The sequence below is a fragment of the Streptomyces sp. NBC_00236 genome (assembly GCF_036195045.1).
Taxonomy (GTDB): Bacteria; Actinomycetota; Actinomycetes; order Streptomycetales; family Streptomycetaceae; genus Streptomyces.
This window is the reverse complement of the sequence record NZ_CP108100.1, coordinates 3,029,241-3,086,911: the sequence shown is the minus strand read 5'-3', so window position 1 is coordinate 3,086,911 and position 57,671 is coordinate 3,029,241. Positions and strand designations below refer to the sequence as shown.

Genomic DNA, 57,671 nt, shown 5'->3' with positions numbered 1-57,671 from the left:
ATGAGGCCGAACGGCATGCCGATCACGAGCGTCACGATGAGCGTCAGCAGCCAGGTGAGCGCGAGGATGCCGAAGGTCCGCCACCAGGCGCCGCGGACCAGTTTGGCGGAGCGCCGCAGCGATGCGGTGATCGACTGCCGTTCCAGCATCAGCGCCGGGGAGGCGAGACAGAAGCGGACCATGAGCCAGAGGAACACACCGCCGGCGGCGAGCAGTCCGATGAAGGCCAGGCCGACACCTGCCGTGTCGCCGATCAAGAATCCCGGCAGGATTCCCACGGTCATGATGACGGCGGCCATGAGGGCGAGCAGAAGGGTCAGGCCCAGGAGGGGGAGCAGCCGGGGCCGGGCCTCCGTCCAGGCGTCGGAGAGCGTGACGGGGCGGCCCAGCACCGAGCGGCTGATCACCACCGTCAGCACTGCGGTGGTGAAGATCGTGGCAAGCATCGAGATGAGCAGGGGCGGGGCGGTGTTGAGCAGGCTGGAGCGGAGCGAGTCGGTGGCCTGGCGCAGGGCCTCCGAGCCGGTGGCGTTCCGGTCGATCGACGGGGGTTCCGGCAGCAGGTACCGCTGTACCAGCAGGATGCCGGCCTGGGCGATCACGGAGACGGTGAGAGTGATGCCGAGGACCGTGCGCCAGTGCGCGCGCATGGTGGAGACGGCACCGTCCAGAATCTCACCGACACCCAGGGGCCGCAGGGGGATGACGCCGGGCTTGGCAGCAGCAGGCTGCCGCCCCCAGCCGGGTCCCTGCGGGGGAACGCCCCAGCCGGGGTAGGGGGGCGGTGTGCCGGGGCCGGTGGTGGAATTGCCCGGCGCGGACCACTGCCCTGCGGGCGGCTGCGTGGGAGACCAGTTCCCCGCAGGTCCGCTGCCGTCGACGGGCTCGGAAGGCCGGGGGACGCCTGCCTCCTGGTCGTCGGAGGGGGCAGATCCGGGCGAGGCCCAGCCCGGAGTGTCGTTCATTCTCGCTCCTTCACGGTCCTGTCCGCGCATCGGGGCGTCAGGTTGGCAGCCATCGTGCCACGCGTGGCACCCGTCCGGGCCTGGCGCTGTATCTCCTTCGTTCCTTCCTGCACGGGCGTCCCACGGGGCAGACTGGGCGGATGGCTGATCAGGACGCGCAATCGCCGGTGGGCAGCGAGCCCGCTGCGCTTTCCGTACTTCGCTGGGACGAGCCCCCGGAAGGTCCTGTCCTGGTGCTCCTCGACCAGACGAGGCTGCCCGCCGAGGAGACGGAGCTGGCCTGTACAGACGTCCCCGCGCTGGTGGATGCCATCCGGACGCTGGCGGTGCGCGGGGCGCCCCTGCTGGGCATCGCCGGGGCTTACGGGGTGGCTCTCGCCGCCGCGCGGGGCTATGACGTGGCGGAGGCCGCGGGTCTGCTGGAGCAGGCGCGGCCCACCGCGGTGAACCTCGGGTACGGGGTACGGCGTGCCTCCGCGGCGTACTGGGCGGCCGTCGACAAGGGGGCAGGCCCGGAGCGGGCGGCGGCGGTGGCGCTGGACGAGGCCCGGGCGCTGCACCGGGAGGACGCCGTGGCCAGCGAGCACATGGCCCGGTTCGGGCTCGCCCTCCTGACCGAGTTGCTGCCCGGTGGCGGCCATCGGCTGCTGACCCACTGCAACACCGGGGCGCTTGTCTCCGGGGGTGAGGGAACGGCCTTCGCGGTGGCGCTCGGTGCGCACCGGGCGGGGCGGCTCAGGCGGCTGTGGGTGGACGAGACCCGTCCGCTGCTGCAGGGCGCCCGGCTGACCGCGTACGAGGCCGCACGCAACGGCATGCCGTACAGCCTGCTCACGGACAACGCCGCGGGGTCGTTGTTTGCCGCGGGCGAAGTGGATGCCGTGCTCATCGGGGCGGACCGGATCGCTGCCGACGGATCGGTGGCCAACAAGGTCGGGAGCTATCCGCTGGCGGTCCTCGCGAAGTATCACCACGTACCGTTCATCGTGGTGGCACCGACCACGACCGTGGATCTGCACACCGCGGACGGTGCGGCCATCACGGTGGAGCAGCGACCGGCCCGGGAAGTGACTGAGGTCACACCGCCACGGCTGGGGGGTGACGGGAGGGGTGCGGGCGGAGTGCCCGTGGCCCCGCTGGGAACCCCGGCGTACAACCCCGCCTTCGACATCACGCCGCCGGAGCTCGTCACGGCGATCGTCACGGAGGAGGGCGTAATCTCCCCGGTCACAGGGGTCGGACTGGCAGAGCTGTGTGCCAGATCATCGCAGGTAACGATTAGCTAATGGGATGATGTCGTTTATGAAGGGACGCGTCCTTGTCGTCGACGACGACACCGCACTGGCCGAGATGCTCGGGATTGTGCTGCGTGGTGAGGGGTTCGAGCCGTCGTTCGTAGCGGACGGCGACAAGGCACTTGCTGCATTTCGTGAGGCAAAGCCGGACCTGGTCCTGCTGGATCTCATGCTGCCCGGTAGGGACGGCATCGAGGTCTGCAGGTTGATCAGGGCCGAGTCCGGTGTGCCGATCGTCATGCTCACTGCCAAGAGCGACACGGTTGACGTGGTGGTGGGCCTGGAGTCCGGGGCCGACGACTACATCGTCAAGCCGTTCAAACCTAAGGAGTTGGTTGCCCGGATCAGGGCACGTTTGCGGAGGTCCGAGGAACCGGCACCGGAACAGCTGACCATCGGGGACCTGGTCATAGATGTGGCCGGGCATTCGGTGAAGCGGGACGGGCAGTCCATCGCCCTGACCCCGCTGGAGTTCGACCTGCTGGTCGCGCTCGCCCGCAAGCCGTGGCAGGTCTTCACCCGTGAGGTGCTCCTCGAGCAGGTCTGGGGATACCGTCACGCCGCTGACACCCGTCTGGTGAATGTCCACGTGCAGCGGCTCCGTTCCAAGGTCGAGAAGGACCCGGAGCGGCCGGAGATCGTCGTGACCGTCCGAGGCGTCGGTTACAAGGCCGGACCGAGCTGACATGACCCTGGGTAGCACTGCTCCGAAGCCCGGGGAGCCGGGAGTCCGTGCGGAGCGGGCTGCCGGTTCAGGGCACACGTCATCTCCGGTGGGCCGCTTCCTGCAGGGCGGCCGGTTGTTCCAGGACCGGGCGCCCGGCGGGCCGGTGCCGCGACTGCTGATGCGCTGGGTCAGGCGTCCGCTGCTGCCTGCCGTACGGCTGTGGCGGCGCAACCTCCAGCTGCGGGTCGTCGCCGGCACGCTGCTGATGTCGCTCGGTGTGGTGCTGCTGCTCGGTCTCGTCGTGATCGGGCAGGTGCGCAACGGCCTGCTGGACGCGAAGGGCAAGGCTGCTCAGACGCAGGCCGCCGGAGGGTTCGTGGCCGCGCAGGAGAAGGCGAACGCACCGCTCCCTCCCGGTCAGGACGGTGACACCGCGGACGGCGGGATGGCCAACAACTCCTGGCGGACCGAGCTCGTCGGCCAGCTCGCCAGCGGTGGGAAGAACGCCTTCAACGTGGTGGCGCTCAGCGCCGACGAAGGGTCCCGCGCGCCGCGCGGCTCGGGCAGCGTCGAGGCCGCGAGCATCCCGCAGAAACTGCGCGAGTCGGTGAACAAGGGTCCGGGAGCGTTTCAGACGTACTCCCAGATCAGATACGCGAACGGACAGGAGTCGCAGCCCGGCCTCATCGTGGGCAAGCGGCTCTACGACATCGACCGCAATCCGTACCAGCTGTACTACGTCTTCCCGCTGACCCAGGAGGAGAAGTCCCTGACCCTGGTCAAGGGCACGCTGGCGACCGCGGGCCTGTTCGTGGTCGTGCTGCTCGGGGCCATCGCGTGGTTCGTGGTGCGCCAGGTCGTCACCCCCGTACGCATGGCGGCGGGGATCGCCGAACGGCTCTCGGCCGGCCGGCTCCAGGAACGGATGAAGGTCACCGGCGAGGACGACATCGCCCGCCTCGGTGAAGCCTTCAACAAGATGGCGCAGAACCTCCAGCTGAAGATCCAGCAGTTGGAGGAGCTCTCCCGGATGCAGCGGCGGTTCGTCTCCGACGTCTCGCACGAGCTGCGGACGCCGCTGACGACCGTGCGGATGGCCGCCGACGTCATTCACGAGGCACGGGTCGACTTCGACCCGGTCACAGCGCGTTCCGCGGAGCTGCTCGGGGACCAGCTCGACCGGTTCGAGTCGCTGCTCTCCGATCTGCTGGAGATCAGCCGTTTCGACGCCGGTGCCGCGGCACTGGAGGCCGAGCCGATAGATCTGCGGCAGGTCGTGCGGCGGGTGATCGGTGGCGCCGAGCCGCTGGCCGAGCGCAAGGGCACCAGGATCCGGGTGGTCGGTGACGAGCAGCCCGTGATCGCCGAGGCCGATGCGCGACGGGTCGAGAGGGTCCTGCGCAATCTGGTGGTCAACGCCGTCGAGCACGGCGAAGGACGCGATGTCGTGGTGCGCCTGGGCGTGGCCGGCGGAGCGGTCGCCGTGGCCGTCAGGGACTACGGCGTGGGGCTGAAGCCCGGCGAGGCGACCCGGGTGTTCAACCGCTTCTGGCGGGCCGACCCGGCCCGTGCCAGGACGACCGGTGGCACCGGCCTCGGGCTGTCCATCGCCGTCGAGGACGCGCGGCTGCACGGCGGCTGGCTGCAGGCCTGGGGAGAGCCCGGCGGCGGCTCGCAGTTCCGGCTGACGCTGCCGCGTACGGCGGACGAACCGCTGCGCGGATCGCCGATACCGCTGGAGCCCGAGGACTCGCGGCGCAACCGGGCGAACCGGGAACGGGCCGCGTCCGTTCCTGCCGGGAGCAGCGAGCACCGGCTGGTGGCGGTGCCTTCGCAGCCGGCCGGCACGGACCGGGCGGCACTGCCCGTACCGGCCCGGGCCCCCATGCCTGCCCGGACCGCACCGGCCTCGGTGCATCCGGCGGCCCTCCCGGGCAACGGCGCACGTGTGGTGCCGCGTCCCGCAGGGGAGCGGCCGGACCGTCACAACGACTCTCCGGGGCAGGATCCGGGGCGGGAGGACACGACTCGTGGGCACTGACCGTCGTCAGGGCGGCCGTGGACGTGCGGTGGGAGCGACCGTGCTGCTCGGATGCGGCGCCGTGCTGCTGTCCGCGTGCGGCTCGATGCCCGTCACTGGGGACGTCAAGGCTGTGGACGCCTCGCAGCCCGGTGACTCCCAGGTGCAGGTGTACGCGGTAGCGCCGCGTGACGGCGCCACCCCGAACGAGGTGGTGGACGGCTTCCTGGAGTCGATGACCAGTGACGACTCCGATTTCAGGACCACGCGCCAGTACCTCACGAAGAAGGCATCGAGCGACTGGAAGCCGGGCGCGCTCACCACGGTGCTGGCCAACGCGCCGAACCGGAGCGACCGGCCGGTCCACGACAGTGACCGCAGCACCAACGAGGTCACCTACACCCTGACCGGTGAGGAGGTGGCAACGGTCGACGGCCAGAACGCCTATCAGCCGCTCGCGCCGAACGACTACTCCCAGACGCTCCACCTGGTGCGGGAGAAGGGGCCGGACGGCAGCGAATGGCGCATCGACAGAGTTCCGGACGGCCTGGTTCTCGGGCAGTCAGACTTCAAGCGCCTCTACCGTTCCGTCAACAAGTTCTACTTCGCCACCGGGCGGACCGAGGCACAGTCCACGCTGGTCGCCGACCCGGTCTACATCCGTAACCGGACCGACCCCGCCACCGGTATGGACACGGTGACGCAGGCCGTCCGCAGCCTCCTCAGGGGGCCGACCGACTGGCTGCGGCCGGTGGTCGCGTCCCGCTTCCCCGCGGGCACCGGACTGCGGAAGGGCGTCACGTCGCTGACCCCCGACGACCGGAACGTGCTGAAGGTCCCGCTCAACAAGAAAGCGGACGGAGCCGGGCAGCGCTCCTGCCGGATGATGGCCTCGCAGGTGCTCTTCACCCTCCGGGACCTGACATCCGCACGGGTCGAGCAGGTCGAGCTGCAGCGGTCCGACGCGTCGGCGCTGTGCGTGCTGGGAGCGGACCAGGCGGAGGAGTACGCCCCCGACGGTTCGTCGGGTGGTTCCGACAGCCAGTACTTCGTCGATGCCAAGGGGCATGTGGAGCGCATTCCGGGAAGCACCCGGGGCAGCGGCGAGCCGGAGCCGGTGGCCGGTCCGTTCGGCAGCGGTCCCCTGCGGGTGAGCGCGGTCGGAGTGGCCCGCGACGAGCAGTCGGCGGCTGCGCTCTCGCAGAACAAGGACGCGCTCTACGTGGCCCCGCTCGCCGCGGGCGGGGAACTCGGGCCACCTGTGGTGACCAGCAGGGCCGGCAAGGCAGGGGACCGGCTGACCGCCCCCAGCTGGGACAGCCGGGGCGACCTCTGGGTCGCCGACCGCGACCCGGACAACCCGCGGCTGCTGCGGCTGGCCCACGGCACGGGCAAGCTGGAGGAGGTCACCGTGCCGATCCTGGACGGCAGCCGGATCACGGCACTGCGCCTGTCCTCGGACGGGGTGCGCGTCGCACTGCTGATGACCCTGGGCGACCGGACGACGCTGCAGATCGGCCGGATCGAGCGGCAGGGCCCGCAGGGCAAGGAGCAGGTCTCCGTGGTGGACCTGAGGCACGCCGCGCCGCAGCTGGCTGATGTGACCGCGATGTCGTGGTCGGGCGGCAGCCGCCTCGTGGTGGTCGGCAAGGAGGAGGGAGGGGTGCAGCAGGTCCGCTATGTGCAGGCGGACGGTTCGACGCCCTCCTCGGGCGTGCTGCCCGGTGTCAACCAGGTGCGGGCGATCGCGGCGGCGGACGACGAACAGCTGCCGCTGATGGCGGACACCGTCGGCGACGGAATAGTGAAACTGCTGCCCGGCGACAACTGGCAGACGGTGCTGAAGGAAGGTTCGGCGCTGGTCTACCCGGGCTGACCTCCGCAGCCGGGTGTTCCGTGGTGGCCGGCCGTTGTCCACAGGGGTGGTCGGGCTGCCCCGGGGCGGGCACAGTGGAGCCATGCGCGGGTGGTGGCGTGAGATCGCTGGACTGGTCCTGCCGGTGGACTGCGGCGGCTGCGGCAGTCCACGGACAGAACTGTGCGAGGAGTGTGCCGCGCAGTTGTACGGCGGGGCGCCCCGCCGGGTGAGACCTGATCCGGAGCCTGCCGGCCTGCCCGTCGTACATGCGGCCGCCGGTTACGGGAACGCGGTACGTGCGGTGCTGCTGGCCCACAAGGAGCGGGGTGCACTGGGCCTGGCCGGAGCTGCCGGAAGGGCGCTGGCGGGTGCCGTGAGGGCCGGGGCGGGGTCGTCGTCCGACGGGAGGCCGTTGCTGCTGGTGCCCGTACCGTCGGCGCGCCGGGCCACTGCCGCGCGTGGGCACGATCCGGCGCGCCGGATCGCTTGGGCGGCCGCCGCGGAACTGCGCCGTGCGGGCACGTCGGCCCGGGTGGCCGGTGTGCTGCGGCAGCGGCGTCCGGTGGCCGATCAGTCCGGTCTCGGCGCGCGTGAGCGCCGGGAGAATCTGGCAGGGGCCCTGAGGGTCGTGGCCGGCGGTGGGCGGCTGCTTGCCGCCGGACGGGTGGTGCTGGTGGACGACCTGTTGACGACAGGTGCCTCGTTGGCCGAAGCGGCCCGGGCGATCGAAGAGGGCGGCGGGTGGGGGAGCGCCGGTTCCGGGGTGCGTCACGCGGCCGTTGTTGCAGCTTCTCCGTCCGCCTTCGAAATAAACCGGAACTGGAACTGAACTTGCATCGTTGCAGGTAGTGAGTGGGTAAAAAGACCTGAACGGAGGTACGTGCGAGTAGCGGGTGCCGACATCCGTCCTGGCAGGCTATGTTCGGTTGTGAGGAATGGTGAATGCCAGGCCTCGACGAATGCACCGCCAGGTTTCGGGCAGGCGACCCACCGGCGTTCGGAAACCGGGAATTCGGTGGGGTGGAGACCTTGCCGACGGGGGAGGAGGAGGTGGAAGTCACCGAGTCCGCGGCTCCGGTCATCACCGGGGCCTGGTGCAAAAGGGAGATGCTCCGCCGCTGAGCGGAGCGATCCGGGAACGGAGTTCTGCGTGGACATCGTCGTCAAGGGCCGCAAGACCGAGGTGCCCGAGCGGTTCCGCAAGCACGTGGCCGAGAAGCTGAAGCTGGACAAGATCCAGAAGTTCGACGGCAAGGTGATCAGCCTCGACGTGGAGGTGTCCAAGGAGCCGAATCCTCGTCAGGCGGACCGCTCCGACCGGGTGGAGATCACGCTTCGCTCGCGCGGACCGGTCATCCGGGCAGAAGCGGCCGCAGGCGACCCGTACGCAGCGCTGGACCTGGCCACAGGCAAGCTGGAGGCGCGGCTGCGCAAGCAGCACGACAAGCGCTACAGCCGCCGCGGCACGGGTCGTATCCCCGCTGCTGAGGTCGGTGAAATGGTGCCGGACGCGGCGTCGTTCAGCGGCGACGGCGAGCTGGTCGCCGACGAGACGGCACAGCCCGTACCCACCACCAGGATCGGCTCGCTCGAGGTACAGGGCGAAGGACCGCTGGTGATGCGCGAGAAGACGCACGTCGCGGCACCCATGTCGCTCGACCAGGCGCTCTACGAGATGGAACTGGTCGGTCACGACTTCTATCTGTTCGTCGACTCCGAGACGAAGGAACCCAGTGTCGTCTACCGGCGGCATGCCTACGACTACGGTGTCATCCACTTGAGGACCGACCCACTGGCCGCCGATGAGGCGGGCGGCGCGGGCGGCGCGCTCGGCGGCTGACGCCACCACTTCGTGGTGCCCCTGGAGCGTCTGTGCGCCCCCAGGGGCACCCTCGTGCGACCACGGGATCACCGCTCCGACGTCCAGGCATGAAATCATGGCGGCCCAAGCCAATCGGTGCTCTGTGAACTGCCGTTGGCGGACAGTTTGTGAACTTCAGGCCGTGGCCTTCAGGGGGAGGAACGATGGCGGACACCTTCGGGCCCGTGCACGATGCGAATGATGCCGATGACGCCGGCGGTGACCGTACCGGCGCGGACGACGACAGCGGTTCCCGCAAGGAGCCGATCCGGGTTCTTGTGGTCGACGACCACGCCCTGTTCCGCAGAGGCCTGGAGATCGTCCTCGCACAGGAAGAGGACATCCAGGTCGTCGGAGAGGCGGGCGACGGGGCGGAGGCGGTCGACAAGGCGGCCGACCTGCTGCCCGACATCGTCCTGATGGACGTACGCATGCCCAAGCGCGGCGGCATCGAGGCCTGCACCTCCATCAAGGAGGTGGCCCCCAGCGCGAAGATCATCATGCTGACGATCAGCGACGAGGAAGCGGACCTCTACGACGCCATCAAGGCGGGTGCCACCGGCTATCTCCTCAAGGAGATCTCCACGGACGAGGTCGCCACCGCGATTCGCGCCGTCGCCGACGGACAGTCCCAGATCAGCCCGTCCATGGCGTCCAAACTGCTCACCGAGTTCAAGTCGATGATCCAGCGGACCGACGAGCGCCGGCTGGTTCCGGCGCCCCGGCTCACCGAACGTGAGCTCGAAGTCCTCAAACTGGTTGCTACGGGCATGAACAATCGCGATATCGCGAAGCAACTCTTCATTTCCGAGAACACCGTGAAGAACCACGTCCGCAACATTCTGGAGAAGCTCCAGCTGCACTCCCGGATGGAAGCCGTGGTCTACGCCATGAGGGAGAAGATCCTGGAGATCAGGTGACCGGGCGCGGGGGTAAAGCCGCAGAAATGCGGTCGCTCACGCCAGGGCGCGGGCGATTTCCCTGGTGAGCGGCGCGCGCAGCTCCGGTGCGTCCACCCGCTCCAGCCGGACCTCCGTGCAGCCGACCCAGGAGGCGGCTTCCACCAGCGCCTGCGCCATCGGTGCCACGGCCTTGGCGCCCGCCAGGGACACCTGCCGGGCGACCAGCGTCGTGCCCTCGCGAGCCGGGTCGACCCGGCCCTGCAGCCTTCCGCCCGCCAGGAGCGGCATCGCGAAGTAGCCGTGGATCCGCTTGGGCTTGGGGACGTACGCCTCCAGGCGGTGGGTGAAGCCGAAGATCCGCTCGGTCCGCGCCCGCTCCCAGACCAGCGAGTCGAACGGCGACAGCAGCGTCGTGCGGTGGCGTCCGCGCGGCTCGGCGGCCAGCGCCTCCGGATCCGCCCAGGCCGGCTTCGCCCAGCCCTGAACCGTCACCGGCACCAGTCCGGAGTCCGCCACCACGGCGTCGAACTGCTCGCCCTTGATCCGGTGGTAGTCGGCGATGTCCATGCGGGTGCCGACACCCAGTGACCGCCCCGCGAGCGCCACCAGACGGCGCAGGCACTCCGCGTCGTCCAGGTCGTCGTGCAGCACGGCGGCGGGCAGGGCGCGCTCCGCGAGGTCGTAGACCCGCTTCCAGCCGCGCCGCTCGGTGCACACCACCTCGCCGTACATCAGGGCCCGCTCGACGGCCACCTTCGAGGCGGACCAGTCCCACCACTCCCCGCCGTTCTTCGCGCCGCCCAGTTCCGTCGCCGTCAGCGGGCCCTCGGCGCGCAGCTGCTTGATGACGGTCTCGTAGGCGCCGTCCGGCAGGTCGTGATGCCACTGCGGGCGGGAACGGTAGGCGCGGCGGCGGAAGGCGAAGTGCGGCCACTCCTCGACCGGCAGGATGCAGGCCGCGTGCGACCAGTACTCGAACGCGCGACCGCCCGACCAGTACGCCTCCTCGACGGACTGCCGGCCGATCATCCCCAGGCGCGCGTACGGAATCAGTTCGTGCGAACGCGCGAGCACCGAGATCGTGTCGAGCTGTACGGCGCCCAGGTGGCGCAGGACCCCGGGCACCCCGGCCCGTCGGTCCGGGGCGCCGAGGAAGCCCTGGGCGCGCAGCGCGATCCTGCGGGCCTGGTCGGCGGAGAGTTCGGCTGCGGGAGGCTGCACAGACGTCATGCCACGCACCCTAGAGGGCGGCACTGACATCCAGGGCGGGGCCGGTGACATCCAGGGCGGGACCGGTGCCCCTCACGCCCGGCCGACGGCGTCGGCCGGCAGATAGGCGTCGGTGCCGGGCAGCCCGAGGTCGGACGGGAGCAGGGCGCCGACCCACGTATCGCGGCGCACACCCTTGTTGATCAGCCCGGAGCGCTGGTCGCCCTCCATGTGGAAGCCGGCACGCAGCGCGACCGCTCGGGAGGGAAGGTTGCCGGTCTCGGCCCGCCACTCCAGCCGGTCTCCGCCGAGCGCGGTGAAGGTCCAGCGGGCGGCGCAGAGGACCGCCTCCGTCGTGTAGCCGAGGCCGCGGTGTTCCCTGGCGGTCCAGAAGCCGACCTCGTACGTCCCCGGCCCGGTGCGCCGGTTGATGCCGAGCGCGCCGGCCAGGGCACCGCCGTCGCGCACCACCACGGCGAAGTTGTACATGGAGTCGTCCTGCCAGCCGCCCGGTGAGAGCTGCCGGGCGAAGAGCTCCGCGTCCGCGCGGCCGTACGGCGAGGGGACGACCGTCCAGCGCTGGATGTCGGGGTCCTGGCAGGCCGCGTGCAGTGCGTCGGCGTCGCCCGGCACGAAAGGACGCAGAAGCAGGCGGTCGGTGGTGAGAGTGATCGGCTCCATGTACGGATTCTGGTGAGGGAACCCTCGTGTGGCGAGTACTTTTCGGTCTTCCCGGCACCTTCGGCGCCCTTCGGCCGTTGATTCGGAAGGGCACTGCGGGGTCAAGGCGGTGGCAGCCCTCCCGGCGCGGCGGGGTCCTCGCTTACGATGGCCGTTGCGGTGGGGCCCACCTGCCGTGCCCGCGCCAGAGTCCATAACACGACCCAGTGCCAGGCCCGACCGGCAAGGAGACCAGCCTCAGTGTCCGTCTTCAACAAGCTCATGCGTGCAGGCGAAGGCAAGATCCTGCGCAAACTGCACCGCATCGCGGACCAGGTCAGCTCCATCGAAGAGGACTTCGTCAACCTCTCCGACGCCGAGCTGCGGGCGCTCACCGACGAGTACAAGGAACGGTACGCGGACGGCGAGAGCCTGGACGACCTGCTCCCCGAGGCATTCGCGACCGTCCGTGAGGCCGCCAAGAGGGTCCTCGGACAGCGCCACTACGACGTCCAGATGATGGGCGGCGCAGCCCTGCACCTCGGTTACGTGGCCGAGATGAAGACCGGCGAGGGCAAGACCCTCGTCGGCACCCTGCCCGCGTACCTCAACGCACTCTCGGGCAAGGGCGTGCACCTGATCACGGTCAACGACTACCTGGCCGAGCGTGACTCGGAGATGATGGGCCGGGTCCACAAGTTCCTCGGACTCAGCGTCGGCTGCATCATCGCCAACATGACTCCGGCCCAGCGCCGCGAGCAGTACGGCTGCGACATCACGTACGGAACGAACAACGAGTTCGGCTTCGACTACCTCCGCGACAACATGGCCTGGGCGCAGGACGAGCTCGTGCAGCGCGGCCACAACTTCGCGATCGTCGACGAGGTCGACTCGATCCTGGTCGACGAGGCTCGTACGCCGCTGATCATCTCCGGCCCCGCGGACCAGGCCACCAAGTGGTACGGCGACTTCGCCAAGCTGGTCACGCGTCTGACCAAGGGCGAGGCGGGCAACCCGCTCAAGGGCATCGAGGAGACCGGCGACTACGAGGTCGACGAGAAGAAGCGGACCGTGGCGATCCATGAGCCCGGTGTCGCGAAGGTCGAGGACTGGCTCGGCATCGAGAACCTCTACGAGTCGGTGAACACCCCCCTCGTCGGGTACCTCAACAACGCCATCAAGGCCAAGGAACTCTTCAAGAAGGACAAGGACTACGTCGTCATCGACGGCGAAGTCATGATCGTCGACGAGCACACCGGCCGTATCCTCGCGGGCCGCCGCTACAACGAGGGCATGCACCAGGCGATCGAGGCGAAGGAAGGGGTGGACATCAAGGACGAGAACCAGACGCTCGCCACGATCACCCTGCAGAACTTCTTCCGCCTCTACGGCAAGCTCTCGGGCATGACCGGTACGGCGATGACCGAGGCCGCCGAGTTCCACCAGATCTACAAGCTCGGCGTGGTGCCGATCCCGACCAACCGGCCGATGGTCCGGGCCGACCAGTCGGACCTGATCTACCGCACCGAGGTCGCGAAGTTCGCCGCCGTCGTCGACGACATCGCCGAGAAGCACGAGAAGGGCCAGCCGATCCTGGTCGGCACCACCTCGGTCGAGAAGTCCGAGTACCTCTCGCAGCAGCTCTCCAAGCGCGGTGTCCAGCACGAGGTCCTCAACGCCAAGCAGCACGACCGGGAAGCGCCGATCATCGCGCAGGCCGGGCGCAAGGGCGCCGTCACGGTCGCGACGAACATGGCGGGCCGCGGTACGGACATCAAGCTGGGCGGCAACCCCGACGACCTGGCCGAGGCGGATCTGCGTCAGCGCGGACTCGACCCGGTCGAGCACGTCGAGGAGTGGGCGGCGGCGCTGCCCGCGGCCCTGGAGAAGGCCGAGCAGGCCGTGAAGGCCGAGCACGACGAGGTCAAGGAACTCGGCGGGCTGTACGTCCTGGGCACCGAGCGGCACGAGTCGCGCCGTATCGACAACCAGCTCCGTGGCCGTTCCGGCCGTCAGGGCGACCCGGGCGAGTCCCGCTTCTACCTCTCGCTCGGTGACGACCTGATGCGTCTGTTCAAGGCGCAGATGGTCGAGCGCGTCATGTCGATGGCCAACGTGCCCGACGACGTACCGATCGAGAACAAGATGGTGACGCGGGCGATCGCGTCGGCTCAGTCGCAGGTCGAGCAGCAGAACTTCGAGACGCGTAAGAACGTCCTGAAGTACGACGAGGTGCTCAACCGGCAGCGCGAGGTCATCTACGGCGAGCGGCGCCGGGTCCTGGAGGGCGAGGACCTGCAGGACCAGATCCGCCACTTCATGGACGACACGATCGACGACTACATCCGCCAGGAGACGGCGGAGGGGTTCGCCGAGGAGTGGGACCTGGACCGGCTGTGGGGCGCGTTCAAGCAGCTCTACCCGGTGAAGGTCACGGTTGCCGAACTGGAGGAGGCCGCCGGGGATCTCGCCGGTGTCACCGCCGAGTTCATCGCCGAGTCCGTCAAGGACGACATCCACGAGCAGTACGACGAGCGGGAGAAGACGCTCGGCTCCGACATCATGCGTGAGCTGGAGCGGCGCGTGGTCCTGTCCGTCCTGGACCGCAAGTGGCGTGAGCACCTCTACGAGATGGACTACCTCCAGGAGGGCATCGGCCTCCGTGCCATGGCGCAGAAGGATCCGCTGGTCGAGTACCAGCGCGAGGGCTTCGACATGTTCAACGCCATGATGGAGGGCATCAAGGAGGAGTCCGTCGGCTACCTGTTCAACCTGGAGGTCCAGGTCGAGCAGCAGGTCGAGGAGGTTCCCGTCCAGGACGCGGCGACGTCGCTGTCCAAGGAGGACGCCGTTCCGGCGGCGCGTCCGGAGATCCGGGCCAAGGGGCTCGACGCTCCGCAGCGTCCGGACCGGCTGCACTTCTCCGCTCCCACGGTGGACGGGGAGGGCGGTGTCGTCGAGGGCGACTTCTCCAACGGTGACGGTGGGGCCTCCGGGGATTCGGACGGGCTGACCCGCGCGGAGCGGCGCAAGGCGCAGAAGAGTGGTGGCGGTGGGCGTCGCCGCAAGAAGTAGCGTGCGCTGATCGTTCTGCGGCCTGGGCCGGGCACCGTTGGGTGTCCGGCCCAGGCCGTTGTGCGTGGCTGGCTGGGTGGGTGTCGCGACGTGACGTGACGTGACGTGCGGGTGGGTGAGCGGGTGGTGCGCCTGCGGCGGGCCTGTTCCCCTCCCCGCCCCTTCCCGTAACCGGGGCTCCGCCCCGGACCCCGCTCCTCAAACGCCGGAGGGGCTGAGAAGAGCGGGGCCGAGACAGGTCAGGGGTGGCGTACCGGGGTGTTGCCCAGTTCCACCGCGGCGCAGCGCCAGCGGAGGTCGGGGCCCTGTTCCAGGCGGAAGGCCATGGCGCGGACCTGTTCGCCCGCCGCGACGCTCGCGCAGGCCTCGACGACGCCGGGAGCCGGCTGGGCGCCTCGGCACATGCGGATGACCGGGCGGGCGCCGCGGCTCCTGAGCGGGGTGGCGGGGGCCAGTTCGGCGAGCTGGTCGTAGGCCTCGCCGATCGTGTGGCCGAGCATCCAGTGGACGGGGCGCTGGCCGCTGAGGACCGCCAGGAGGCGTTCCGCGAACCAGTGGTGGGGCCTGATCCGCCGGTCGGTCCGGCGGCGTTGTGCGGGTACGGCCTCGGGCCTGCGTGCGTCGTGCCGTCCGGTGGGCCGGGTCCTGTTCGTGCTCATCGCTGTCGCCCCCGTGCTTCAGAGGCCCGGTGAGTACCGGGCGGTAACTTCTGCTGTGGATCTTCTACGGGGACGGCGGAGGCGGCCGCAAGCGTGGGTAGGCCGAGGGGGGAGGTTCCGGGATTCACCTATCCGGGTGGCGGGGCCGGTCCGGTGAGGGGGCCCGGGGCGGGCCGGGCAGGGTGAGGGGCGGTTGCCGGGTGGACGGGGCGGGGGCCGGACACGTAACCCCAAAGGGGGACGCCCCACGTATCCTGAGGGCGTTCCGACTACGAAAGCGACCCCAGTCATGCGCGTGTACGTCCCCCTGACCCTCTCCGGGCTCGCAGCGGCGCACCGGGCCGGCGAGGTCGGCCCGGGCCCGTTGACCGCCTACGCGGTGACCCCCGCGCTGCGGGAGTGGTACGTCTCCGACGACATCGAGGAGCTGGAGTACGCGGCGCTCAACCGGGCCGCGTCCGCGTCGCTGCGGTTGATCGCCGGGGACCCCGGGGCCGCCCGACGGCGTGTCGTCGTCGCCGTCGACGTGCCGGACGGGGCCGCGGTCGCCGACCCGGACCACATCCTGGACGCCTCGTCGCTCGGTGAGGTCACCATCGCCTCCGCGGTCGCGCTGGCCAAGGCCGCCGCGGTGCACGTCGACTCGGACGAGGCCGACAAGGACGTCACGGCCGCCGCGGCAGCCCTGGGAGCGGCGGACCTCGGGGACGACGACGCCCAGTTCACCGTCGACGGCGCCGAGGACCACGAGCTCCTGTGGTTCGGCATCCAGGAGATCCCGAATCTGATCGGGTGAGCGGGGCCGTGAAGGGCCGCGCGAAGGGCTGTTCGTCCGGTTGTCAGTGACAGCGGGTATTTTTCTCGCATGGGGACGAACGGGAAGCACCGCACGCATCTGGTCTGGGACTGGAACGGCACTCTGCTCGACGACAACATCGCGGTCGTCGGCGCGACGAACGCCGCGTTCGGCGAGATCGGCCTGGCGCCGATCACCCTGGAGCAGTACCGGGAGATGTACTGCATCCCGATACCCCGCTTCTACGAGCGCCTGATGGGCCGGCTGCCCACGGAGGCCGAGTGGGAGCGGATGGACGGGGTCTTCCACCGCAGTTACACCGAGCAGCGTGAGGCCTGCGGGCTGACCGAGGGGGCCGCCGAGCTGCTCGCGCAGTGGCAGCTGGCCGGCCGGAGTCAGTCCCTGCTGAGCATGTACGGGCACGAGCACCTGGTCCCCGTCGTCCGGGGGTACGGCATCGAGCGGCACTTCGTCCGCGTCGACGGGCGTACCGGGCCGTCCGGCGGCAGCAAGGCGCAGCACATGGAGCGCCATTTCGCCGCGCTGGACGGGATATCACCCGAGTACACGGTGGTCATCGGTGACGCCGTGGACGACGCGGTGGCTGCGGCCCATGTCGGAGCGAAGGCGGTGCTCTTCACCGGCGGTTCGCACAGCCGGAGCAGCCTGGAGGCGGCAGGGGTGCCCGTCGTGGACACCCTGGCCGAGGCCGCGGCCCTCGCCCAGCAGCTGAGCGAGTAGCCGGCGGCCCCGTGGGCGGGCCCGGGCCGCGGGGACGGGGCTCAGGTCACCGGGGCCTTGGTGCGGAGCACGGTCAGGAACTCACGCATCCAGGCCGAGTGGTCCGGCCAGGCGCGGGACGAGACCAGGGTGCCGTCCACCACGACCTCGGTGTCCCGGAAGGTGGCTCCGGCCGTCTCCATGTCGGGTGCCAGCGCGGGATAGGCCGTGACCTGCCGGTTCTTCAGCGCGCCGGTCGCAGCCGTCATCAGCGGGCCGTGGCAGATCTGGGCCACCGGGCGGTCCGTGTCGAAGAACGCCGAGAGGATCGTGCGGAGATCGGCGTCGTTGCGCAGGTATTCGGGAGCGCGCCCGCCCGGGACCACCAGGGCCACGTAATCGTCCGGGTCGACCTCGGAGAAGGCCAGGTCGGCCGGCCAGGTGTAGCCGGGCTTCTCGGTGTAGGTGTCGAAGCCGGCCTCGAAGTCATGGACCACGAAGCGGAGCGTCTTGCGGGAGGGAGCGGCGATATGGACCTCGTACCCCTCCTCGCGCAGGCGCTGGTACGGGTAGAGGACTTCGAGGGACTCGGCGGCGTCGCCGGTGACGATCAGGATCTTCGGTGCCATGGCGGGGCTCCCCACGGTGCGTCGGCCTGTTCTGTGTGTCGGAACCAGAGTGCGGCAGTCGGGGCCCGTGCGCTGTCCGAAGTGTCAAAGTTCGGGGCCTTCTTTTGTACACATGCGGCTCGTGACGGTTACGGGGGCGGGCGAGATAGCCTGGACCCCGTGATCAGCGCGATACGCCTCGGGGGCAGCGAAGCCCCCGGCCCGAGCCCGGAGTGCCACAGCACCCGGGCCGCCACTGATCCCCTCAGCCCGGCCCGACCGCCAAAAATGGCCAATAAGGTCCCGGGCGTCTCTCATAGCGGCATAGCGTCGACTCAGACCGGAAACCCCGTGTCGCGGCGGTACGTCGCCTTTTTCACCTACGTCACGCAACGGCGCGCGACAGGAGCCAGAGGACATGCAGACCAAGCTGGACGAAGCCAAGGCCGAGCTGCTCGCACGGGCTGCCAAGGTAGCTGACAACAGCCCGGGCGGTGGTGTCGGTGGCCCGGGCGGTGCCCCCCGGGTTCGCGTCGCGGCCACCGGGGCCGACGACGGCACCGGGGCCGGGCAGGAGCGTTCGGGCCAGGACGTACTGCTCGCCTATCTCCAGCGCTACTACCTCCACACGGCTCCGGAGGACATCGCCGGCCGGGACCCGGTCGACGTGTTCGGCGCCGCCTCCTCCCACTACCGCCTCGCCGAGAACCGTCCGCAGGGCACGGCCAACGTCCGGGTGCACACCCCGACCGTCGAGGAGAACGGCTGGACCTGCAGCCACTCCGTCGTCGAGGTCGTCACCGACGACATGCCGTTCCTGGTCGACTCCGTCACCAACGAGCTGTCCCGTCAGGGTCGCGGCATCCATGTCGTGATCCACCCGCAGGTCATCGTCCGCCGCGATGTGACCGGCAAGCTGATCGAGGTCCTCACCGAGGGCGTCGGCATCTCGACGGACCCCCAGGCAGGCCGGAAGAACGCCAAGGGGGCGAAGGACGCCAGGGCCGAGCTGCCGCACGACGCGCTCGTCGAGTCCTGGATCCACGTCGAGATCGACCGCGAGACCGACCGCGCCGACCTCAAGCAGATCCAGCTCGACCTCCTGCGGGTCCTGTCCGACGTACGGGAGACCGTCGAGGACTGGGAGAAGATGCGGGATGCCGCGCTGCGCATCGCCGACGACCTGCCCGGCGAGCCGCTCGACGACCTCGCCGACGACGAGGTCAACGAGGCGCGGGAACTGCTGCGCTGGCTCGCCGCCGACCACTTCACCTTCCTCGGCTACCGCGAGTACGAACTGAAGGACAGCGACGCGCTGGCCGCCGTGCCCGGCACCGGCCTCGGTATCCTGCGCGCCGACCCGCAGCACACCGAGGACGAGGCACACCCGGTCAGCCCCTCCTTCGACCGGCTGCCCGCCGACGCCCGCGCCAAGGCCCGTGAGCACAAGCTCCTCGTCCTGACCAAGGCCAACAGCCGGGCGACCGTGCACCGTCCCAGCTACCTCGACTACGTCGGCGTGAAGAAGTTCGACGCCGACGGCAACGTCATCGGCGAGCGCCGCTTCCTCGGACTGTTCTCGTCCGCCGCCTACACCGAGTCCGTGCGCCGGGTGCCCGTCATCCGCCGCAAGGTCGCCGAGGTGCTGGAGGGCGCGGGCTTCTCGTACAACAGCCACGACGGCCGTGACCTGCTGCAGATCCTGGAGACGTACCCCCGCGACGAGCTCTTCCAGACGCCGCCCGACCAGCTGCGCTCCATCGTCACCTCGGTGCTCTACCTCCAGGAGCGGCGCCGGCTCCGGCTCTACCTGCGCCAGGACGAGTACGGGCGCTACTACTCCGCGATCGTCTACCTGCCGCGTGACCGCTACACCACCGGCGTGCGCCTGCGGCTGATCGACATCCTCAAGGAGGAGCTGAACGGCACCAGCGTCGACTTCACCGCCTGGAACACCGAGTCGATCCTGTCCAGGCTGCACTTCGTCGTCCGGGTCGCCCCCGGCAGCGAGCTGCCCAGCCTCACCGACGCCGAGGCCGACCGCATCGAGGCCCGGCTCGTCGAGGCCGCTCGCTCCTGGGCCGACGGCTTCCAGGAGGCGCTGGGCGCCGAGTGCGGTGAGGAGCGTGCCGCCGAGCTGCTGCGTCAGTACGGCCACTCGTTCCCCGAGGGTTACAAGGCCGACCACTCGCCGCGCTCCGCCGTGGCCGACCTGGTCCACCTCGAAGCCCTCAAGGAGGACGGGAAGGACTTCGCACTCAGCCTGTACGAGCCGGTCGGCGCCGCCCCCGGCGAGCGCCGGTTCAAGATCTACCGGACCGGTGAGCAGGTCTCCCTGTCCGCCGTCCTGCCGGCGCTCCAGCGGCTCGGTGTCGAGGTCGTCGACGAGCGTCCGTACGAGCTGCGCTGCGCAGACCGTACGCACGCCTGGATCTACGACTTCGGGCTGCGGATGCCCCAGGCCACGGCCAACGGCGGCTACCTGGCCGACGACGCCCGGGAACGGTTCCAGGAGGCGTTCGCCGCCGTGTGGACCGGCGAGGCCGAGAACGACGGCTTCAACGCGCTGGTCCTGAGCGCCGGTCTGAACTGGCGGCAGGCCATGGTGCTGCGCGCCTACGCCAAGTACCTGCGCCAGGCCGGATCGACCTTCAGCCAGGACTACATGGAGAGCACCCTCCAGAACAACGTCCACACCACCCGGCTGCTGGTCTCGCTGTTCGAGGCCCGGATGTCGCCGGAGCGGCAGAGCGCCGGTACGGAGCTGACCGACGGGCTCCTCGAAGAACTCGACGGCGCCCTGGACCAGGTCGCCTCGCTCGACGAGGACCGGATCCTGCGGTCCTTCCTCACCGTCATCAAGGCCACCCTGCGCACCAACTTCTTCCAGCGCGCGGAGAGCGGCAAGCCGCACAACTACGTGTCGATGAAGTTCGACCCGCAGTCGATCCCGGACCTCCCCGCCCCCCGCCCGGCGTTCGAGATCTGGGTCTACTCGCCGCGCGTCGAGGGCGTCCACCTGCGGTTCGGCAAGGTCGCCCGTGGTGGTCTGCGCTGGTCGGACCGCCGAGAGGACTTCCGTACGGAGATCCTCGGCCTGGTCAAGGCGCAGATGGTGAAGAACACCGTCATCGTGCCGGTCGGCGCCAAGGGCGGCTTCGTCGCCAAGCAGCTGCCGGACCCGGCAGTCGACCGTGACGCCTGGATGGCCGAGGGCATCGCCTCGTACCGCACCTTCATCTCGGCGCTGCTCGACATCACCGACAACATGGTCGCCGGCGAGGTCGTGCCGCCCAAGGATGTCGTCCGGCACGACGAGGACGACACCTACCTCGTCGTCGCCGCCGACAAGGGCACGGCGAAGTTCTCCGACATCGCCAACGAGGTCGCCGTCGCGTACGGCTTCTGGCTCGGTGACGCGTTCGCCTCCGGCGGTTCGGCCGGTTACGACCACAAGGGCATGGGCATCACCGCCCGCGGCGCCTGGGAGTCCGTCAAGCGGCACTTCCGGGAGCTCGGCCACGACACGCAGACCGAGGACTTCACCGTCGTCGGCGTCGGCGACATGTCCGGCGACGTCTTCGGTAACGGGATGCTCCTCTCCGAGCACATCCGCCTCGTCGCGGCCTTCGACCACCGGCACATCTTCATCGACCCGAAGCCGGACGCCGCGACCTCGTACGCCGAGCGGCGCCGCCTCTTCGACCTGCCGCGCAGCTCCTGGGCCGACTACGACAAGCAGCTGATCTCCGCGGGCGGTGGCATCCACCCGCGCAGCGCCAAGTCGATCCCGGTCAACGCCCATATGCGCGAGGCGCTCGGCATCGAGGCCGGGGTCACCAAGATGACGCCCGCCGACCTGATGCAGACCATCCTCAAGGCCCCCGTCGACCTCGCGTGGAACGGCGGCATCGGCACGTACATCAAGTCCTCCGCCGAGTCGAACGCGGACGTCGGGGACAAGGCCAACGACGCGATCCGCGTCAACGGCGAGGACCTGCGCGCCAAGGTCGTCGGCGAGGGCGGCAACCTCGGGGCCACCCAGCTCGGCCGTATCGAGTTCGCCCGTACCGGCGGCCGGATCAACACCGACGCGATCGACAACAGCGCCGGTGTGGACACCTCCGACCACGAGGTGAACATCAAGATCCTGCTCAACGGCCTGGTGCGGGACGGCGACATGACGGTCAAGCAGCGCAACAAGCTGCTCGCCGAGATGACCGACCAGATCGGCCACCTGGTGCTGCGCAACAACTACGCGCAGAACACCGCGCTCGCCAACTCGTCCGCCCAGGCGTCCTCCCTCCTCCACGCCCAACAGCGCTTCATGCGCCGGCTGGGCCGTGACGGATACCTCGACCGGGCCCTGGAGTTCCTGCCGACCGACCGGCAGATCCGTGAACTGCTGAACGCCGGCAAGGGGCTCAGCCAGCCCGAACTGGCCGTCCTGCTCGCCTACACGAAGATCACGGCGGCGCAGGAGCTGATCGGGACGAACCTGCCGGACGACCCGCATCTGCAGAAGCTGCTGCACGCCTACTTCCCGCAGCAGCTGCGCGAGCGCTACCCGGACGCGGTCGACGGGCACGCGCTGCGGCGCGAGATCATCACCACGGTCCTGGTGAACGACACGGTGAACACCGGTGGTTCGACGTTCCTGCACCGGCTGCGGGAGGAGACCGGCGCCTCGATCGGGGAGATCGTGCGGGCCCAGTTCGCGGCCCGGGAGATCTTCGGCCTCGGTGAGGTGTGGGACGCCGTGGAGGCGCTCGACAACGAGGTCGCGGCCGATGTGCAGACCCGGATCCGGCTGCACTCGCGCCGGCTCGTCGAGCGCGGCTCGCGCTGGCTGCTGGGCAACCGGCCGCAGCCGTTGGAGATCGCCGAGACGATCGACTTCTTCCGCGACGGTGTCGAGCAGGTCTGGGCGGAGCTGCCCAAGATGCTGATGGGCGCGGACCAGGAGTGGTACCAGGGAATCCTGGACGAGCTCACCGAGGCGGGTGTCCCGGACGTGCTCGCCCAGCGCGTCGCCGGATTCTCGTCGGCGTTCCCGGCGCTCGACATCGTGGCGATCGCCGACCGCACGGGCAAGGACCCGCTGTCCGTCGCCGAGGTGTACTACGACCTCGCGGACCGGCTGGGCATCACGCAGCTGATGGACCGGATCATCGAACTGCCGCGGGCGGACCGCTGGCAGTCGATGGCCCGTGCCTCCATCCGGGAGGACCTGTACGCGGCGCACGCGGCGCTCACGGGCGACGTGCTGAGCGTGGGCAACGGGTCCTCCTCGCCGCAGGAGCGGTTCGAGGCGTGGGAGGAGAAGAACGCGGCGATCCTGTCGCGCTCGCGCTCCACGCTGGAGGAGATCCAGGGGTCGGACGCGTTCGACCTGGCGAACCTGTCGGTGGCGATGCGGACGATGCGGACGCTGCTGCGTACGCACGCGTAGGCGGTGGCCCGGGGGAGGCGGCTGCCGGGTGCGTCCCGGTGGCCGCCTTGCCCTCGATCGCCGGGTGGGCTTGGTGTGCCGGACGGGCGGGAGAGTGTGCGGCCCGCCCGGGGCCGAGGTAGTTGTCCTCAATCGCCGGACGGGCTTGAGATGCCGGACGGGCTCGAAATGCCTATTTCTTGCCGGTGAAGCGCTCGTACGCCGCCACGACCTCCTTTGCCGGGCCGTCCATCCGCAGGGTGCCCGCCTCCAGCCAGATCGCCCGGTCGCAGGTCTCGGTGATCGACTTGTTGTGGTGGCTGACCAGGAACACCGTGCCGGCCTGCTCGCGCAGTTCGATGATCCGGTCCTTGCTGCGCCGCTGGAAACGGGCGTCGCCGGTGGAGAGCGCCTCGTCGATCAGGAGGACGTCGTGGTCCTTGGCGGCCGCGATGGAGAAGCGCAGCCGGGCGCCCATGCCGGAGGAGTACGTGCGCATCGGCAGCGTGATGAAGTCACCCTTCTCGTTGATGCCGGAGAAGTCGACGATGCCGGCGTAGCGTTCGCGGATCTCCTCGCGGGTCATGCCCATCGCGAGCCCGCCGAGCACGACGTTGCGCTCGCCGGTCAGATCGCTCATCAGTGCCGCGTTCACCCCGAGCAGTGAGGGCTGGCCCTGGGTGTGGACGCGGCCCTGCGTGGCGGGCAGCAGTCCGGCGATCGCCTTGAGCAGCGTCGATTTCCCCGAGCCGTTGGAGCCGATCAGCCCGATCGCCTCCCCCTTGTACGCGGCGAAGCTGACCCCTTTCACGGCGTGCACCTCGCGCACTCCGGGGGCCTGCCGGCGCGAGACGATCCGGCTCAGGGCCGAGGTGGCGCTGCCCCTGCCGGCGCGGGCGCCGTTGACCTTGTACGTGATGTGGACGTCGTCGACGACGACCGTCGGTACCGCGCAATCCGTGCTCTCAGCCACGCCCGTAACTCTCCTCGCCCTGCCAGAAGTAGACGAACCCGCCCACGCCGCACACCAGCGCCCAGCCGGCGGCGACGGCCCACACGTGCGGCGGAAGCTGCGCGGCGTGGAAGCTGTCGATGAGGGCGAACCGCATCAGGTCGATGTAGACGGCGGCCGGATTGATCTCCAGCGCCAGCTTCACCAGGTACGGGACCCGGTCGCCCGCCAGGCTCGCGTCGAGGCTCCACATGACGCCCGAGGCGTACATCCAGGTGCGCAGGATGAAGGGCATCAGCTGGGAGATGTCCGGAGTCCGGGCGGCCAGCCGGGCGAAGACCATCGAGACACCGGTGTTGAACACCGCCTGCAGGGCCAGGGCCGGTACCGCCAGCAGCCAGGACGGCTGCGGGTACTGGCCGACGGCCAGCAGGATCAGTACCAGCGCGGCCAGTGAGAACAGCAGCTGCTGGAGCTGTTGCAGGGCCATCGCGATCGGCAGCGAGGCCCGGGGGAAGTGCAGGGCCCGTACGAGGCCGATGTTGCCGCTGATCGCACGGGTGCCGGCGGTGATCGAGGTGCTGGTGAAGGTCCAGATGAAGACGCCGGTGACCAGGAACGGGACGAAGTCGCTGACGCCCTGCTTCGTCTTCATCAGGACGCCGAAGATGAAGTAGTAGACCGCCGCGTTCAGCAGCGGGGTCATGATCTGCCAGATCTGGCCGAGCTTCGCCTGGCTGTACTGGGCGGTGAGCTTGGCGGTGGCGAACGCCGTGATGAAGTGCCGCCGCCCCCACAGCTGCCGGACGTACACCGGCAGCGTCGGGCGGGCTCCGCTCACGGTCAGCCCGTGGCGGGCGGCGAGAGCGGCGAGCTCGCCAGGCGCGTGAACGAGCGCGTGGGCGGCCGGGGAAACGGGCGGGGAGGCGGTCGGCGGGGTGTCCGCCGGGGCCGGGGCTGTTGTCTGGCTCACCACGATCGCTTTCGAGGGAAGGCGGGAAGGGGCGGGGGAAACAGTCGAGCGGCGACGGAACGGGACCGTATCGTCGCAACGCCGAGGGTAGGACGCCAGGACGTCGCTACGCAACCGTTTCGTCGTCGCGGACTATGATTCGGCCATGACCACCGACCCGGGAAGCCGCCGCCGTGCCCCCGCCGGAGCCGCCGTGCTGCGCGAGGACGTGACCGATGCGATCCGCACCGCGGTCTTCGAGGAGCTGGCCGCGGTCGGCTTCGCCCGGATGTCCATCGAGGGCATCGCCCGCCGGGCGGGCGTCGGCAAGACCGCGGTCTACCGTCGCTGGAAGTCCAAGCTGCACCTGGTCCTGGACCTGGTGTCGGCCGTCGCCGTGCAGGGCATGCCGGCCCCGGCCACCGGTTCGCTGTACGGGGACGTCCGTGCCGTGCTCGAACTGGCCGCCTACGCGCTCCGTCACCCGCTCGCCTCCCAGGTCATCCCGGACCTGCTGGTCGAGGCGGCCCGCAACCCGGAGATCTCCGACACCATCAAGGCCGCCCTGCTCGACCCGCAGCAGGGCATCGCCGCCGTGGTCGTGCGGGACGCCGTCGCACGCGGGGAACTGCCGCAGGACTGCGACCCCGACCGTGCCCTCGACCTGATCGTCGGGCCCCTCTACTGGCGGCTCGCGGTCGTCAGGGGCGAGCTGCCCGCGGGCTACCTGGACGACCTGGCGGCCTCGGCCGTGGCGGCACTCACCCGCCGACCGTAGGCGCGGCGGCCGTGCGGCGGCGGCCGTCCACGTCAGCACGCGTGACCGCGACATCACTCGTTGGGGACCGTAACCGGTGACCCCCGGCCGTTCACGGGGTTGAGCCATACGGATTGCCAGGCCCCCGATGAACGGACGTGCTCACCATGCCGCCACGGCTCAGTGTCGTTGTCCCCGTCTACAACGTGGAACCCTTCCTCACGGACTGCCTGAAGTCGCTCGCCGGGCAGACCGTCACCGACCTCGAAGTGGTGATGGTCGACGACGGGTCCACCGACGGCAGCGCCGCCGTGGCCGCCGCGTTCGCCGCCGAGGACGACCGCTTCCGGCTGGTCAGCCAGGAGAACGGCGGGCTGGGGCACGCCCGCAACACCGGCGTCCGCCACTGCGACCCGGAGAGCCGCTACCTCGCGTTCGTCGACAGCGACGACGTCGTCCCGCCGCGGGCGTACGAACTGCTGGTCGGCGCCCTGGAGGAGACGGGCTCGGACCTCGCGTCCGGCAACGTGCTGCGGCTGCGGACCGACGGCAGGCTCCAGCAGTCGCCCATGTTCCGGGTGCCCATGGCGACCACGCGGCTGCGCACCCACATCTCCCGCGACCGGGAACTCACCGGCGACCGGATCGCCTGCAACAAGGTCTTCCGCCGCTCCTTCTGGGACGAGCACGGGTTCGCCTTCCCCGTCGGCGCACTGTACGAGGACATCCCGGTCGTGCTGCCCGCGCACTTCCTGGCCGGCTCCGTCGACATCGTGAAGGACCCCGTCTACCACTGGCGCGACCGCCCCGGCTCGATCACCGCGGGCCGGGCCGTGGTCCGCGGCATCCGCGACCGGGTCGCGCACGTGCAGGGCGTCTGCGCCTTCCTGGAGGAGAAGCGCACGGCCGCCGACAAGAGCCACTACGAGGCGCACGCGCTGGCCAACGACCTCTGGTACTTCATGGAGGTCCTGCCCGACGGCGACGACGCGTACCGCGAAGCCTTCCTGACGCACACCAGCGCCTTCCTCGACCAGGTCGAACCGGCGGTGCTCGACGGGCTTCCGTTGCGGCTGCGGCTGATGTGGCACCTGGTGCGCGAGCGCCGCACGGAGGAACTGCTGGCCCTGCTCGCCTTCGACAAGCGCGAGCCCGGCGCGTTCGCCGTACGCGGGCTGCGCCGTCGGCGGGCCGCCTACCCACCGCTGACCCGGCCGGTGCCGGGCCGGGTGCTGCGCGTCGGCGAGCGCGATCTGCCGCTGGTCGCCCGGCTGCGGGAGGTCGGCTGGCAGGACGGCAAGCTGCGGCTGAAGGGGTACGCGTACATCCGCAATCAGCCCGCGGCCTCGGGCGCCTCCGAATTCCGGGCCGGGTGGCTCCGGGCGGGCCGGCGGCAGGTGATCCCGCTCCGGCTGCGCAGGACCGCCGAACCGGAGGCCACCGCGCGCTCCCGGCAGAGCCTGCACGACTACGACCGGGCCGGCTTCGAGACGGTGCTCGACCCCGCCAGACTCCGTATCCCCGTGGACGGCCCGGCCGCTCACGTCACCTGGCGCCTGGAGCTCGGCGTCGCGCGGAACGGGCTGCTGCGCCGTTCCGCGCCCAGCACCGCCGAGGCACCCGTGGCGCCGCCCGTGCACCGGCCGGACGGGGACCACCGGATCGTGCCGGTCTTCGACGGTGACCGGCTGGTCGTGCACGCCGAGCGGATCGACGCACGCTTCGAGACCCACCGGGCGGATGAGCAGGCCGACGGCACGGCCGCCGTCGTCGTCGACGGCATGCTCCGCAACCGGCTCGGCTGCCAGGACCTGCGGCTGAGCCTCACCCACCGTTCCTCCAAAACCGCCTTCGAGTGCCCCGTGACGGTGCAGGAGGACACCACGCCCTCGGCGACGGGATGGCGTCGCTTCACGGCCACGATCCCGCTCACGGCGCTCCTCGACGCCCGGCCCGCAGCCACGCAGGGGCGGTCGGGTATCCCGTACAGCGTCCATCTTGTCGGCCCCGGCGGCAGTCGCACCCCGATCGATGTGCCGGGGCCCGTCCCGCCGGGCCGCTACCCGCTCGCACCGGCCGGTGACGAGCCCCGTGAGCTGGGCCTCACCGTGAGCGCGCGCGGCAATCTGCTGATCAGCGACCGGCCCGTCCAGCCCGCCGTGGAACTGGCCGCCTGGACGCAGGACGGGAAGCTGCTCCTGGAGGGCACCTTCCCGGACGATCCCGGGCGCCCGGTCGAGCTGGTGGCCCGGCACAGCGGTCATCACGAGGAGGCGGTCTTCCCCGTCGCGTTCACCGGTCCGCAGGAGGAGCGGCGGTTCACGGCCGAGCTGCGGCCGGACGCCGTCGCGACGTGCGGGGGCGGGGAACTGCCGCTGGGGGAGGGCAACTGGTACTTCTTCCTCCGTGAGAAGGGCGCCGCCGACGAGACCCGTGACACCGCCCTGCGCCTCCCGGCCGCCGTCCACCACACCCTGCCCGCGGCCCGCACCCTGGCAGGCCGTGCGTACGTCATCGAGCGGCGCTTCCACGACCAGCTGCTGCTGAGCTGCGCGCCCCCGCTCGGCGCCGCGGAGCGTGGCCCCCGTGCCCGGCGGCTGCTCGGCGTGGCCTACACGGCACAGCGCACCGCGGCGCTGCGCGACGCCGTGCTGTTCAGCAGTTTCGACGGCCGGCAGTACTCGGACTCACCGCGGGCCGTTCACGAGGAGCTGACCCGGCGGGGGACCGGTGCGGAGCATCTGTGGGTCGTACGCGACAGCCAGGCGCGTATCCCCGCCGGGGCCACCGCCGTGGAGCACGGCTCGGCCGCCTGGCACGAGGCGCTGGCCCGCAGCCGGCACATCGTCACCAACACCCAGCTGCCCGAGTGGTTCGAACGGCGCGAGGGCCAGACCGTCGTCCAGACCTGGCACGGAACCCCGCTCAAGCGCATCGGCCTGGACCTCGCCGGAACCGCCCGGGCGAACCGCGCCTACATCGCCACCCTCGAACAGCGCGCCCGGCAGTGGAGCTTCCTGGTCTCGCCGAGCACGTACGCGACCCCCGTGCTGCGCCGCTCCTTCGGCTTCGAGGGCGAGGTCCTGGAGTGCGGCTACCCGCGCAACGACCTCTTCCACGCCCCGGACCGGACGAAGGTCGCCGCCGCGGTACGGGAGACCCTCCAGATCCCCGACGGCAAACGGGTCGTGCTCTACGCACCGACCTGGCGCGAGGACCGGCCGAGGAACAACGGCCGCTACACCATGGACCTGCGGCTCGACCTCGCCGCCGCCGAGCGGGAACTGGGCGCGGACACCGTCCTGCTGGTGCGCCGTCACTACCTGGTCACCGACCGGCTCCCGGACAGCGGCACGGGGTTCGTCCGCGATGTCTCGCGCTACCCGGAGGCAAGTGAGCTGATGCTGGTCAGCGACGCGCTGCTGACCGACTACTCCTCGATGATGTTCGACTTCGCGCACACCGGCCGCCCGATGCTCTTCCACACCTACGACCTGGAGCACTACCGCGACACGCTGCGCGGTTTCGCCTTCGACTTCGAATCGCGGGCACCCGGCCCGCTGATCCCCGAGTCCGCGGATCTGATCGAGGCCCTGCGCGACCCGGTCCGGTCGACCGCGGGACACGCGGGGGCGTACGAGGCCTTCCGCCGGGACTTCTGCGACCTCGACGACGGCCGGGCGGCCGCGCGGGTGGCCGACCGTTTGCGGTAGCCCGCGTCCCTGCGTCGCGCCGGTCCGGCAGGCACGGATGCGCGGTGACGTGCGGGGTGACGTGGTGGTGAACACGAATTGACGCACGGGCTGTCCGAACTGCGTGAACCGTTCGAGTGATTCGGGGAAAGTGGCGTTTGCACGGATGTACAGGGAATCCGAGCCATGGGCTGGATAAGTATGTTCATCGGTGCGTTGCATCGTGACTTCGGGTTGCTACGTTCTGTTTTCATGGGTATCCGAATGTGGTGCGAGACCTGGGATGTGCGAAGGGCCAGAGCCGCTGTGCTTGTTGCCGCGGCGGTCGGTCTTCTCACTCGCACGCTCATCGCGGCGAATGAGCCGGGGCCCGCCGATGTGCGCTTCTTTCAAGGATTCGCCCAGGCCGTCGCCGCACACGGACCCATTCGCATCTATGAGCAGCAGCTGCCCGGACTTCCTGTTTACAACCACCCGCCACTGGCCGGCTGGATGCTGCTCGGGCTGAACGGGATTTCGGAATTCGGAATTTCGTTCGCCACGCTGATCAGATGGCCCGCCTCGCTCGCCGATTTCCTCTGCGCCCTGCTCGTGTTCGAAATCGTCCGCAGACGTGCCACGCTGCGCACCGCGGTGCTGTGCGGGGTCGGTGTGGCCGTCAGCCCGGTGCTGATCGCCACGTCCGGCTACCACGGCAACACCGACGCGGTCGCCATCGTGTTCGCCCTGGCAGCCGCCCATCTGCTGGCCGACCGCAAGTCCCCGCTCGCCGCGGGAGTGGCCGCGGCGCTCTCCATCAGCGTCAAGTTCATCCCGGTCGTGGTGGTCCCGGCGCTGCTGGTCGCCGCGGTGCGGGGCGGCCGTCCGGTGCTGGTCCGCTTCGCCGCCGGGTTCGCCGCCGTGTTCGCGCTCGTGTGGGGGCCGGTCCTGGTCACCGTGGGGCAGGACCTCCAGCGGAACGTGCTGGAGTACGCGGGCGGCAGCTACCGCCTCTGGGGGCTGGTCCGCTTCGCGGACGTCTCCGGCCTGCCGGAGTCCGTCATCACCTTCATGCAGGGCGGCGGTCACTTCCTCTTCGTCCTGCTGTGCGTGGCCGCCGGGGCCCGGCTCGCGTGGCTGCGGCCGGCGCAGCTGCCGGGCGTCGTCGCCGCCACGCTGGGCCTGCTGCTCCTGCTGTCCACCGCATCCGGTCTGCAGTACCTGACCTGGGCGGCAGCCGGAATGTTCGTCCTCGGCGCGTGGGAGGGACTCGCGTACAACGCCGTGCTCGGACTGACCGCCGTCCTCGGCTACGGCGGACGCTCCGCCGTGCGCTGGAGCGAGCCGGTGCTCTACCTGGGCGCCGCCGGCTGGATCGTCCTCGCAGCCGGGCTGGCCACCGGTGTCCACCGCCTCCTCGCCACGCGGCCCGGCGGGGACCCGTCCGGCCGCACCGGGCGGGCGCAGCTCTCCGTTCCCCGTACCTCCCAGCCCTCCGGGTCCGCCGTCACCTGACCACGACCCCGGAACGGCATCCGCCCTCGCCCCTCCCCGACCCCGCCACGAGCACCGAGCGCAACTGGAGAACGCCCCGTGAAGGAAAGCCCGAGCCCCAGGATCGGCATCCTGGTGGTCGCGTACAACGCGGAGACCACGCTGGAGAAGACCCTCGACCGGATTCCGGAGGATTTCCGTTCCCGGGTCGACGAGATTCTCATTCTCGACGACGCGAGTCATGACGCGACCTTCACCGCCGGCTGCCGGTGGTCGCAGGCCGAGGGAATGCCGCGGACCGTGGTGATGCGGCACACCAAGAACCTCGGTTACGGCGGGAATCAGAAAGCCGGATACGCGCTGGCCGCCGCGCACGGACTCGATATCGTCGTGCTGCTGCACGGTGACGGCCAGTACGCCCCCGAATTGCTTCCCGAAATGGTCGCCCCGATCGAACGGGGCGAATGCGAAGCCGTGTTCGGATCGCGGATGATGAAATCGGGCGGCGCCCTCAAGGGCGGAATGCCGATGTACAAGTGGCTGGGCAACCGTGTTCTCACCAGACTGGAGAACGGGCTGCTCGGGTCGAAGCTCACCGAATTCCACTCCGGCTACCGCGCCTACAGCGTCGAGGCACTGAAGAAGCTGCCCATCGACCGGAACACGGACGCCTTCGACTTCGACACCCAGATCATCGTCCAGCTGCTGAACGCGGGAATGCGGATCAAGGAGATCCCGGTCCCCACGTACTACGGCGACGAGATCTGCTACGTCAACGGCATGAAGTACGCGAAGGACGTCGTCAAGGACGTCCTCGAATACCGGCTGGCCATCAAGGGGTTCGGCACCTGCGCCTGGATCCCCAAGCCCGTGGAGTACGCCTTCAAGGAGGGCGACGGCTCCTCGCACGCGGTCATCCTGGAGAAGATGCGGAAGATGCCCCCCGGCCGGGTCCTGGACCTCGGCTGTTCCGGCGGGCTGTTCGCGCAGCGCCTCGAATCCCTCGGCCACGAGGTGACCGGCGTGGACTACGTCGAGGTGCCCGGTGTGCGGGAGAAGTGCACCCACTTCCATCTCGCCAACCTGGAGGAGGGGCTGCCGGCGGAGATCGGCACCGGCTTCGACTACGTCGTGGCCGGAGACGTCATCGAGCACCTCTCCCGCCCCGAGCGGGTGCTCGCGGAGGTCGCGACCGTGTTGCGGCCCGGCGGCGAGGTGCTGCTCTCCGTGCCGAACTTCAGCCACTGGTACTCACGGCTGCGGGTCGCGCTCGGGGCCTTCGACTACGACCGCCGCGGCATCCTCGACGAAACGCATCTGCGCTTCTTCACCCGGGCCAGTCTGCGCCGCACCGTGCGCGCCGCGGGCTACGACGTCCTGGACATCGCCTCGACCGGGGCGCCGTTCTGGTCGCTCCTGGGCCGCGGGCCGCTCGCCGCCGTACTCGGCGGGATGTCGAGGCTGCTGACCCGGATCCGGCCGACGCTGTTCGGCTATCAGCACGTCGCACTGCTCACCCCGCATGCGGCCGAGACGATCATCGCTGGAGAGCACGTCGATGTACAGGACATCCTCAACCGACAGTACGTCCCCGCCGACCGGGTCGGCGTCTGAGGCGACGATCCCCGAACCCACCCCCGCCCCGGCGTCCGAGTCCCGGGCCGCCGCAGTCAGGAGCAAGACCTTGACCCTCCCCAGTCTGATCCTGCTGCTGTTCGCCGTGTTCTCGTCGGCCGGTGGCCAGATCATGCTCAAGCACGGGATGAAGGGCGCCGTCGCGACCGCCGGACGGGACGGCGGGTCGGTCGCGCTGCGCGCCGCCACCAGCCCGTGGGTCGTCCTCGGCCTGGTGGTCTTCGCGGTGTCCGCGCTCGCCTGGATGTCGACGCTGGCCAAGGTGCCGCTCTCCATCGCCTATCCGTTCAACGCCCTCGGCTATCTGCTGATCGTGGGGGCCGGGGCGACGGTGCTGCACGAGCGGACCTCGATGTGGACCTGGGGCGGTTCGCTGCTCGTGGTGATCGGCCTCGCCACGGTCATGGCGGGCCAGCAACGCTGAGCCCGTGCATGCCGAAGGGCCCGCCACGGCGGGCCCTTCGGCATGTGCGACGGAATCAGGCCGTGGTGGGCTCCTCGCCCAGCAGGACCCGCCGCACCACGCGCTCGGCGGCGCGGCCGTCGTCGTACGGGCAGAAGCGGGCCCGGAAGGCGGCCAGCAGCTCCCGGCTCGCCGGGCTGTCCCAGCTGCCGTCGTTGAAGACGCGCGCCAGCTCCTCCGTGGTCGTCGCCACGGCACCCGGGGTCTCGCCGGGACGGCCGGAGAGCAGGTCGAACACGACACCGCGGACCGTGCGGTACGTCTCCCAGTCCGGGGCGTGCACCACGATCGGGCGGTTCAGATGCGCGTAGTCGAACATCACCGACGAGTAGTCCGTGATCAGCGCGTCGGCCGCCAGACAGAGGTCCTCGATCCGCGGGTGCTCGCTGACGTCGATGACCGACGGGCTCCCGGGCAGCTTCGCGCCGCCGTAGAAGTAGTGCGCGCGCACCATGACCACGGTGTCCGGGCCGACGGCCGCGCAGAACCGTTCCAGGTCCAGGCGGCTGGTGAAGGCCGCCTCGTAGTCGCGGTGGGTGGGCGCGTACAGCAGGGCGCGCTGACCGGGCCGGATGCCGAGGCCCTCACGGACCGCCCGGACCTGTTCGTCGGTCGCCGAGGCGAGGACGTCGTTGCGCGGGTACCCCGTCTCCAGACTCCGCGCGGCCCCCGGGTAGGCACGGGCCCAGACCTCCGTGGAGTGCGGATTGGCGGAGACGCTCCAGTCCCACCGGTCGACCCGCTTGAGCAGCCGGTCGAAGTTCAGGCCCTGCGCCGCCGCCGGATAGTCCTGCTGGTCCAGGCCCATGATCTTCAGCGGGGTGCCGTGGTGCGTCATCACATGCACCTGGCCGGGCCGCTTGACCACGTGGTCGGGGAAGTTGACGTTGTTGAAGAAGTACGTGGCCCGGGCCATCGTCGCCCAGTAGCGACGGGTGCCGGGCACCACGTAGTCGATGCCTTCCGGCACCGAGTCCACGTGGTTCTTCGAGATCACCCATACCCCGCGCACCCCCGGCGCCAGCTCCCGGGCCTTGCGGAAGACGGCCTCCGGATTGCAGCTGACCCCGCGGTTCCAGTACGCGGCGTAGACGGCGAGCCCGCGGTCCAGCGGGAACTTGCGCCAGTACCAGTAGTAGCGCCTGCTCAGGCTGCGCTTGGCCCGGTCCCGTACCGCGTCCGGGGCGGCCCGCAGCCCGCGGCGCAGGGCCAGGGCCGTGTCGAGGGCGCCGAGCAGGGCGTACCGGCCGCCGCTGATCAGCCGGGGGCGCAGCCCGCGCGCGCCGCCGGGGAGGCGGTGGCCGGCGGGCCGGTAGGCGCGGTGGAAGGCGGCGACGGAGCGTACGTACCTCCTGCGCCGGCGCGTCACGGCCGGATAGCCGGACAGCAGTTCCTGGACGGCCCGTTCGAAGAGCAGTGGCTGCACGGCGAGCAGCCGGGGGCGCTCACGGAGGAACTCCATCAGCCCGGCGTACGCGTCGACGAGTTCGGCGGGTGCCGCTTCCGGTGTCTCGTCGCCGAGGCCCGGCAGGTAGCGCTGCCGGCGGTGTTCGACGCAGGCGATGGGCAGGACGGCCACGGACTCGGCGGCGGCGACGGTCTGCAGGGCGTAGACCCGCTCCCCGTGCCGCCCGGGCCCGAAGGTCAGCTTCTCGCCCTCGTGCAGGGTGCGGCGCACGGCCCGGTTCCAGGACACCGGGGCGATGTCGAGGAGCGCGGACTGCCCGGGGGCGGCCAGCGGGCCGTCGGAGAGTTCGGCCAGCCGCTCCAGCGACCTGCTGGGCCGGGACCGCCCGCGGAACGGCCGCTTGTGGTGGCCGAACAGCAGCAGATCGGGCTCCCCGGCATCCACGAGCCGCCCGGCGACGGCATCCAGCGCACCCGGCAGGAGCACGAAGTGCGCGTCCAGGAACAGCAGATAGTCCCCGACGGCCCGCTCCGCCCCGGCGTTGCGGCACCCTTCCGGACCCGCGCCGTCCGGCAGGTGGATGGCCTGCACCCGGTCGTCCCGGGCGGCGAACTCGTCGAGCAGCAGCCCCGAACCGTCCGGCGCCCCGTCGGCGACACCGATCACCTCGATGTCCGTGAACGGCTGGGAGAGCACCGACTCCAGGCATTCGCGCAGACTTCCCCGGGCGCGGCGGACGGGGATGATGACACTCAGGCGGGGCATACGGACTCTTTCTCGGACACGGGCGTGCGGAGCGGCAGGGCCGGGGCGCAGTGCACGGACGTACGCGCGCCGACAGTGGAGGCGGGTACTCCGCAAACGCCCGATGGAGTGACAGGGTTACGCAGTACCCCGCTGGCCACGCGAAACGCCAGGTGGGGGCACCCCTGTTGGCGTACACAGGGATGCCCCCGGTTGACGTACCGGTGTGCGATGTTCCGTACGGCGCGGCTACTTGACCGCGCCCGCCATCACGCCGGAGACGAACTGGCGCTGGAAGGCGAAGAACACCGCGAGCGGGATCACCATCGACACGAAGGCGCCGGGCGCCAGGACGTCGATGTTGTTGCCGAACTGCCGTACCTGCTGCTGGAGTGCCACGGTGATCGGCGGGGAGTCCGAGCCCGCGAAGATCAGCGCGACCAGCATGTCGTTCCACACCCAGAGGAACTGGAAGATCCCGAGCGAGGCGATCGCCGGTCCGCCCAGCGGCATCACGACCCGGGTGAACAGCCGGATCTCGCCCGCCCCGTCGAGCCGTGCGGCCTCCAGCAGTTCGCGCGGGATCTCCGCGAAGAAGTTGCGCAGCAGGAAGATCGCGAAGGGCAGACCGAAGGCCGTGTGGAAGATGACCACGCCGAAGGTCGTCTCGAAGATCCCGACCGCGCCGAAGAGCTTGGAGACCGGGATCAGGGCGACCTGGACCGGGACCACCAGCAGCCCCACGACCACCAGGAACCACCAGTCACGGCCCGGGAACTCCATCCAGGCGAAGGCGTATCCGGCGAGCGAGCCGATCACCACGACCAGGACCGTCGACGGGACGGTGATCATGACGGTGCTGAACAGCGAGTCGGTGATCGTCGAATTGTCGAGCAGCCGTGAGTAGTTGTCGAAGGTCAGCTCGGACGGGACGGTGAAGATCTTCCACCAGCCCGTCGCTGCGATCCGGTCCGCGCTGCGCAGCGAGGACAGGAACAGTCCGACGGTCGGCATCAGCCAGAACAGGGCCACCAGGACCAGCACGACCCGCATCACACCGCCGCCGGCCAGGGCCGCGATCCGTGAGCCGAGGGACCGCCCGCTCTTCGCCGCGGAGGTGCCCGGGGCGTCGCCCGCCCCGGCGGGCGGGGCCGTGGTCGAGGGTGTCGTCATCGGCGCCCCTCCTTCCGTATCCGCCTGATGTTGAAGAGCATCACCGGGACCACCAGCAGCAGCAGGAGTACGGCGATGGCGCTGCCGATCCCCAGGTCGGCGTCCGTGCCGAACGAGGACCGGTAGAGCTGGAGCGCCAGGACGTTCGCGTCGTCCTGCGAGGAGCCCGGCGCGATGATGAAGACGAGGTCGAAGACCTTCAGGACGTTGATCATCAGCGTCACCAGCACCACCGCGAGGACCGGCGCGAGCATCGGCACGGTGATCCGGCGGAACACCTGCCACTCGTTGGCCCCGTCCACCCGGGCCGCTTCCAGGAGTTCACGCGGCAGACCCGCCAGGCCGGCCGCGATCAGCACCATGGCGAAACCTGCCCACATCCAGACGTAACTCCCGATGATGCCGGGCGTCACGAACGACGGACCGAGCCAGTCGACCCCGTTGTACGGCTCCTTGAAGTTGGAGGCCGGGAGGCGTAGTTCGGCCCCGTCCGCGGAGGCGGGCAGGGTGAAGACGCCGTCGGCGCCCGCCGTGGCGGAGGCGACCACCCTGCCGTCCTTGACGGCCTCCACCTTGATGCCCTTGAGCCCGAGCTCCTTGGCGTCGATGACGTTGGGCTTGCCGCCGCCACCCTTGGTGAAGTCCAGCCATGCGGTGCCGGTGATCTTCCCGTCCCCGCCCGTCTGCGGGGCGCGGGCCGGCTTCGCGTCGGTGGGCATCTTCGCGGGCAGCACCCCGACCAGCGGGAGCCGGACCGGCTCCCCGGCCCGCACGGGCACCTTCGTCACGAAGGAGCCGCCGTCCGCCGCCTTGAGCGGATGGACGGGCAGCGGATGCGCCTTGGGGAAGCCCGCCGACTCGGCGAACGTGTCGTGCACGCCCACCCAGACGGCATTGGCGACGCCGCGCTCCGGTGCCGCGTCGTACACCAGCCGGAAGATGATGCCCGCGGCGAGCATCGAGATCGCCATCGGCATGAAGACGATCAGCTTGAACGCCGTGCCCCAGCGGATCCGCTCGGTCAGCACCGCGAAGATCAGACCGAGAGCGGTGGCGACGGTCGGCGCGAAGACCACCCAGATCGCGTTGTTCTTGACCGCCGTACGGATGGTGTCGTCCGTGAACAGCGCCTTGTAGTTGTCGAAGCCGGCGAATCCGGTGCCCGCCTGGTCGAAGAACGACCGGTAGACGGAGTACACGATCGGATACACCACGAGCGCGCCGAGCAGGACCAGCGCGGGCAGCAGGAAAAGCGCCGCGATGATCCTCCGGGTGCCGGTCACGCTCCTGCGGCTGGGCACCTTGCGCACGGGCGGCCCGCCGGACGCGGACTGCCCGGGCACGGGCCCGCCGGGGGCGGACTTCCTGGGGGCGGGCACCGAAGTCCCGCCGGACGGTTGCTTGTCGGCGGGGAGCGCCTCGTCGGCGCCCCCCGCTGCGGCTGTCGTCATCGCGTCAGCTCTTGTACGCCTTGGCCGCGTCGGACTCCAGTTTCGCCTGGGTCCCCGCGATGTCCTTCGGGTTCTTCAGGAAGTCCTGGAGGGTCTTCCACTCGCCCTTCCCGGGCGTCCCGCCGAACGACTGCGGAGCCTGGTCGGACATGTCGAACCGGACGGCGTCACCGGCCGCGATCAGTGCCTCGGCCATCGTGCGCTGCACCTCGTTGGGGTACGCGGCGGCGTCCAGGGCCTTGTTCGGCGAGATGAACCCGCCCTGCTCGGCCCAGATCTTGGCGGCGTCGGTGGAGGCCAGCCAGGTCAGCAGGGCCTGGGCGCCCTTGCTGTCCTTCAGGGCCACCGCCGCGTCGCCGCCGGTCACCACGGGCGACTCGGCGCCGACCGCCGGGAACGGGAACACCTTGGCGTCGGTGCCGATCTTGGCCTTCGTCTGGGCGATGTTGATACCGACGAAGTCTCCCTCGAAGACCATGGCGCCCTTGGGCTGGTCACCGCCGGTGAAGGTCTGGGTGACCGAGGCCGGGAACTCCGTCTGCAGCGCCCCGTCGGCGCCGCCCGCGATCAGGGAGGGCTTGCCGAACAGCTGCCCCAGCGAGGTCAGGGCGTCCTTGACGGACGGATCCGTCCACTTGATCTTGTGCTGGGCCAGCTGGTCGTACTTCTCGGGGCCCGCCTGGGAGAGGTAGATGTTCTCGAACCAGTCGGTGAGCGTCCAGCCGTCCGCGCCGCCGACCGAGACCGGGGTGACACCCGAGGCGGACACCGTCTCGGCGGTCGCCAGGAAGTCCTTCCAGGTCTTCGGCTCCGATGCGCCCGCGTTCTCGAACGCCTTGGCGTTGTACCAGATCAAGGACTTGTTGGCGGCCTTGAAGTACACGCCGTACTGGGTGCCGTCGACCGCGCCCAGGTCCTGCCAGACCTTCGAGTAGTTCTTGGCGAGCTGAGCCTTGGCCTCGGCCCCGACCGGCTTCGCCCACTTCTTCTCGGCGGCCTGCTTGATGGCGCCGACCTGCGGGATCATCGCAACGTCCGGCGGCTGGCCGCCCGCGATCTTCGTACCGAGGAAGTTGACGATCGGGTCCTGCGCCGGGACGAACGTCACCGTCGCGCCCGTGCGCTTCTCGAACTCCTTGAGGACCTTGACGAAGTTGGCCTGCTCGGGCCCGGTCCAGACCGCGGCGACCGAGATCTTCTCGCCGTCCAGTTTCGGTAATACGACGCCCGGCGTGCTCCCGGTCTCCTTGGCCGAGCCACCCCCGTCCTTCGATTCCTTTCCGCCGTCACCGTCGTCGCCGCAGCCGGTGAGGGCCAGCGCGCCGATGGCGGTGAACACCAAGGCGGCCCTGCGAATCCGAACCGTTGTGCGCATTCCTGCCCCGTCTCTCCTGTGCGCGTGCACGGCGGCACCGGCCGGATCCCCGTGGTGCCGCCCACTTAACACGTCGTCCTGTGCGGACAGTCCTACGCCCGGCACCGGGGTGCCGCAATACCACCATCGGGCCCAACTCGTTGATCGTGATGGGCTCGTGACGTGAGGTCAGTGCAGGTATGGGGCTATTGGGGACGGCGAGCCCACCGGGTGGGCCCGCCCCCCCCGTCAGGGGTGCGTGGGCGCCAGCGGCGGCAGCGGCTCGGCGTTCACCGAACGGGCCGCCCGCTCCAGCGCGCTGGCCAGCAGGGCCAGGTCCGTCGGCCCGTTGCCCAGCTCGCGGACCGGGCGACGGGTCGGCGGATCGCCCATCCGCTCCCACTCCAGCGGGACGACCGTGGGCCGCAGCGTCGCCGTACGCGGGATGCGGCCGGTCACCCGGCCGCCCTGGAACGGCGTGACCCGCCCGTCAGGGTGGCCCAGCCGCCCGCGGCCCGGCGCCGGTTCGTCCGGCGACGGCGGTATGACGGGCGGATCCAGTACGACGCGCAGACGCGCCCCGCGGGCCAGCTCGGTGTCCTCCGTGCGGTCCGGGCGGGCGGAGGAGGCGACCAGATGGATGCCGAGCCTGCCGCCTTCCCTGGCCACGGCCTCCAGCGCCCGGACGACTGAACCCGCGGCCGGCCGGCCCGGACTGCCCAGCGCCGGGGCGATCAGCGCGTCGAAGTCGTCCACCAGCACGACGAGCCTGGGCAGCGGCGAGGGACCCGGGTCCGATGCCCGGGCCGAGGAGGGGCGCAGCCGCAGGGTGCCGCTCATCGCGGACTCCACGTCTCCGCGCTGCTCGGACGGGCCGGGCGGACGCTGTCCCACCAGCCGCTGCGCCACTTCGTGCCGGCTGTGCCAGTCGGTGAAGTCGAGCCCGCCGAGGAGCTCGGCCCGCCGCTTCACCTCACCGCCCAGCGCCTGGGCGAACTCCCGCATCCGGACGGGATCGGACGCCACCAGGTGCGTGAACGCGTGCGGGAGTTCGGTGCAGGGGCGCAGGCTCTCCCCGCGCTCACCGCCCGCCCCGTCGACCAGGAGGATGCCGAGCCGGTCGGGGCGGTCGGCGGCGGCCAGCGAGGCGGCGACCGCCCTCAGCAGTTCCGTACGCCCGCTGCCGCCGGGCCCCTCGATGAGCAGGTGCGGCCCCTCCTCGGAGAGATCCACGCTCACGGGGCCCCGGGGCCCGGCCCCGAGGACCACCACGGGCCGCCCGGCCGCGCCGGCGGGAGCGCCGACGGAGGAGGCCGGGGCCGGCCGGGCGGCGGGAGCCCGTCCGGATTCGGCACCGCGCGCCGCGACCTGGGGCGCGTCGCCCTGGCGCGGCCCGCTGACCCGGTTCGAGGAACGCCCCGACCCCGCGCTCCGCAGGCTGTCGGCGCCCTGGACGTCTCCGGCCCCGCCCCAGGACCGGGTGTCGGACCCCGGCAGGGTGCGGGAACTCGGCGTGTCCCCGGGGCCCCCGTCGTAGCGCTGCGCCCCGACGCGGGGGTACGGGGTGCGGCCGGATGCGGTGCTGTCGGGGTACGGGGTACGGCCGGAGCCTGGGGTGTCGGTGGTGCCGGGGTAGGGCGTGCGGCCGGAGCCGCGGGGCTCGGGATACGGCGTACGGCCGGAGCCCGGGGTGTCGGTGGTGCCGGGGTAGGGCGTGCGGCCGGAGCCCGGGGTGTCGGTGGCGGCGGGGTAGGGCGTGCGGCCGGAGCCGCGGGGCTCGGGATGCGGGGTGCGGCCGGAGCCCCCGCTGTCGTACGTGTCGCCGCGGCCCGGGGTGCGGCGCGGCGCACCCGCGTGGGTGTCGTTGCTGCCCGGGTAGGGGGTGCGGCCCGAGCCGGTCGGTTCCGGGTACAGCGTGCGGCCCGACGGGCGGTCGTCCGAGGCGCCGGGGTAGGGGGTGCGGCCAGAGCCCCGCGTGCGGCCGTCGTCGTCCGTGCCCCGGGATGCGCCGGGGTGCGGTGGGTCGGCGGGGGTGCGCTGGGCGCCCACGCGGGGGCCGGGGCCGCCCGGGTACGCGGTGCGGGCCGAGCCGCGGCCGTCGTCGGACACGGCTCCCGCAGCGCCCGTCCAGCTGCCCGCGCCGCGGACCGTCGCCCCCGGCTGCTCGTCCGCCGCCGAGGCCCAGCGGGCCATCAGCGAGGCCGGGGTGGCCCGCGCCAGGCCCAGCTCGTCCAGGAGCCGGGCGGACGGCGGGAGCGCCACGGCCGCGCGGTGGCCCGGCAACGCGGTCGAACCCTCGGCCCGCAGCGGGGCCAGCGCCCGCGCGAACCGCTCCGCCCAGTGCGCCGAGACCGCGTCCACCGTGGCCACCGTGCCGTGGCCGGCGGCCTGTCCGCCCGAGGTACGCAGCAACCGCAGGGCCGTCGCCACGTCACCGCTGAGCATGGCCACGGCCCCGCACTCCCGGAAGGCGATCGAGGCATGGCAGGCCGCCTCGTACGTCGCGGCGACCGGTGACGTGGGGGTGGCGGCCGGGGTCTCCGCCAGACAGACCAGATGGATGCCCGCCGCCGCACCGGCCGCGGCCAGCCGGGCGGTGTTCTCGCGCAGCACCGCGGAACCGGGGTCGCCGTCGACGACCACCACGGTGAACGGACCCTCGTAGTGACGGGCGGCCTCGGCGACCGTGCCGGGATCGAGGCTCGCCCAGCCCGGGCCGAGCGGGCCCTCGTCCAGCCGGCGCACCAGTTCCGTCGTCCGGGCGACCGCCTGCTCACGGTCGTACGCCAGCAGCAGCCGGCAGTCCTGGCCGTGCATCGGGCGCAGATGCGGGAGCCAGCCGAGCCACGCCCACTCGCGCCGCCGCTCGTCCGCGCCGCGGGCCCGGTCCGTGCTGATCAGCACGATCTCCAGATCGGCGGGGGAGTGCAGCGCGGCCAACTGGGCCATGGTGGAGCGGGCGAGCCCCGCCAGCCGTTCCCGAGGCCCGGCGAGCCCGAGGGAACCGGCCTCCCGCAGCCCCACCGTCACGGGCACGGCGGGCAGGTCGGCCCGGTCGGTCGTGCCGAGACGGACCACCAGCGCCTCCGGGTGCGCGATGTCGCGCTCCCACAGCCGGGGGCCGGGGCCGAGCGCGGTCAGCAGCACGGAGGCCGGATCCGGCCAGGTGCCCTCGGGAGCGGTGGGCAGCGCGGTGAACGTCGCGGCGGGGGCCGGGGCGCCGGCCTCGTCGGGCACGCTCTCGTGCACCGGATCGGCCTTTCCGCCCGCGAGCCGGCGGGCCCAGGCGCCTATGCCGCGACGGGGCGGCCCGTCGTCCGGCGTCCGGCCGGTACGTCCGGGGCCGGAGTGGGGCCGTGCCGGGGCCGGGCCGTCGGCGCCGGGGAAGCGCTCGTGGTCGTGGGCGGCGTCCGCCCCGTCGTGTTCCTCCGGTCCGCCGTACGCGGGTCCGTAGCTGTGGTCCGGGGGCGCCGGGGCTGCGGACGGCGCCCTGGCCACGCGGAGGTGGCCCTCGCCGTCCGGCGCCGTCCCCAGGGCCGGCGTCCGCGCACCGGAGGTGAGCCGGAGCGTCGATTCGCCGAGGCGGAGCAGTGCGCCGGGGGTCAGCCGGACCGGGCGGTCGCGGACGTCCGTGCCGTCCAGCGAGGTGCCGTTGGTGGAGCCGAGGTCGGCGACGGAGACCCGGCCCTCCGCGGAGACCGTCACCGCGCAGTGCAGCCGGGACACGTCGGGGTCGTCGAGCGGGACGTCGGCGTCGGCCGAGCGGCCGATCCGGATCTGCCCGCCGTGCAGCAGGTGGACCCCGCCCGCGTCCGGCCCCGCGATCACGTGCAGCTGGGCCGGGACGGTGTCGTCCGGCGTCTCGTCCCCGCCCGGGACCTGGAGCGAGAGCACTGCCCCGTCGACCAGGGGCGGCTCACCGAGCGCGCACCGCTGCGCGTCGAGCCGTTCCCGTCCGGCGAAGAGCACCACCGCACCGCTGCCGAGTGAGCCGTCGGGCCCGGAGACCGAGGCGGCCAGATGGGACGCCACGGCGGCCAGCGCCGTCCCCGCGGGGGCGGTCACCAGCACGTCGCAGGCGCGCGCCGGGGTCTGGCCGCTGCGCGGCGCGAGGACGGTCAGCCGGATCTGCATGCCGTCAGCGGTCCCTTCTGCGCGCGGTGTCCGGCAGGGGAGACGCCCTGTGATTCCCCCCACCCGGCACGGACGCGTCGTCCGGTACAGGTTCGTCACGTAACGCGGGGCTCCCGCCCCCACAGTTCCGTGCTGGAGGCATCCTCGCACCTGCCGCTGACAACACGCCCGGGGGTCACCTCTCAGTGATCTTGAAAGGTCTGCTGTGCGCCCAAAAGTGCCTGCTTGGCCGGTTCTCCGGGGCGCTCGCAAGAGGTCCGGGCGGGGCTGAAGCCTCTCGTCCGGATCGCGCCGGACCGATCCGGACCGGGCCCGGAGCCGTTCCCTCCGGACTCCGCGGCGGCAACCATCGGAGCGGGACGGGCGTCTTCCTCCACAGGCGGTGCCACCGGGCGGCGAGCAGACCGCACTCCTCCGGGAAATGCACACCGCACTCCTCCGGGAAATTGCGAGAAATTACGGGGAATGCAGACAAAAAGGTAACCTGCCCGACTCGGTCATCCACTCCGCCCGCCCCACTAGAGTGGGCCGGAACTCGGGACGGATCCGGGGGACCGCAAGCACCACGACCAGCAGGGAGCGCATGACGTGCGGCCGGTAGGCAGCAAGTACCTGCTCGAGGAGCCGCTCGGACGCGGCGCCACGGGCACCGTCTGGCGCGCCCGCCAGCGTGAGACCGCGGGCGCCGAGGCGGCCGTCGCCGGCCAGCCCGGTGAGACCGTGGCGATCAAGGTCCTCAAGGAGGAGCTCGCCAACGACGCGGATGTCGTGATGCGGTTCCTGCGCGAGCGCTCCGTCCTGCTGCGGCTGAGGCACGAGAACATCGTGCGCACCCGCGACCTGGTCGTGGAGGGCGATCTCCTCGCCCTGGTCATGGACCTGGTCGACGGCCCCGACCTGCACCGCTACCTCCGCGACAACGGCCCGCTGACCCCGGTCGCCGCCTCGCTGCTCACCGCGCAGATCGCGGACGCGCTCGCCGCCAGCCATGCCGACGGCGTCGTCCACCGCGACCTGAAGCCCGCCAACGTGCTGCTCGACGAGCGCGACGGCCGGATGCACCCGATGCTCACCGACTTCGGCATCGCCCGTCTCGCCGACTCCCCGGGCCTGACCCGGACCCATGAATTCGTCGGGACGCCGGCCTATGTGGCGCCCGAGTCGGCCGAGGGCCGCCCGCAGACCTCCGCCGTCGACATCTACGGCGCCGGAATCCTGCTGTACGAACTGCTCACCGGCCGCCCGCCGTTCGCCGGCGGCACCGCGCTTGAGGTCCTGCACCGGCACCTCAGCGAGGAGCCCCGACGGCCCAGTACCGTCCCCGCCCCGCTGTGGACGGTGATAGAGCGCTGCCTGAGCAAGGACCCGGACCGCCGGCCCAGCGCCGAGAACCTCGCCCGTGCGCTGCGTACCGTCGCCGCCGGCATCGGCGTGCACGCGAACTCCGCGCAGATCGCGGCAGCCGACGGCGTGGGCGCCCTGCTGGCGCCCGACCCGGCGCCCACCGCGGTCCCCGAGACGCCGGGGGCGGCCGACCCCACGCAGGTGCTCCCGAGCAACGCGGGCTCGTACGACCCCAACGCGGCCACCAGCGTCATGCAGCAGAACGCCGGGCCGGGCGGCGGCCACGCCGACCCGACCGCGGTCATGCCGCCCGTCCCGCCGCGCCCCGAGGGAGCGCCGCAGCCCGACGGGCCGCACCCCTGGCAGTCCCAGCTCCAGGCCGCCCGCGACCGCAACGAGCAGACGCAGGTCCAGTACCTCGACCCGAGCCAGGACCCGCTGCGCCGCCGGCCCCAGCGCCAGCAGCCGCCGCAGCAGCAGCCGCCGCGCCACCAGCAGCAGTACCCCCAGCAGCAACAGCAGCCCCAGCAGTACCGCCAGCAGCCTCAGCAGCAGCAGTACCAGCCGCAGCCCCAACAGCAGTACCAGCCACAGCGCCAGCAGTACGCGCCGCAGCAGCCCCAACAGCCCCAGCAGCCGGCCCAGCGCCCGCCCCGCGAGCCGAGGCAGCGCAGCGCCAACCCGATGAAGATCCCCGGCCTCGGCTGCCTGAAGGGCTGCCTGTTCACGCTGGTGCTGCTCGTCGTCGCGAGCTGGCTGATCTGGGAGCTGACCCCGCTGAAGGACTGGATCGGCCAGGGGCAGGGCTACTGGGACGCGATCACCGACGCAGTCTCCACCGTCACCGACTGGATCTCGAAGCTCGGCGGCGACAGCGGCAGCGGCAGCAGTGGCGGCAGCGGAACCTGACGCGACAGTGACGTGACTCTGTAGCCATATCGACTTCTGCGGACCAATTCCGCGGCAATTCGCCCGCAGAAGTGAAGGTTGGCGCCATCCGGGGCACGCAACCCCCCGATCGCCGCGTAACTTTGTCGGCCGGGGGTTGTTGTGCGACGGTCCATCGCCAGCCGCTGAGGGAGCAGTCTTGGCACGGAATATCGGCAGCCGGTACACCGCCCACCAGATTCTGGGGCGCGGCAGCGCCGGCACGGTGTGGCTCGGCGACGGCCCCGAGGGGCCCGTCGCCATCAAGCTGCTCCGCGAGGACCTCGCGTCCGACCAGGAACTCGTGGGCCGCTTCGTCCAGGAGCGCACCGCCCTGCTCGGGCTCGACCATCCGCACGTCGTCGCCGTCCGCGACCTCGTGGTGGACGGCAACGACCTGGCCCTGGTGATGGACCTGGTCCGCGGCACGGACCTGCGGACCCGGCTCGACCGAGAGCGCCGGCTGGCCCCCGAGGCCGCCGTCGCGATCGTCGCCGACGTCGCCGACGGCCTCGCCGCTGCACACGCGGCCGGAGTGGTCCACCGCGACGTCAAGCCGGAGAACATCCTGCTGGACATGGAGGGCCCGCTCGGCCCCGGCAACTCCCACCCCGCGCTGCTCACCGACTTCGGTGTGGCCAAGCTGATCGACACCCCGCGCCGCACCAAGGCCACCAAGATCATCGGTACGCCGGACTACCTGGCCCCCGAGATCGTGGAGGGCCTCCCGCCGCGCGCCGCCGTCGACATCTACGCCCTCGCGACCGTGCTGTACGAGCTCCTCGCGGGCTTCACCCCCTTCGGCGGCGGCCACCCCGGCGCCGTCCTGCGCCGCCACGTCACCGAGACCGTCGTCCCTCTGCCCGGCATCCCCGAGGAGCTCTGGCAGCTGCTGGTCCAGTGCCTCGCCAAGGCCCCGGCCTCCCGGCTGCGCGCCTCGGAGCTGGCGGCGCGGCTGCGCGAGCAGCTCCCGCACCTGGCAGGCATCCCGCCGCTGGACGTGGACGAGCCGGACGACGAGGCAGAGCCGGAGCCGCACGGCCAGGCCTACGACGAGCAGCAGTACACCCCGGCGGCCGAGGAGCCGCGCCGCCGTGGCGCGGTCCCGCTGGTACCCGGTTCGTCGCCCGACTCCAACCGGGACACCCACACGAGCATGCGCGTCCCGGCCCCCGACGAGCTGTCCGGCGGCCCCCGCGGCACTGCCCGAGCTCCCCGCGCCCCGGGCAAACCCCGCCCCGGCTCTGCCCGCAACAAGTCGGCCGCCATCCGCAAGCGCCGCCTCACCCTGGGCGCGGCGGCCCTGGTGCTGGTCGCGGCGGTCGGGGTGGGCGGCTGGCTCGCCCTGGGCGGCGACGACGCGGGAGCGACCCCGCAGGCCCCGCAGGACACGAAGAACTCGGCCCCGGCCACCCCCTGACCCGCCCTGGTCGCGGCCGTCGCGGAGGCGTGATCATGCGGTCCGAGGAATGCCCGCGCCGACAGCCGTTACGCTGGACCCGTGGCAGTCGTCGATATTTCCGAAGAGCTGAAGTCCCTCTCCTCGACCATGGGGTCGATCGAGGCCGTCCTGGACCTGGATGCGCTGAGGGGTGACATCGCCGTGCTCGAGGAGCAGGCTGCCGCTCCGTCCCTGTGGGACGACCCGGAGGCGGCGCAGAAGATCACCAGCAAGCTTTCGCACCTCCAGGCCGAGGTCCGCAAGACCGAGACCCTGCGCGGCCGGATCGACGACCTCGAAGTCCTCTTCGAGCTCGCCGAGGACGAGGGCGACGCCGATGCGCTCGCCGAGGCCGAGTCCGAGCTGGAGTCCGTCCGCAAGGCCCTGGACGAGATGGAGGTCCGCACGCTCCTCTCCGGCGAGTACGACGCGCGCGAGGCCCTGGTCACCATCCGCGCCGAGGCCGGTGGCGTGGACGCCGCGGACTTCGCCGAGAAGCTCCAGCGCATGTACCTCCGCTGGGCCGAGCGGCACAACTACAAGACCGAGGTCTACGAGACGGCGTACGCGGAAGAGGCCGGCATCAAGTCGACCACCTTCGCCGTCGAGGTGCCGTACGCCTACGGCACGCTCTCCGTGGAACAGGGCACCCACCGGCTCGTCCGGATCTCCCCGTTCGACAACCAGGGCCGCCGCCAGACGTCCTTCGCGGGCGTCGAGGTGCTGCCCGTGGTCGAGCAGACGGACCACGTCGAGATCGACGAGTCCGAGCTCCGCGTCGACGTGTACCGCTCGTCGGGCCCCGGCGGCCAGGGCGTCAACACCACGGACTCCGCGGTGCGCCTGACCCACCTGCCCACCGGCATCGTCGTCTCCTGTCAGAACGAGCGCTCGCAGATCCAGAACAAGGCGTCCGCGATGAACGTCCTCCAGGCGAAGCTCCTTGAGCGCCGCCGCCAGGAGGAGCAGGCGAAGATGAACGCGCTCAAGGGCGACGGCGGAAACTCCTGGGGCAACCAGATGCGTTCGTACGTCCTGCACCCGTACCAGATGGTCAAGGACCTGCGTACGGAGTTCGAGATGGGCAACCCGGAAGCGGTCTTCAACGGCGAGATCGACGGCTTCATCGAGGCCGGCATCCGCTGGCGCAAGCAGAGCGAGAAGTAGTCCCGCCGGCCGGGACGTACGCGAGGAGGGGTGCGGGAGCCACGGCTCCCGCACCCCTCCTCGCATACCCGCCGTGCGGTCAGGAAGCGGTGCGGCCCAGGCACTGCTTCAGTTCGTCCACCTCGTAGAAGTAGCTGCCCTTCGCCACCGGCTCGCAGCCCTTCTTGAACGCGGTCTGCTTCTCGTTGTAGAGCATCCGCACCAGGTACTTGTTCCCCTTCCGGAACAGGTCCCACTGGATGTTCGTGGCCATGGGCGCCACCGACTCACCGCGCCACGGGTTGTCGGCGTACGTGTACGGCTCGGCCTCCGACACGGCCTTCGTGCTGCCGGGCAGGCCCATGAGCGCGGCCAGCGGGATGATCTCCTCCGCGTGGGTGAAGCGCAGCTCCGCGCCCGCGTCGCTGGTCCCGTTCCGCTTGGCGTCGATCTTCGTGAAGAAGTCGTCGAGCAGGACGTTCGCCATCCTGTAGGTGATGTCGCTGTCCTCGAAGCCGGGGCCCTTCTCGTAGAAGTCCTCGGCGTCGCTGAGGTAGGCGAACCAGCGTGCGTCACGGGGCGCGATGTAGCGCTTCATGTCCCAGTCGCCCTCGTCGGCCATGGCCGGGGCGATGCTGTAGAGGGCGTGGACCGCCTGCGCGGCTTCGACCTCGGTGGCGATCGAGTCGAACTCGCCCGCCGCGATCCGCTCGACGAAGGCCGGCTTGAAGATCTTCCTCAGTACGTTGCGGGCCGCTGTGTGCGAGGCCGGCTGGTCGGTGATCGTGTCGAGGGTGGCGGCGAGCCGCTCGTCGTTCTCGACGTAGTCCCGGTACTCCGCGCCACCGGCCGACTTGTGGAAGTAGAGCAGGTCGGCATCGGTCCTGGACGGTGTGATCAGGGGCGCCAGGGCCGGGTCGTTCTCGGCGAGGGCCTCGGCGAACAGGTTCCCGCTGTCGACCGCACGGTCCTTGCCGGAGTTGACGACGTTGATCTGCTCGGAGTTCTCCGCGATCTGCTCGAAGAGCCCGGGAAGCCGCTTCTCCAGCCGGGCGGCGGTGTCCTGGATCTCGCGTACGCCGCGCCCGCTGAGCTGTCCGTATCCGATCGCGTCCATGGCGGCGAGCAGCGACTTGGTCTCGCCGCCGAACCGCTCGCCGTCGCGGGTCAGCTGCCCCTCGCTCCTCGCCTTCTCCCACAGGGCGAGGATCAGGTCACCGTCTTCGCTGTCGGACGCCGCCCGGGAGCCGTGACGCGAGACGTTCTCGGTGAACACCGGGACGAAGCCCTTGGGGGCGTGCTGGTACGACCGCATGTCCTGCTGCGGCGCGTACGGGGTCTTGGTGGCGTAGGAGCCGGCGGAGCCCGCCGTGGCCTGCGCCGGCAGAGCCGCCGGCAGCAGGGCGGAGACAGCGAGCGTCAGGGAGAGTGCTGCGGTTCTCTTCTGCATGGGTTCACCGGGTTCGAGACGAGTCGGGTGGGCAGGACCTCCGCATCGTGATCGTTCCGGATGAACCGGTTACGGCCGCAGCGCGACGGGCAGGCGTCCGAAACGGACCTGGGGGAAAGGGGAGTTGGCTCGGTGAGTTGCGTAGATGGCGTGGTGGGTGCGTCACAGTCGTGGTGCTGAATGAGGGTCAACTGTTCCCAAACCGGTGCACATTGCACAGAACGGCCTTGACGTAGTCCTTAACTCTGGACAGGGTGCTAGGGCAGCGTGCGTATGTCTGGGACGGGTGTGATCGGGGGCGGGTGGCATGGCCACGGCACGACGTGGGCCGGCGCTCGGAGCAAACCCCGCCGGGCCGTGCCCCGCGTATGGCTGCTCCATTGACGAGAACAGCTACTGGGGGTAGCAGCACATGACGAAGAAGACGCGAGTCCGCGTCGCGCGGATAGCCGCGGGCGCGGTCATTGCCGCGGGCGCCTCGCTGACCGCCGCAGGCGCGGCCCAGGCCGTCGGCATCGGTGTCGATGTCGCCGGTATCGGCATCAACGCCGAGGCCAACGAAGACGGTTTGAACATCGGCGTCAACGGCGAGGACGACGCCGCCGGTGGTGGCGATGCTGCAGCCGGTGGTGGCGACGCGGCCGGCGGCGCCGACGTGGCTGGTGGCGGTGACGTGGCCGGTGGTGGCGACGCGGCCGGTGGCGCTGACGTGGCTGGTGGCGGTGACGCTGCTGTTGGTGGTGGCGATGCTGCTGTTGGTGGCGGTGACGCTGCTGTTGGTGGCGGTGACGCTGCTGTTGGTGGTGGCGATGCTGCTGTTGGTGGCGGTGACGCTGCTGTTGGTGGTGGCGATGCTGCTGTTGGTGGCGGTGACGCTGCTGTTGGTGGTGGCGATGCTGCTGTTGGTGGCGGTGACGCTGCTGTTGGTGGTGGCGATGCTGCTGTTGGTGGCGGTGACGCTGCTGTTGGTGGTGGCGATGCTGCTGTTGGTGGTGGCGACGCTGCTGTTGGTGGTGGCGACGCTACTGCCGGTGGCGGTGACGCGGCGGCCGGTGGCGGTAGCGCTGCCGGTGGTGGCGAAGGGACCAACGGTTCCGCGACGAACGGTGGCTCCACCGGAGACACCGGCACCTGCACCGTCGACCTCGACGGTGCTGAGTGCGCCGACAACACCGACACCGACTCGGTCGGCAACCAGCCGGCCGAGCAGGGCAAGGGCAAGGACGAGCTCGCCGAGACTGGCGCGGCCGAGACCACGTTCCTGCTGGTCGGCGCCGCGACGATGATCGCCGGAGGCATCGGCTTCCGGATCCTGCCGCGCCTGGTGAACGGCCGCACCGCCGCCTGACGGGCAGCAGCGGAACACGTACACACACAGGGGCCCCGGACGCCGATCGGCATCCGGGGCCCCTGTGCATGCGCCTGCGCGTACGAGGACGAACGTTTCTGCCGACCCGGCAAGGGGCGGGCGAGCGGTCAGGTGGGGCGCTACACGGTCTGGTGCGCCAGCAGCGCCAGTGCGGCCAGCAGCACCACCATCAGGGCCACCAGCATCGCCGGGCTGAGCCCGGCGAACGGTCCCTGCTCCTGTTCCTGCTGCTCCAGTCGCGCGCGGCTGGCCCGGCAGACGGGGCAGCGCCCCTCGTTCACGGGCGCCGCACAGTTCGCGCACACCAATCGGTCATAGGTCATGCGCATTCCTCCTCCCGCGCGGCGGAGCCGCACAAGCCTTCTCTCCGCACAACGCTCACGGAAACGCAACCGTTCCCCTACCACTGTGCCAGCTCGCACGGGTTTCGGCTCGGCCCACCGGATACCTCCCGGTCCGTTCCGCTTGCGGCGGAGCCGGGAGCGCTGCCGTTTCACCGTAAATCACCCATCCCGGTACGCGCGCCTGCACGCGTGAGCCGGGTTCGCGTATGGTCACGCACACCTACTCCCGGCCGACCGTGGTGCATCCGTGATCCGATTCGACAACGTCTCCAAGACCTACCCGAAGCAGAGCCGTCCCGCTCTACGGGATGTGTCTCTCGATATCGAGAAGGGTGAGTTCGTCTTCCTGGTGGGCTCCTCCGGCTCCGGCAAGTCCACCTTCATGCGTCTCATCCTCCGCGAGGAGCGCGCCAGCCAGGGCATGGTCCACGTCCTCGGCAAGGACCTCGCGCGCATGTCCAACTGGAAGGTGCCGCACATGCGGCGCCAGCTGGGCACGGTGTTCCAGGACTTCCGCCTCCTTCCCAACAAGACCGTCGCGGAGAACGTGGCGTTCGCCCAGGAAGTGATCGGCAAGCCGCGCGGGGAGATCCGCAAGGCGGTCCCGCAGGTCCTCGACCTCGTCGGTCTCGGCGGCAAGGAGGACCGGATGCCCGGCGAGCTGTCCGGTGGTGAGCAGCAGCGCGTGGCGATCGCGCGGGCCTTCGTCAACCGGCCCATGCTGCTGATCGCGGACGAGCCGACCGGAAACCTCGACCCGCAGACCTCGGTCGGGATCATGAAGCTGCTGGACCGGATCAACCGGACCGGCACCACCGTGATCATGGCGACCCACGACCAGAACATCGTCGACCAGATGCGCAAACGCGTCATCGAGCTCGAGCAGGGCCGTCTCGTACGCGACCAGGCGCGCGGCGTCTACGGCTACCAGCACTGAGCACCCAGCACTGAAAGGACGCCATGCGCGCCCAGTTCGTCCTGTCGGAGATCGGCGTCGGCCTCCGTCGCAACCTCACGATGACCTTCGCCGTCGTCGTCTCCGTCGCCCTCTCGCTTGCCCTGTTCGGCGGCGCGCTGCTCATGCGCGAGCAGGTCAGCACGATGAAGGACTACTGGTACGACAAGGTCAACGTCTCCATCTACCTCTGTGGCAAGGGGGACGCGGAGACGGTGGTCCAGTGCGCCAAGGGTGCGGTGACCGCGCAGCAGAAGAAGGACATCGAGGCCGACCTCAAGAAGATGGACGTCGTCGACACGGTCATCTACGAGTCGTCCGACCAGGCGTACAAGCACTACCAGGAGGAGTTCGGCGACTCCCCGATGGCGGGCAACATCACGCCCGACCAGATGCCGGAGTCGTTCCGCGTCAAGCTCGACGACCCCACGAAGTACAAGGTCGTCGCCACCGCCTTCGCCGGGCGGGACGGGGTGCAGTCCGTCCAGGACCAGAGAAGCATCCTGGACAACCTCTTCGGTCTCATGAACGGCATGAACGTCGCCGCGATCTTCGTGATGGCGCTGATGCTCGTCATCGCCCTGATGCTGATCGTCAACACCGTCAGGGTGTCCGCGTTCAGCCGACGGCGCGAGACGGGCATCATGCGGCTCGTCGGCGCCTCCGGCTTCTACATCCAGATGCCGTTCATCATGGAGGCCGCGTTCGCCGGCCTGATCGGTGGCGTACTGGCCTGTGTGATGCTGCTGGCCGCCCGCTACTTCCTGATCGACGGCGGACTCGCCCTCCAGGACAAGCTGAACCTGATCGACTTCATCGGCTGGGACGCCGTCCTCACCAAGCTCCCGCTGGTTCTGGCGATCGGCCTGCTGATGCCCGCGGTTGCCGCGCTCTTCGCGCTGCGCAAGTACCTCAAGGTGTGACATGCGCCCCGTGGGGCGCGCGGCCAACGGGCCGTGCGCCGACGGGGCGTTGTCCTAGACTCGGCGCCATGCCGGGCCCTGAGAACCGTTTCGGGTCCCGCGGCGTCCGCCGCGGGGCGGCCCTGACATTGGTCTTCGCGAGTGTGCTCGCCACCGCGGCCGCCACCGGTGCGCTGCCGCGCGGGGAGGGGCGGAGCACCGAGATAGAGACCCGGTCCGTCGCCAGCTCCGCCGACCGGGACGCCGTGGCCGACGCGGCAGCCGAGGCCGTGGCCGACGGCAAGTCCGGTACGGAGGCGGCCGAGGAGGCCGTCAGCCGCAGCGGGGACCGTTGGGGCGCGGTCTACGACGAGCGGGAGTACCAGGAGTTCGAGCAGGCCCTCGACGGTTCGTACACGGGCGTCGGGCTCGCCGCCCGGCGTTCCGCGGACGGCCTGGTCACGGTCACCCGGGTCCAGCGGGGCGGCCCCGCCGCGCGGGCCGGAATCCGCGCCGGCGATCTGCTGCGCACGGTCGACGGCCACCGGGTCGACAAGCGCGCGGTCTCCGACGTCGTGGCCCTGCTGCGGGGCGACCGTACCGGCGCCGCCGCCGGGAGCACCGTGGTGCTGGGCGTCCAGCGGGGGTCCGTCACCCGGACCGAGACGCTGCGGCGGGCCCGGCTCACCACCGAGGCCGTCTCGGTGCGGCGGCTCGGACCGTACCGTTCCGATTCCTCCGCAGCTGTGCTGATCGAGGTGGACTCGTTCACCAAGGGATCCGGCACCGCGGTCCGTGACGCGGTCCGGAAGGCGCCGGCGGGTGCCGGTGTGCTGCTGGACCTGCGCGGTAACTCCGGAGGCCTCGTCACCGAGGCCGTCACCGCCGCCTCCGCCTTCCTGGACGGCGGCCTGGTCGCCACGTACGACGTGCACGGGGAACAGCGCGCGCTGTACGCGGAGGCGGGCGGCGACACCGGGCGCCCCGTCGTCGTCCTCGTCGACGGCGGGACCATGAGCGCGGCCGAGCTGCTGACCGGCGCCCTGCAGGACCGGGGCCGGGCGGTCACGGTAGGTTCGCGGACCTTCGGCAAGGGATCCGTCCAGATGCCGAGCAGGCTGGCGGGCGGCTCCGTGGCCGAGCTGACCGTGGGGCACTACCGCACACCGGCGGGCCGTAGCGTCGACGGCCGCGGCATCACGCCCGACCTCGCGGTGAGCGCGCGGGCCCAGGAGCGGGCCGAGACGGTATTGAGTGGCCTCGGGGGTGGGTCGTAGTGCGAAAATGGCCGCACTATGGCTAAGGAAAAAGACACCGGGCGCAAGATGGTCGCGCAGAACAAGAAGGCGCGCCACGACTACACCATCCTCGACACCTACGAGTGCGGTCTCGTCCTGATGGGGACCGAGGTCAAATCGCTGCGCATGGGCCGGGCCTCCCTGGTGGACGGCTTCGTGCAGATCGACGGCGGCGAGGCGTGGCTGCACAACATCCACGTCCCGGAGTACGTCCAGGGGACCTGGACCAACCACTCCGCCAAGCGCAAGCGCAAGCTGCTGATGCACCGGGCCGAGATCGACAAGCTGGAGTCGAAGTCCCAGGAGACCGGGCACACGATCGTGCCGCTCGCCCTGTACTTCACGGGCGGCCGGGTCAAGGTCGAGATCGCGCTGGCGAAGGGCAAGAAGGAGTACGACAAGCGGCAGACGCTGCGCGAGAAGCAGGACACGAGGGAGACGAACCGGGCGATCTCGGCGGCCCGCCGCCGTCAGCGGAGCGCCTGAGCGCACCGCGCCAGTGGCTGCCGGCCGGTGCGGCAGGAATACGCTGGCATCGTCGTGCGTTGGTCACGTACGATGGCACTGCACCCCACGGGGTGTGCACCACCTTTGAAAAATCAACATGGGGATGATCGGTTTCGACAGCGGATGTCGAGGCAGGGGAAGCGAGTCGAGGAAGCGACAATGATCTCGTAAACCATATGTCGCAAACAATAATCGCCACTTCTAAGCGCGATTCCTCCGCCTTCGCCCTCGCTGCCTAATTAGCAGCTAAGCGAAGACTCTGCGGAGTGTCAGCCCGGGGGTGATCCCGACCCGGATCCTGGCATCAACTAGGGATCTAAACTTCTAAGCCCGGTCACGGGGCCTAGGAGGAAATCAAACAGTGGCTGGGCCTGTCGGAGGCTTGTTCGCGTGACCTCCGGGGCCGAGAAAAGCGAAGCGAACTGCACTCGGAGAAGCCCTGGTTCCGCACCGTTGGACGCGGGTTCGATTCCCGCCATCTCCACAATTCCCATGTGAACGAGGACCCCGCTGCCACCGGCAGCGGGGTCCTCGTTTTTTTGCTGCCCGGTGCCGTGCGCCCGGTGCCGTGCGCCCGCGGTCGGCGCCCCGGGGGCGTGCGCCCCCGGCGTGCGTCATGCACCGCGCTCCCACGCGTGGGAGGGGTCGGCCCGTCCGGGGCAGGGCCCGCACCACGGTTCGAAAACAGATGTATCTCTCATGATGAACAACACCCGTCCGTGGGGTCGGAGTGTCGTCGGCGTGCGCTACATTCATGGCCCGGGTGCACTGTGGTAGGGGGCGCGTAGGTCAGGGTGGGGGCCCGGTCCGACGACGCACAGACGGTCAGTTGCGCGCACCCGATCCTGAGTGGGGGAAGTGCGTACATCAGTGGAAACTTGGCGTGAAGGTGCCCGTGCGGGACACACCCACGAGCCCAACGAAGTCACCATTCAGCTCGACGGACTGGGACGGCAGCTCTCCGAGCTGCTCCCGGAACCCAGCGTTCCGGAGGGCTCCGACGGTCCGGTCTTCGTCGACGAGAGCGGCCGGCGCAGCAAGACGCTCCGACGGTTCGGCTGGGTCCTGGCCGCGGTCTTCGTCGGTTACGCGGTGACGCTCGTCGTCGCCCTGCTCGGCGGCAATTCCACCGCTCCCTTCCTGCCGCTGTCCGGCCAGGAGGAACACCGCAAGGCGGAAGAGGTACGGACGCCGGTCACCGAGGGTGTGACACCGGGAGCCGCGGTCACACCCGGCACGACGCCCGACGTCCCGTCGTCCCCCCTCCCGCAGACCGGGGAGAGCGCGGCCGCTCCGGGCGGCGCCGTCGGTGCCGGCGGATCCTCGATGCCCGGTACCGGATCCTCCGCCCCGGCCCGTTCCGAACCGTCCACGCGGGACACCGCCACAGGAGCGAGCACCACCGGCGGTGTACCTGCCGGTGACACGTCCGCCTCCGCGACGACCGCCGCGTCCGGGACGCCGAGCGCCGATGCGCCGGTCACGTCCCCGGACCCGGTCAATCCGTCGGCTTCCACACCTGATCCCCCTGTGCAAGAGCAAGAAGGCGCCAGCTAAATGACCACCCCCGCCCCGCGGGTCAGGAACCACCGTAAGAAGCAGACCCGTCGGCGCAGACTTCCCATGCGCTACATGCTGCCGTTCCTGTTCCTCGTTGCCCTGCTCGCCATGCTGATGCTGCGCGGCTACGTGCACAGCGAAATCCTCGCCGACCACCGGATCCAGCCACCGGCGGCCACCGACCGGGTGCCCGAGCAGGTGCTGGACGGCGGCCCGGTCATCGACGCGCGCAGCGCCACCGAACCCGCGAAGACGCTGCGGATCCCCGACCACCGGATCGTGCTGACCTTCGACGACGGCCCCGACCCGGTGTGGACCCCCCGGGTGCTCGACAAGCTGAAGGAGTACGACGCCCACGGCGTCTTCTTCGTCACCGGCACCATGGCCTCCCGCTACCCCGATCTGGTGGAGCGCATGGTCGAGGAAGGCCACGAGGTGGGGCTGCACACGTTCAACCACCCCGACCTCTCGTACCAGTCCACCGGCCGCATCGACTGGGAGCTGTCGCAGAACCAGCTGGCGCTGGCGGGCGCGGCCGGCATCCGCACCTCCCTGTTCCGGCCGCCCTACTCCTCGTTCGCCGACGCCATGGACGACAAGTCCTGGCCGGTCACCCAGTACGTCGGCAGCCGCGGCTACCTCACCGTCGTCAACAACACCGACAGCGAGGACTGGAAGCGGCCCGGCGTCCGGGCGATCATCGACCGGGCCACCCCCAAGGGCGGCGAGGGCGCCATCATCCTCATGCACGACTCCGGAGGCGACCGGTCCCAGACCGTCACCGCCCTGGGTGAGTTCCTGCCGAAGATGCAGGCGCGCGGCTACGAGTTCGCCAACCTCACCGACGCCCTGGGCGCCCCCAGCGCGCACACCCCCGTCACCGGGTACGCGCTCTGGAAGGGCAAGGCGTTCGTCTCCGCCGTCGAGGTCTCGGAGCACATCACCGACGTCCTGGTCGTCGGTCTCGCCGTCATCGGGGTCCTGGTCCTGGCGCGCTTCGGCCTGATGCTGCTGCTGTCCTTCGCGCACGCCCGCCGGGTCCGCAAGAAGGACTTCAGCTGGGGCGAACCGCTCACCCGCCCCGTGTCCGTCCTGGTGCCCGCGTACAACGAGAGCAAGTGCATCGCCAACACGGTCCGCTCCCTGATGGCGAGCGACTACCCGCTGGAGGTCATCGTCATCGACGACGGCTCCACGGACGGCACCGCGGACCTCGTCGACCGGATGCGGCTGCCCGGCGTCCGGGTCGTGCGCCAGCGCAACGCCGGAAAGCCCGCCGCCCTGAACAACGGCATCGCGCACGCCCGCTACGACATCATCGTGATGATGGACGGTGACACGGTCTTCGAACCGTCCACCGTCCGCGAGCTGGTGCAGCCCTTCGCCGACCCCCGGGTCGGGGCCGTCGCGGGCAACGCCAAGGTCGGCAACCGCGACTCACTGATCGGCGCCTGGCAGCACATCGAGTACGTGATGGGCTTCAACCTCGACCGCCGGATGTACGACATGCTGGG

General features: G+C 70.7%; 40 protein-coding genes and 1 other RNA gene (2 of these 41 cut by a window edge). 27 read left to right on the top strand and 14 right to left on the bottom strand.

Annotated features, from left to right (window positions below):
• Positions 1 to 965, bottom strand: the 5' portion of a protein-coding gene (locus OG446_RS13755; RefSeq protein WP_328894308.1) for a hypothetical protein. The gene continues 238 nt to the left of window position 1, outside the view; 965 of the gene's 1,203 nt are visible here — the first part of the coding sequence; the start codon lies at positions 963 to 965; its stop codon lies beyond the left edge, outside the window.
• Between the two features lie 140 nt (positions 966 to 1,105).
• Here OG446_RS13755 and mtnA point away from each other — a divergent pair, with 140 nt between their 5' ends.
• The 7 genes from mtnA to OG446_RS13720 all read left to right on the top strand — a co-directional run bounded on the left by mtnA (position 1,106) and on the right by OG446_RS13720 (position 9,586).
• A complete protein-coding gene (gene mtnA / locus OG446_RS13750; protein ID WP_328894307.1) occupies positions 1,106 to 2,251 on the top strand; it encodes an S-methyl-5-thioribose-1-phosphate isomerase in 1,146 nt (381 codons plus the stop codon).
• A 4-nt stretch (positions 2,252 to 2,255) separates the two neighbouring features.
• Entirely contained in the window at positions 2,256 to 2,945 is a 690-nt protein-coding gene (mtrA, locus tag OG446_RS13745) for a two-component system response regulator MtrA (protein WP_005316841.1), read from the top strand.
• Between the two features lies 1 nt (position 2,946).
• Positions 2,947 to 4,968: an MtrAB system histidine kinase MtrB gene (mtrB, locus tag OG446_RS13740; protein WP_328894306.1), complete on the top strand. Its 2,022-nt coding sequence runs from the start codon at positions 2,947 to 2,949 to the stop codon at positions 4,966 to 4,968.
• An 85-nt stretch (positions 4,969 to 5,053) separates the two neighbouring features.
• Positions 5,054 to 6,823 carry an LpqB family beta-propeller domain-containing protein gene (locus OG446_RS13735; RefSeq protein ID WP_328898290.1) on the top strand — a complete coding sequence of 590 codons (1,770 nt, stop codon included), beginning with the start codon at positions 5,054 to 5,056 and terminating at the stop codon, positions 6,821 to 6,823.
• Between the two features lie 82 nt (positions 6,824 to 6,905).
• On the top strand, positions 6,906 to 7,634 hold the full coding sequence (locus OG446_RS13730; RefSeq protein ID WP_328894305.1) for a ComF family protein: 729 nt from the start codon (positions 6,906 to 6,908) through the stop codon (positions 7,632 to 7,634).
• Between the two features lie 321 nt (positions 7,635 to 7,955).
• On the top strand, positions 7,956 to 8,645 hold the full coding sequence (hpf, locus tag OG446_RS13725) for a ribosome hibernation-promoting factor, HPF/YfiA family (RefSeq protein WP_328894304.1): 690 nt from the start codon (positions 7,956 to 7,958) through the stop codon (positions 8,643 to 8,645).
• 185 nt (positions 8,646 to 8,830) lie between these two features.
• Positions 8,831 to 9,586, top strand: a complete 756-nt coding sequence (locus OG446_RS13720) for a response regulator transcription factor (RefSeq protein WP_328894303.1) — start codon at positions 8,831 to 8,833, stop codon at positions 9,584 to 9,586.
• A gap of 36 nt (positions 9,587 to 9,622) precedes the next feature.
• Here OG446_RS13720 and OG446_RS13715 read toward each other — a convergent pair whose 3' ends face one another.
• Entirely contained in the window at positions 9,623 to 10,798 is a 1,176-nt protein-coding gene (locus tag OG446_RS13715; protein ID WP_328894302.1) for a winged helix-turn-helix domain-containing protein, read from the bottom strand.
• Between the two features lie 72 nt (positions 10,799 to 10,870).
• The gene (locus OG446_RS13710) at positions 10,871 to 11,458 is read right to left on the bottom strand and encodes a GNAT family N-acetyltransferase (RefSeq protein WP_328894301.1); all 588 of its coding nucleotides are present in this window, start codon (positions 11,456 to 11,458) and stop codon (positions 10,871 to 10,873) included.
• A gap of 240 nt (positions 11,459 to 11,698) precedes the next feature.
• On the opposite strand from OG446_RS13710, the gene secA reads away from it, so the two are divergent.
• On the top strand, positions 11,699 to 14,512 hold the full coding sequence (gene secA / locus OG446_RS13705; protein ID WP_328894300.1) for a preprotein translocase subunit SecA: 2,814 nt from the start codon (positions 11,699 to 11,701) through the stop codon (positions 14,510 to 14,512).
• A gap of 239 nt (positions 14,513 to 14,751) precedes the next feature.
• On the opposite strand, the gene OG446_RS13700 is transcribed toward secA, so the two are convergent.
• Positions 14,752 to 15,171 (bottom strand): Rv3235 family protein, encoded by a 420-nt coding sequence (locus OG446_RS13700; RefSeq protein ID WP_328894299.1) that lies wholly within the window; start codon positions 15,169 to 15,171, stop codon positions 14,752 to 14,754.
• Positions 15,172 to 15,460: 289 nt separating this feature from the next.
• On the opposite strand from OG446_RS13700, the gene OG446_RS13695 reads away from it, so the two are divergent.
• Both OG446_RS13695 and OG446_RS13690 read left to right on the top strand, forming a co-directional pair.
• Positions 15,461 to 15,967 (top strand): DUF6912 family protein, encoded by a 507-nt coding sequence (locus OG446_RS13695; protein ID WP_148018955.1) that lies wholly within the window; start codon positions 15,461 to 15,463, stop codon positions 15,965 to 15,967.
• Between the two features lie 69 nt (positions 15,968 to 16,036).
• A complete protein-coding gene (locus OG446_RS13690; protein WP_328894298.1) occupies positions 16,037 to 16,708 on the top strand; it encodes an HAD family hydrolase in 672 nt (223 codons plus the stop codon).
• A 41-nt stretch (positions 16,709 to 16,749) separates the two neighbouring features.
• Here OG446_RS13690 and OG446_RS13685 read toward each other — a convergent pair whose 3' ends face one another.
• The gene (locus OG446_RS13685; protein ID WP_328894297.1) at positions 16,750 to 17,316 is read right to left on the bottom strand and encodes a DJ-1/PfpI family protein; all 567 of its coding nucleotides are present in this window, start codon (positions 17,314 to 17,316) and stop codon (positions 16,750 to 16,752) included.
• A 397-nt stretch (positions 17,317 to 17,713) separates the two neighbouring features.
• On the opposite strand from OG446_RS13685, the gene OG446_RS13680 reads away from it, so the two are divergent.
• The gene (locus tag OG446_RS13680) at positions 17,714 to 22,747 is read left to right on the top strand and encodes an NAD-glutamate dehydrogenase (RefSeq protein ID WP_328894296.1); all 5,034 of its coding nucleotides are present in this window, start codon (positions 17,714 to 17,716) and stop codon (positions 22,745 to 22,747) included.
• Between the two features lie 172 nt (positions 22,748 to 22,919).
• Here OG446_RS13680 and OG446_RS13675 read toward each other — a convergent pair whose 3' ends face one another.
• Positions 22,920 to 23,699 (bottom strand): ABC transporter ATP-binding protein, encoded by a 780-nt coding sequence (locus tag OG446_RS13675; RefSeq protein WP_328894295.1) that lies wholly within the window; start codon positions 23,697 to 23,699, stop codon positions 22,920 to 22,922.
• Positions 23,692 to 24,654, bottom strand: a complete 963-nt coding sequence (locus OG446_RS13670; protein ID WP_328894294.1) for an ABC transporter permease — start codon at positions 24,652 to 24,654, stop codon at positions 23,692 to 23,694. Before OG446_RS13670 ends, OG446_RS13675 begins: the two co-directional genes overlap by 8 nt.
• 142 nt (positions 24,655 to 24,796) lie before the next feature.
• On the opposite strand from OG446_RS13670, the gene OG446_RS13665 reads away from it, so the two are divergent.
• The 5 genes from OG446_RS13665 to OG446_RS13645 all read left to right on the top strand — a co-directional run bounded on the left by OG446_RS13665 (position 24,797) and on the right by OG446_RS13645 (position 32,611).
• On the top strand, positions 24,797 to 25,408 hold the full coding sequence (locus OG446_RS13665; protein ID WP_328894293.1) for a TetR/AcrR family transcriptional regulator: 612 nt from the start codon (positions 24,797 to 24,799) through the stop codon (positions 25,406 to 25,408).
• Between the two features lie 137 nt (positions 25,409 to 25,545).
• The gene (locus tag OG446_RS13660) at positions 25,546 to 29,100 is read left to right on the top strand and encodes a CDP-glycerol glycerophosphotransferase family protein (protein WP_443050110.1); all 3,555 of its coding nucleotides are present in this window, start codon (positions 25,546 to 25,548) and stop codon (positions 29,098 to 29,100) included.
• Between the two features lie 357 nt (positions 29,101 to 29,457).
• Positions 29,458 to 30,573 (top strand): glycosyltransferase family 39 protein, encoded by a 1,116-nt coding sequence (locus OG446_RS13655; RefSeq protein ID WP_328894291.1) that lies wholly within the window; start codon positions 29,458 to 29,460, stop codon positions 30,571 to 30,573.
• A 78-nt stretch (positions 30,574 to 30,651) separates the two neighbouring features.
• Complete coding sequence (locus tag OG446_RS13650; RefSeq protein WP_328894290.1) at positions 30,652 to 32,166, top strand: bifunctional glycosyltransferase/class I SAM-dependent methyltransferase; 1,515 nt, start codon at positions 30,652 to 30,654, stop codon at positions 32,164 to 32,166.
• 70 nt (positions 32,167 to 32,236) lie between these two features.
• A complete protein-coding gene (locus tag OG446_RS13645; protein ID WP_236064105.1) occupies positions 32,237 to 32,611 on the top strand; it encodes a hypothetical protein in 375 nt (124 codons plus the stop codon).
• Positions 32,612 to 32,666: 55 nt separating this feature from the next.
• On the opposite strand, the gene OG446_RS13640 is transcribed toward OG446_RS13645, so the two are convergent.
• The 5 genes from OG446_RS13640 to OG446_RS13620 form a co-directional block, all read right to left on the bottom strand.
• On the bottom strand, positions 32,667 to 34,823 hold the full coding sequence (locus OG446_RS13640) for a bifunctional glycosyltransferase/CDP-glycerol:glycerophosphate glycerophosphotransferase (RefSeq protein ID WP_328894289.1): 2,157 nt from the start codon (positions 34,821 to 34,823) through the stop codon (positions 32,667 to 32,669).
• 228 nt (positions 34,824 to 35,051) lie between these two features.
• A complete protein-coding gene (locus OG446_RS13635; RefSeq protein WP_328894288.1) occupies positions 35,052 to 35,975 on the bottom strand; it encodes a carbohydrate ABC transporter permease in 924 nt (307 codons plus the stop codon).
• Positions 35,972 to 37,258, bottom strand: a complete 1,287-nt coding sequence (locus OG446_RS13630; RefSeq protein ID WP_328898289.1) for a carbohydrate ABC transporter permease — start codon at positions 37,256 to 37,258, stop codon at positions 35,972 to 35,974. Before OG446_RS13630 ends, OG446_RS13635 begins: the two co-directional genes overlap by 4 nt.
• 172 nt (positions 37,259 to 37,430) lie before the next feature.
• Complete coding sequence (locus OG446_RS13625) at positions 37,431 to 38,801, bottom strand: ABC transporter substrate-binding protein (RefSeq protein WP_328894287.1); 1,371 nt, start codon at positions 38,799 to 38,801, stop codon at positions 37,431 to 37,433.
• 228 nt (positions 38,802 to 39,029) lie between these two features.
• Entirely contained in the window at positions 39,030 to 42,914 is a 3,885-nt protein-coding gene (locus OG446_RS13620; protein ID WP_328894286.1) for an FHA domain-containing protein, read from the bottom strand.
• 588 nt (positions 42,915 to 43,502) lie between these two features.
• Here OG446_RS13620 and OG446_RS13615 point away from each other — a divergent pair.
• From OG446_RS13615 to prfB, 3 genes are all read left to right on the top strand, one after another.
• Positions 43,503 to 45,167: a serine/threonine-protein kinase gene (locus tag OG446_RS13615; RefSeq protein WP_328894285.1), complete on the top strand. Its 1,665-nt coding sequence runs from the start codon at positions 43,503 to 43,505 to the stop codon at positions 45,165 to 45,167.
• 178 nt (positions 45,168 to 45,345) lie between these two features.
• Complete coding sequence (locus OG446_RS13610) at positions 45,346 to 46,605, top strand: serine/threonine-protein kinase (protein ID WP_328894284.1); 1,260 nt, start codon at positions 45,346 to 45,348, stop codon at positions 46,603 to 46,605.
• Between the two features lie 81 nt (positions 46,606 to 46,686).
• A complete protein-coding gene (gene prfB, locus OG446_RS13605) occupies positions 46,687 to 47,793 on the top strand; it encodes a peptide chain release factor 2 (protein ID WP_148018941.1) in 1,107 nt (368 codons plus the stop codon).
• Between the two features lie 79 nt (positions 47,794 to 47,872).
• On the opposite strand, the gene OG446_RS13600 is transcribed toward prfB, so the two are convergent.
• A complete protein-coding gene (locus OG446_RS13600; RefSeq protein WP_328894283.1) occupies positions 47,873 to 49,222 on the bottom strand; it encodes a histidine-type phosphatase in 1,350 nt (449 codons plus the stop codon).
• A 412-nt stretch (positions 49,223 to 49,634) separates the two neighbouring features.
• On the opposite strand from OG446_RS13600, the gene OG446_RS37175 reads away from it, so the two are divergent.
• Positions 49,635 to 50,570, top strand: coding sequence for a hypothetical protein (locus OG446_RS37175; protein WP_443050107.1), 936 nt, complete (start codon positions 49,635 to 49,637; stop codon positions 50,568 to 50,570).
• Positions 50,571 to 50,710: 140 nt separating this feature from the next.
• Here the strand turns inward: OG446_RS37175 and OG446_RS13590 are convergent, their stop codons facing one another.
• Positions 50,711 to 50,914, bottom strand: coding sequence for a hypothetical protein (locus OG446_RS13590; RefSeq protein WP_136330037.1), 204 nt, complete (start codon positions 50,912 to 50,914; stop codon positions 50,711 to 50,713).
• Between the two features lie 268 nt (positions 50,915 to 51,182).
• Between OG446_RS13590 and ftsE the strand changes: the two genes are divergently transcribed.
• The 7 genes from ftsE to OG446_RS13555 all read left to right on the top strand — a co-directional run.
• Entirely contained in the window at positions 51,183 to 51,872 is a 690-nt protein-coding gene (ftsE, locus tag OG446_RS13585) for a cell division ATP-binding protein FtsE (RefSeq protein ID WP_024489199.1), read from the top strand.
• Positions 51,873 to 51,895: 23 nt separating this feature from the next.
• On the top strand, positions 51,896 to 52,813 hold the full coding sequence (gene ftsX / locus OG446_RS13580; RefSeq protein WP_328894281.1) for a permease-like cell division protein FtsX: 918 nt from the start codon (positions 51,896 to 51,898) through the stop codon (positions 52,811 to 52,813).
• A gap of 68 nt (positions 52,814 to 52,881) precedes the next feature.
• Positions 52,882 to 54,069: a S41 family peptidase gene (locus OG446_RS13575; protein ID WP_328894280.1), complete on the top strand. Its 1,188-nt coding sequence runs from the start codon at positions 52,882 to 52,884 to the stop codon at positions 54,067 to 54,069.
• Between the two features lie 18 nt (positions 54,070 to 54,087).
• Positions 54,088 to 54,576, top strand: a complete 489-nt coding sequence (gene smpB, locus OG446_RS13570; RefSeq protein ID WP_266779417.1) for an SsrA-binding protein SmpB — start codon at positions 54,088 to 54,090, stop codon at positions 54,574 to 54,576.
• A 120-nt stretch (positions 54,577 to 54,696) separates the two neighbouring features.
• Positions 54,697 to 55,084: a transfer-messenger RNA gene (gene ssrA, locus OG446_RS13565) on the top strand.
• A 383-nt stretch (positions 55,085 to 55,467) separates the two neighbouring features.
• On the top strand, positions 55,468 to 56,154 hold the full coding sequence (locus tag OG446_RS13560; RefSeq protein ID WP_328894279.1) for a hypothetical protein: 687 nt from the start codon (positions 55,468 to 55,470) through the stop codon (positions 56,152 to 56,154).
• Positions 56,155 to 57,671 carry the 5' portion of a glycosyltransferase gene (locus OG446_RS13555; protein WP_328894278.1) on the top strand. Its footprint extends 676 nt past the window's final position, so 1,517 of the gene's 2,193 nt are visible here — the first part of the coding sequence; its start codon is at positions 56,155 to 56,157; its stop codon lies beyond the right edge, outside the window.

What these genes read in the sequence shown, in the direction of transcription:
- mtnA (WP_328894307.1), top strand. Translation starts at nt 1,106, where the DNA reads ATGGCTGATCAGGACGCGCAATCGCCGGTGGGCAGCGAGCCCGCTGCG.
- mtrA (WP_005316841.1), top strand. Translation starts at nt 2,256, where the DNA reads ATGATGTCGTTTATGAAGGGACGCGTCCTTGTCGTCGACGACGACACC.
- mtrB (WP_328894306.1), top strand. Translation starts at nt 2,947, where the DNA reads ATGACCCTGGGTAGCACTGCTCCGAAGCCCGGGGAGCCGGGAGTCCGT.
- OG446_RS13735 (WP_328898290.1), top strand. Translation starts at nt 5,054, where the DNA reads ATGCCCGTCACTGGGGACGTCAAGGCTGTGGACGCCTCGCAGCCCGGT.
- OG446_RS13730 (WP_328894305.1), top strand. Translation starts at nt 6,906, where the DNA reads ATGCGCGGGTGGTGGCGTGAGATCGCTGGACTGGTCCTGCCGGTGGAC.
- OG446_RS13720 (WP_328894303.1), top strand. Translation starts at nt 8,831, where the DNA reads ATGGCGGACACCTTCGGGCCCGTGCACGATGCGAATGATGCCGATGAC.
- OG446_RS13715 (WP_328894302.1), bottom strand. Translation starts at nt 10,798, where the DNA reads ATGACGTCTGTGCAGCCTCCCGCAGCCGAACTCTCCGCCGACCAGGCC.
- OG446_RS13710 (WP_328894301.1), bottom strand. Translation starts at nt 11,458, where the DNA reads ATGGAGCCGATCACTCTCACCACCGACCGCCTGCTTCTGCGTCCTTTC.
- OG446_RS13700 (WP_328894299.1), bottom strand. Translation starts at nt 15,171, where the DNA reads ATGAGCACGAACAGGACCCGGCCCACCGGACGGCACGACGCACGCAGG.
- OG446_RS13695 (WP_148018955.1), top strand. Translation starts at nt 15,461, where the DNA reads ATGCGCGTGTACGTCCCCCTGACCCTCTCCGGGCTCGCAGCGGCGCAC.
- OG446_RS13690 (WP_328894298.1), top strand. Translation starts at nt 16,037, where the DNA reads ATGGGGACGAACGGGAAGCACCGCACGCATCTGGTCTGGGACTGGAAC.
- OG446_RS13685 (WP_328894297.1), bottom strand. Translation starts at nt 17,316, where the DNA reads ATGGCACCGAAGATCCTGATCGTCACCGGCGACGCCGCCGAGTCCCTC.
- OG446_RS13680 (WP_328894296.1), top strand. Translation starts at nt 17,714, where the DNA reads ATGCAGACCAAGCTGGACGAAGCCAAGGCCGAGCTGCTCGCACGGGCT.
- OG446_RS13665 (WP_328894293.1), top strand. Translation starts at nt 24,797, where the DNA reads ATGACCACCGACCCGGGAAGCCGCCGCCGTGCCCCCGCCGGAGCCGCC.
- OG446_RS13640 (WP_328894289.1), bottom strand. Translation starts at nt 34,823, where the DNA reads ATGCCCCGCCTGAGTGTCATCATCCCCGTCCGCCGCGCCCGGGGAAGT.
- OG446_RS13635 (WP_328894288.1), bottom strand. Translation starts at nt 35,975, where the DNA reads ATGACGACACCCTCGACCACGGCCCCGCCCGCCGGGGCGGGCGACGCC.
- OG446_RS13625 (WP_328894287.1), bottom strand. Translation starts at nt 38,801, where the DNA reads ATGCGCACAACGGTTCGGATTCGCAGGGCCGCCTTGGTGTTCACCGCC.
- OG446_RS13620 (WP_328894286.1), bottom strand. Translation starts at nt 42,914, where the DNA reads ATGCAGATCCGGCTGACCGTCCTCGCGCCGCGCAGCGGCCAGACCCCG.
- OG446_RS13600 (WP_328894283.1), bottom strand. Translation starts at nt 49,222, where the DNA reads ATGCAGAAGAGAACCGCAGCACTCTCCCTGACGCTCGCTGTCTCCGCC.
- OG446_RS37175 (WP_443050107.1), top strand. Translation starts at nt 49,635, where the DNA reads ATGACGAAGAAGACGCGAGTCCGCGTCGCGCGGATAGCCGCGGGCGCG.
- OG446_RS13590 (WP_136330037.1), bottom strand. Translation starts at nt 50,914, where the DNA reads ATGACCTATGACCGATTGGTGTGCGCGAACTGTGCGGCGCCCGTGAAC.
- ftsX (WP_328894281.1), top strand. Translation starts at nt 51,896, where the DNA reads ATGCGCGCCCAGTTCGTCCTGTCGGAGATCGGCGTCGGCCTCCGTCGC.
- OG446_RS13575 (WP_328894280.1), top strand. Translation starts at nt 52,882, where the DNA reads ATGCCGGGCCCTGAGAACCGTTTCGGGTCCCGCGGCGTCCGCCGCGGG.
- smpB (WP_266779417.1), top strand. Translation starts at nt 54,088, where the DNA reads ATGGCTAAGGAAAAAGACACCGGGCGCAAGATGGTCGCGCAGAACAAG.